The 45840-nt window shown below is 56.4% G+C and carries 43 protein-coding genes and 1 tRNA gene; 13 read left to right on the forward strand and 31 right to left on the reverse strand.

Annotated features, from left to right (window positions below; translation table 11 throughout):
* From N902_RS20215 to N902_RS20530, 3 genes are all read left to right on the forward strand, one after another.
* On the forward strand, positions 1–191 hold a 191-nt coding region (locus tag N902_RS20215), incomplete at its 5' end, for a hypothetical protein (RefSeq protein WP_034622621.1).
* A 144-nt stretch (positions 192–335) separates the two neighbouring features.
* The gene (locus N902_RS0111300; protein ID WP_027371025.1) at positions 336–989 is read left to right on the forward strand and encodes a potassium channel family protein; all 654 of its coding nucleotides are present in this window, start codon (positions 336–338) and stop codon (positions 987–989) included.
* Positions 990–1003: 14 nt separating this feature from the next.
* Positions 1004–1129 (forward strand): hypothetical protein, encoded by a 126-nt coding sequence (locus N902_RS20530; RefSeq protein WP_279614661.1) that lies wholly within the window; start codon positions 1004–1006, stop codon positions 1127–1129.
* A gap of 60 nt (positions 1130–1189) precedes the next feature.
* On the opposite strand, the gene N902_RS20220 is transcribed toward N902_RS20530, so the two are convergent.
* Positions 1190–1696 (reverse strand): hypothetical protein, encoded by a 507-nt coding sequence (locus N902_RS20220; RefSeq protein WP_027371026.1) that lies wholly within the window; start codon positions 1694–1696, stop codon positions 1190–1192.
* Positions 1697–2036: 340 nt separating this feature from the next.
* On the opposite strand from N902_RS20220, the gene N902_RS0111315 reads away from it, so the two are divergent.
* The 5 genes from N902_RS0111315 (at position 2037) to N902_RS17570 (ending at position 8555) form a co-directional block, all read left to right on the forward strand.
* On the forward strand, positions 2037–2789 hold the full coding sequence (locus N902_RS0111315) for a class I SAM-dependent methyltransferase (RefSeq protein WP_027371027.1): 753 nt from the start codon (positions 2037–2039) through the stop codon (positions 2787–2789).
* 59 nt (positions 2790–2848) lie between these two features.
* The gene (locus N902_RS0111320; RefSeq protein WP_027371028.1) at positions 2849–4639 is read left to right on the forward strand and encodes a copper resistance system multicopper oxidase; all 1791 of its coding nucleotides are present in this window, start codon (positions 2849–2851) and stop codon (positions 4637–4639) included.
* 16 nt (positions 4640–4655) lie between these two features.
* Positions 4656–5510, forward strand: a complete 855-nt coding sequence (locus N902_RS17565; RefSeq protein ID WP_051564533.1) for a copper resistance protein B — start codon at positions 4656–4658, stop codon at positions 5508–5510.
* 33 nt (positions 5511–5543) lie between these two features.
* Positions 5544–7544 carry a copper-translocating P-type ATPase gene (locus N902_RS0111330; protein ID WP_027371030.1) on the forward strand — a complete coding sequence of 667 codons (2001 nt, stop codon included), beginning with the start codon at positions 5544–5546 and terminating at the stop codon, positions 7542–7544.
* Positions 7545–7649: 105 nt separating this feature from the next.
* Positions 7650–8555, forward strand: a complete 906-nt coding sequence (locus N902_RS17570) for a protoglobin domain-containing protein (RefSeq protein WP_051564534.1) — start codon at positions 7650–7652, stop codon at positions 8553–8555.
* Positions 8556–8574: 19 nt separating this feature from the next.
* Here N902_RS17570 and thyX read toward each other — a convergent pair whose 3' ends face one another.
* The 8 genes from thyX to N902_RS0111385 form a co-directional block, all read right to left on the reverse strand.
* Complete coding sequence (gene thyX / locus N902_RS0111340; RefSeq protein ID WP_027371031.1) at positions 8575–9222, reverse strand: FAD-dependent thymidylate synthase; 648 nt, start codon at positions 9220–9222, stop codon at positions 8575–8577.
* An 11-nt stretch (positions 9223–9233) separates the two neighbouring features.
* The gene (gene ruvB / locus N902_RS0111345) at positions 9234–10202 is read right to left on the reverse strand and encodes a Holliday junction branch migration DNA helicase RuvB (protein WP_027371032.1); all 969 of its coding nucleotides are present in this window, start codon (positions 10200–10202) and stop codon (positions 9234–9236) included.
* Between the two features lie 65 nt (positions 10203–10267).
* Positions 10268–10879, reverse strand: a complete 612-nt coding sequence (gene ruvA, locus N902_RS0111350) for a Holliday junction branch migration protein RuvA (RefSeq protein WP_027371033.1) — start codon at positions 10877–10879, stop codon at positions 10268–10270.
* Entirely contained in the window at positions 10876–11403 is a 528-nt protein-coding gene (gene ruvC, locus N902_RS0111355; RefSeq protein ID WP_027371034.1) for a crossover junction endodeoxyribonuclease RuvC, read from the reverse strand. The genes ruvA and ruvC overlap by 4 nt, the downstream gene beginning before the upstream one ends.
* A 3-nt stretch (positions 11404–11406) precedes the next feature.
* The gene (locus N902_RS0111360) at positions 11407–12156 is read right to left on the reverse strand and encodes a YebC/PmpR family DNA-binding transcriptional regulator (protein ID WP_027371035.1); all 750 of its coding nucleotides are present in this window, start codon (positions 12154–12156) and stop codon (positions 11407–11409) included.
* Between the two features lie 87 nt (positions 12157–12243).
* Positions 12244–12840, reverse strand: a complete 597-nt coding sequence (locus N902_RS0111365; protein WP_027371036.1) for an RlmE family RNA methyltransferase — start codon at positions 12838–12840, stop codon at positions 12244–12246.
* A 630-nt stretch (positions 12841–13470) separates the two neighbouring features.
* Positions 13471–13887 (reverse strand): secondary thiamine-phosphate synthase enzyme YjbQ, encoded by a 417-nt coding sequence (locus N902_RS0111380; RefSeq protein ID WP_027371037.1) that lies wholly within the window; start codon positions 13885–13887, stop codon positions 13471–13473.
* Complete coding sequence (locus tag N902_RS0111385) at positions 13884–14402, reverse strand: type 1 glutamine amidotransferase domain-containing protein (protein ID WP_027371038.1); 519 nt, start codon at positions 14400–14402, stop codon at positions 13884–13886. Before N902_RS0111385 ends, N902_RS0111380 begins: the two co-directional genes overlap by 4 nt.
* A gap of 231 nt (positions 14403–14633) precedes the next feature.
* On the opposite strand from N902_RS0111385, the gene N902_RS17575 reads away from it, so the two are divergent.
* Positions 14634–15047 carry a metal-dependent hydrolase gene (locus N902_RS17575; protein ID WP_051564535.1) on the forward strand — a complete coding sequence of 138 codons (414 nt, stop codon included), beginning with the start codon at positions 14634–14636 and terminating at the stop codon, positions 15045–15047.
* A 71-nt stretch (positions 15048–15118) separates the two neighbouring features.
* Here the strand turns inward: N902_RS17575 and N902_RS0111395 are convergent, their stop codons facing one another.
* From N902_RS0111395 to N902_RS0111410, 4 genes are all read right to left on the reverse strand, one after another.
* Positions 15119–15577 (reverse strand): YMGG-like glycine zipper-containing protein, encoded by a 459-nt coding sequence (locus N902_RS0111395; RefSeq protein WP_027371039.1) that lies wholly within the window; start codon positions 15575–15577, stop codon positions 15119–15121.
* A gap of 92 nt (positions 15578–15669) precedes the next feature.
* Positions 15670–15828 (reverse strand): YqaE/Pmp3 family membrane protein, encoded by a 159-nt coding sequence (locus tag N902_RS19285; RefSeq protein WP_034622623.1) that lies wholly within the window; start codon positions 15826–15828, stop codon positions 15670–15672.
* A gap of 224 nt (positions 15829–16052) precedes the next feature.
* A complete protein-coding gene (locus tag N902_RS0111405; protein ID WP_027371040.1) occupies positions 16053–16484 on the reverse strand; it encodes a type II toxin-antitoxin system VapC family toxin in 432 nt (143 codons plus the stop codon).
* Entirely contained in the window at positions 16481–16750 is a 270-nt protein-coding gene (locus tag N902_RS0111410) for a hypothetical protein (RefSeq protein WP_208596319.1), read from the reverse strand. Before N902_RS0111410 ends, N902_RS0111405 begins: the two co-directional genes overlap by 4 nt.
* Positions 16751–16922: 172 nt before the next feature.
* Between N902_RS0111410 and N902_RS0111415 the strand changes: the two genes are divergently transcribed.
* Both N902_RS0111415 and N902_RS0111420 read left to right on the forward strand, forming a co-directional pair.
* Positions 16923–17198, forward strand: coding sequence for a hypothetical protein (locus tag N902_RS0111415; RefSeq protein ID WP_027371042.1), 276 nt, complete (start codon positions 16923–16925; stop codon positions 17196–17198).
* A gap of 8 nt (positions 17199–17206) precedes the next feature.
* Positions 17207–17545 carry a hypothetical protein gene (locus tag N902_RS0111420; protein ID WP_027371043.1) on the forward strand — a complete coding sequence of 113 codons (339 nt, stop codon included), beginning with the start codon at positions 17207–17209 and terminating at the stop codon, positions 17543–17545.
* Positions 17546–17687: 142 nt separating this feature from the next.
* Here the strand turns inward: N902_RS0111420 and N902_RS0111425 are convergent, their stop codons facing one another.
* The 17 genes from N902_RS0111425 to N902_RS0111510 form a co-directional block, all read right to left on the reverse strand.
* Positions 17688–19202, reverse strand: coding sequence for a hypothetical protein (locus tag N902_RS0111425; protein ID WP_208596320.1), 1515 nt, complete (start codon positions 19200–19202; stop codon positions 17688–17690).
* 321 nt (positions 19203–19523) lie between these two features.
* On the reverse strand, positions 19524–20327 hold the full coding sequence (locus N902_RS0111430; RefSeq protein ID WP_034622626.1) for an outer membrane lipoprotein-sorting protein: 804 nt from the start codon (positions 20325–20327) through the stop codon (positions 19524–19526).
* A 272-nt stretch (positions 20328–20599) separates the two neighbouring features.
* Positions 20600–23455 carry an efflux RND transporter permease subunit gene (locus N902_RS0111435; protein WP_051564537.1) on the reverse strand — a complete coding sequence of 952 codons (2856 nt, stop codon included), beginning with the start codon at positions 23453–23455 and terminating at the stop codon, positions 20600–20602.
* Positions 23456–23941: 486 nt separating this feature from the next.
* Positions 23942–25291, reverse strand: a complete 1350-nt coding sequence (locus N902_RS0111440; RefSeq protein ID WP_027371047.1) for a Ni/Fe hydrogenase subunit alpha — start codon at positions 25289–25291, stop codon at positions 23942–23944.
* Complete coding sequence (locus tag N902_RS0111445; protein WP_027371048.1) at positions 25288–26223, reverse strand: NADH-quinone oxidoreductase subunit B family protein; 936 nt, start codon at positions 26221–26223, stop codon at positions 25288–25290. Before N902_RS0111445 ends, N902_RS0111440 begins: the two co-directional genes overlap by 4 nt.
* Positions 26224–26335: 112 nt before the next feature.
* Positions 26336–27451, reverse strand: coding sequence for a Coenzyme F420 hydrogenase/dehydrogenase, beta subunit C-terminal domain (locus N902_RS0111450; RefSeq protein ID WP_027371049.1), 1116 nt, complete (start codon positions 27449–27451; stop codon positions 26336–26338).
* Positions 27451–27885, reverse strand: a complete 435-nt coding sequence (locus N902_RS19730; protein ID WP_153304201.1) for a hydrogenase iron-sulfur subunit — start codon at positions 27883–27885, stop codon at positions 27451–27453. Before N902_RS19730 ends, N902_RS0111450 begins: the two co-directional genes overlap by 1 nt.
* A 227-nt stretch (positions 27886–28112) precedes the next feature.
* Positions 28113–30941: an FAD-dependent oxidoreductase gene (locus tag N902_RS0111460; protein WP_208596321.1), complete on the reverse strand. Its 2829-nt coding sequence runs from the start codon at positions 30939–30941 to the stop codon at positions 28113–28115.
* Between the two features lie 36 nt (positions 30942–30977).
* Positions 30978–31409 carry a helix-turn-helix domain-containing protein gene (locus N902_RS20745; RefSeq protein ID WP_208596322.1) on the reverse strand — a complete coding sequence of 144 codons (432 nt, stop codon included), beginning with the start codon at positions 31407–31409 and terminating at the stop codon, positions 30978–30980.
* Between the two features lie 504 nt (positions 31410–31913).
* Complete coding sequence (locus N902_RS0111470) at positions 31914–32795, reverse strand: amino acid ABC transporter permease (protein WP_027371052.1); 882 nt, start codon at positions 32793–32795, stop codon at positions 31914–31916.
* 118 nt (positions 32796–32913) lie between these two features.
* Entirely contained in the window at positions 32914–33747 is an 834-nt protein-coding gene (locus N902_RS0111475) for a transporter substrate-binding domain-containing protein (RefSeq protein WP_084288276.1), read from the reverse strand.
* A 16-nt stretch (positions 33748–33763) separates the two neighbouring features.
* On the reverse strand, positions 33764–34519 hold the full coding sequence (locus tag N902_RS0111480) for an amino acid ABC transporter ATP-binding protein (RefSeq protein ID WP_027371054.1): 756 nt from the start codon (positions 34517–34519) through the stop codon (positions 33764–33766).
* A gap of 37 nt (positions 34520–34556) precedes the next feature.
* Positions 34557–35369, reverse strand: coding sequence for an amino acid ABC transporter permease (locus N902_RS17590; RefSeq protein WP_034622630.1), 813 nt, complete (start codon positions 35367–35369; stop codon positions 34557–34559).
* A 79-nt stretch (positions 35370–35448) separates the two neighbouring features.
* Positions 35449–36702 (reverse strand): thiolase family protein, encoded by a 1254-nt coding sequence (locus N902_RS0111490; protein ID WP_027371055.1) that lies wholly within the window; start codon positions 36700–36702, stop codon positions 35449–35451.
* Positions 36703–36820: 118 nt separating this feature from the next.
* A complete protein-coding gene (locus tag N902_RS0111495) occupies positions 36821–38116 on the reverse strand; it encodes an ATP-grasp domain-containing protein (protein ID WP_027371056.1) in 1296 nt (431 codons plus the stop codon).
* 124 nt (positions 38117–38240) lie between these two features.
* On the reverse strand, positions 38241–40862 hold the full coding sequence (cphA, locus tag N902_RS0111500; RefSeq protein WP_027371057.1) for a cyanophycin synthetase: 2622 nt from the start codon (positions 40860–40862) through the stop codon (positions 38241–38243).
* Between the two features lie 280 nt (positions 40863–41142).
* Positions 41143–41216, reverse strand: a tRNA-Pro gene (locus N902_RS0111510).
* Positions 41217–41935: 719 nt separating this feature from the next.
* On the opposite strand from N902_RS0111510, the gene N902_RS0111515 reads away from it, so the two are divergent.
* Positions 41936–43966 carry a discoidin domain-containing protein gene (locus N902_RS0111515; RefSeq protein WP_161635181.1) on the forward strand — a complete coding sequence of 677 codons (2031 nt, stop codon included), beginning with the start codon at positions 41936–41938 and terminating at the stop codon, positions 43964–43966.
* A gap of 170 nt (positions 43967–44136) precedes the next feature.
* A complete protein-coding gene (locus N902_RS19740) occupies positions 44137–45084 on the forward strand; it encodes a hypothetical protein (RefSeq protein ID WP_153304202.1) in 948 nt (315 codons plus the stop codon).
* Positions 45085–45568: 484 nt separating this feature from the next.
* Here N902_RS19740 and N902_RS20230 read toward each other — a convergent pair.
* Positions 45569–45840 (reverse strand): hypothetical protein (locus tag N902_RS20230; RefSeq protein ID WP_027371059.1); only part of this gene is annotated, 272 nt, incomplete at its 5' end.

Here is a 45840-nt window from a genome sequence, read left to right on the forward strand (position 1 = left end):
CGTGTTTGGAAAACAGGCCTGAGCTTTTTTTTATTCCTGTCTTAAGTGCTTTCACAGGTCATGGGCTCACCAAACAAGCTTTGTTTTTGGCCTATGACGCTTCAGCTATGCGCGAAAATAGCAACCAAATGAACTCCCAGGGCGCTGGGGTAGTGAAAATAGGGCCTTGTCTACAATTTGTTGCTAAATAATTCAACGGTAACCAACCATGACTGATGACTCGAAAAATGGGGAAGAAATTAGCATGGGATATCAACAGGTAGCAGAGTGGGTCTCTTTAAAACCCGGCATGGGTGGGTCCGGTGTGTGTCGGCGGTAACACATAGGAAGGAGAAATGGCCAAAAAAGAGGTTGGAATCATCGGGTTGGGCAACTTCGGATACTATGTGGGCAAATCCCTGGTGGAGATGGGCCATACAGTTGTTGGGCTGGACATCAATCAGGCCAAGGTCAGACAGGCCCAGGAGGTGTTGACCAAGGTCTTTGAGGCCAACGCAACAGACAAGATTGCCCTGGAACAACTGGGAATTGCCGAGATGGGCAATGTGGTGGTCAGCGTGGGCAAATCCATGGAGGCCAGCATCCTCATAGCCCTTCATCTCAAGGAGATTGGGGCTCAAAAAGTCTGGGTCAAGGCCATAAGCGAAGAGCACGAGATTGTGCTCAAAAAGCTCGGTGTGGAGGAGGTGGTCTTTCCAGAACGATTCGCAGCCCAGGGATTGGCACGCAAACTTGTGGTTCCAGGGGTTGTGGACTACCTGTCTTTGGCTGAAGGGATATTGGTCCGGGAACTGGAAGTCAAGGAATGGGCAGGCAAGACCTTGCGGGAGCTGAATTTAACCAACACGTATGAGCTCCAGGTTGTGGCCATCAAGCCATTACGAAAAGAACATTTCAACTTTATTCCCAAGGCGGACCGGGAACTTCAGGCTGGAGATATATTGCTCATTTTGGGAGAGGAAGAGAAATTATCACAAATTATGGCCTAATACTGGATACACCAATGCCATGGACAAAATTCCTCAAAAGCCAGGCCGGGATCTATTTCGATCCCGAGATCCTTGACGTCTTTTTGAACAACTATGAAAAGAAAAAGCAGCCGCCGGAGAAAACTTTGTACGGTATCTAATAAAAAAGGGCCGCGTCCAACTGACACGGCCCTTTGCTGGCTTGTTTCCAGCGACCTTGATTAATACTGCCTTTTCATCCAGCCGGTCTCTTTATCGATGAGCACTTTTTCCACCAAAGATCCGTCCTGGGTGACAATAGTGGCCACAAAAGCACCCTGCTCGTCATTCTCAGTGACCTCACCCACCTTCAGGTTGGGGTTTCCAGCCACATAGTTCTCCGCAAGCTGCCTGGCCTGATCTGCCTGCAAAGGCTGGGCCGGCTGCTGCTGTTGTCCAGTCTGGGGACCGTATTGTCCGCGTGCCCATCCACGCTGCATGCCTTGCTGATTATACGGACAACCTTGATTCATCCCCTGCTGGCCGCCGCGCATCCTGCCTTGTCCTTGCATCATACCGGGTCCCATGCCCTGCCCCTGCGGACCATTCTGTCCGCACCAGGGGCAAAACCAGCCTTGTCCCTGGGGACTATAGCCCTGGCCTTGTCCTGCCCCCTGTTGCTGGGCCAGAACCAGGCCGCCGCTGACCATAACTGCCAATACCGTTGCCGCAATCAAAAACCGTTTCATTATGCGTACCTCCTGTTTTAAGGCATGAACAAATACCTACCAAAATAGTATTATATTTTTGCAGGATGTCAACATAAGAATCAATACCATGTCAAATTATATTCTTAACCTACTGATTTTAATTATTTTAAGCTTTGTTTTCTACCCAAGCACAGCAGATTACCGCATTCAACCGTTTTGGCTGAAAAGATGCTCGAAAATCTGAACGCTGAAGCGGCAACCGCCAGCCAGACGATGCTGTTATTGACCGGACAGTGTCCAGGATATACGCTGAATTATTATAAAGGACCGTATTGAAAATCTTTAATGGCTTGAGTTCAAAACCGGAGACGAGAAAATAATGGATGAACTTCAATTATTGGCAGACCTATACAAAGCAATCCCCAGGCAAGGGCCGGGCGGGGATGCAGAAACCGAAAAAGCGCTTAACCTGGCTGCAATAGACCGCAATGCGCCCTTAAAGATTGCGGATATAGGCTGCGGGACCGGGGCTTCCACACTCATACTTGCCCGCCTATTGAATGCTTGCATCACGGCAGTTGATTTTCTACAAGATTTTCTGGACGTACTGGAAAGTAAAGCTGAAATTCAAAGGCTTTCGAATAAAGTAACACCGCTTTGTTGCTCAATGGAAAGTTTGCCTTTTAGTGAACAAGAGTTCGATATTATCTGGTCTGAGGGTGCGATATACAATATTGGATTCAAAAAAGGAATATCAGATTGGCATGAGTATCTGAAACCAAACGGATTGCTCGTCGTTTCCGAGATTACCTGGATGACAAACACCCGTCCTGTAACAATCCAGAACCATTGGGAGAACGAATATCCAGAGATCGATGTGGCATCTTCAAAGATGAGCATCCTGGAGCAAAATGGATACTCTCCAATCGGCTATTTTGTCTTGCCGGAGCATTGCTGGGTGGAGAACTTTTATCGTCCCCTGCAGGACAGCTTTACGGATTTTTTAAAGCGAAATGGGCACAGTCCCGAAGCTCGCGCCATAGTCGAAGCAGAGAACAAAGAAATAGAGCTGTATGAGAAATATAAATCGTATTACAGCTACGGGGTATATATTGCTCGAAAGCTGGATTGAGCGGTTGGTTGCAGAGGGTCCCTGTTGGAACACCTACCCGCAGCATGAAGGAAGGATATATGAGCACATCCCAAAAATTCAGCCGGCGCAGCTTCCTCCAAGGACTGGGCGCTTCCGTGTTTGTGGCCGGGATGCAGGCCGCATTTCCCCTGCCCTCCTGGGCCAGGACGGACAAATGGGGCCTGGAAGGCTTGCCCGCGGCCAAGAGCCGTTATGACCTAAGCATTGGATACTCACCCATTGTCATCGACGGCCGGGAGGGGATCTCCACCGGGATAAACGGGACGGTTCCAGGGCCTCTGGTCCGTCTGCGGGAAGGCGACGATGTGGTCCTCAAGGTGACCAACGCCCTCATGGACAGCGTTCATTCCTCCATCCACTGGCACGGCATCCTGGTCCCTTTCCCCATGGACGGCGTGCCCGGAGTCAACTTCGCCGGGATCCCGCCCGGAGAAAGCTATACGTACCGCTACAAGGTCATTCAGGCCGGGACCTATTGGTACCACAGCCACTCCTTTCTGCAGGAGCAGTCCGGCTCCTACGGTCCGCTGATCATCGACCCCAAAGACGGGGAGCCGTTCTATTTTGACCGGGACTACGTGGTGGTTCTCTCGGACTGGTCCTTTGAGCAGCCGGAAGCCATCTTCCGGCACATCAACCTGCTGGGCCACTACTACAACTACCAGCAGCGCACAGTGGGCGATTTTTTTGCGGACATCAAAGAACGCGGCCTGCATGATACTTTGGCCGAACGCATGGCCTGGGGCAGGATGCGTATGAGTCCGGTGGACATTGCCGACGTGACCGGATCCACATACACCTATCTGATGAATGGACACTCCCCGGCCATGAACTGGACCGCCCTGTTCAACCCCGGGGAAACCATCAGACTGCGCTTCATCAACGCTTCGGCCATGAGCAACTATGATGTGCGCATTCCAGGACTGGACATGGAGGTGGTCATGGTGGACGGAAAGGCGGTCCGACCGGTCCCGGTGCACGAGTTCCGCATCGGCGTGGCCGAGACCTACGACGTCCTGGTCCGGCCCATACATGACAGGCCGTTCACCCTGTTCGCCGAGTCCATCGACCGCAGCGGCTATGCCCGGGGCACCCTGTCTCCGGAGCCGGGACTGGAGGCCCGGGTCCCGGATATGCGCAAGCGTCCGGTGCGTTCCCTTGAGGACATCGGCATGGGTATGATGGACGACTCCATCTTCGGGGGCATGAATCACGGCCGGATGACACATGGAAGTATGAGCCACGAAAAGATGTCCATGGATGCGGACCTGCCCAAACAGGATCCCCGCATCCCGGGCCCCAACGGCCCGGAACCGTTCCTGCCGGACCGCAAGGGCTCGGCCAGCACGGCCATGATCATCAACAATCCCAGCTATCGCATGGATGAGCCCGGTCTGGGCCTGGGCGGCGACGGATGGCGGGTTCTGGTCTACGACGACCTGGTATCGGCCGAAGCACAGCCCTACAAAAAAGAGCCGGACCGGGAAATGACCATCAACATCACCGCCAACATGGAACGGTACATGTTCTCCTTTGACGGAATGAAATTCAGCGAACATCCAGGACCATACCTATTTCGGCACAATGAACGGCTGCGCCTCTTTCTGGTCAACCACACCATGATGGATCACCCCATCCATTTGCACGGGATGTGGATGCAGCTGGAAAACGGGGCCGACAGGCTGCCCTTCAAGCACACCGTCCTGGTCAAGCCGGGCGAAGTGCTCTCGGCCCTGATCACCCCGATTGAAAAGGGAGACTGGGCCTTCCATTGTCACCTGCTCTACCACATGGAAGCCGGAATGTTCCAGGTTGTTCGTGTTGCCTGATACAAGGAGACGTCTGATGAGATACCTGATGATGGCCCTGTTCGTGTGCCTGTCCCTGGTCTGCCTTGTCCAGGTTTCAGACAGTTCAGCCCAGGAAACCGGAAAACATAAATATCCGGCTGACTACCGTGACGTGGAAACCGATCCTCAGGTGGGCGAAGGTATCCAGAAGTACGCTGTAAACGGCCAGGAAGGACCCCAGAAAAACTTTGGCATGCAGCCAATCCATGACAATAAGGCATTTGCCACCTTTAAGGCCGATCGATTTGAACACCAGTGGCGGGAAAAGGATGAAGAGCTCCTGCTCTGGGATGTGATGGGCTGGGTGGGCAACGACGACCATAAGTTTTTTGTGGAAAGCGAAGGCGAGTATTCCTTGGACCAGGATCAAGTGGAAGAGGCCGGGGTAGAGCTGCTCTATGGCCGGACCATTTCTCGATTTTGGGATCTCCGGGCCGGAATCAGACATGATTTTAAGCCCAGCCCATCACGATCCTTCCTGGCCCTGGGGGTCCAGGGTCTGGCCCCGCAGTGGATCGAAATCGACGCAACCGGGTATGTGAGCGAGGACGGCGATGTCTCGGCCAAAATTGAAGCCGAGTACGAGCTGCTTGTGACCCAAAGGCTGGCCCTGGCCCCCCGGCTGGAAGCCGGTCTCTCTATCCAGGACGTGCCGGAATACGAAACCTGGCAGGGAATTACGGACGTGACTCTAGGCTGCCGGCTCATGTATCACCTTCGCAGAGAGTTTGCTCCGTACGTAGGGGTTACCTGGAATCGAAAGGTCGGCGAAACCGCGCACAATATTGACAAGGAAGGAGGAGATGTGGATTCTGCTGCTTTCGTGGCCGGACTGCGCTTTTGGTTTTGATATGCAATCAGGAAGACTCAACAGGTGACAGCTATGGAACAGCATCAGCACTCCCATTCCCATCATGAGCAGAACAAGCCGCACGGCCATCACGACCACCACGAACACATGGTCCAGGATTTCAAAAAAAGATTCTGGATTACCCTGATTCTGACAGCGCCCATCCTTGCCCTTTCCCCCACCCTGCACTTCCTGTTCGGCCTGAAGGGCCTTGCGGACTTTACCGGCCGGTATCTGATCCTTTTCGGCCTGGGCACTGCCATTTTTGTGTACGGCGGATGGCCGTTTCTCACCGGCCTGGTCAACGAACTGAAAAAGAAACAGCCGGGCATGATGACCCTTATCGGCATGGCCGTCTGCGTGGCTTACGTTTATTCCAGCCTGGTGGCCCTGGGCATGCCCGGAAAGGTCTTTTTCTGGGAGCTGGCCACTCTGATCGCCATCATGCTTCTGGGCCATTGGATTGAAATGCGCTCGGTCATGGGCGCTTCCGGAGCGCTGGAAGAGCTGGCCCGCATGGTCCCTGGGCAGGCGCATAGGCTGGATGCCCAGGGCAATATTTCGGATACGGCGGTCAGCGATCTGCAGGTCCGGGACCGGGTCCTGGTCCGCCCCGGAGAGAAAATCCCGGTGGACGGAACGGTTCTGGAAGGATCGTCATCTGTCAATGAGGCCCTGCTCACAGGCGAATCCAAGCCGGTGCGCAAAAACAAAGGGGACCTTGTCATTGGTGGGGCAGTCAACGGCGAAGGCTCCTTGAGCGTGGAAGTGGGCAAAACCGGAGATGATTCGTTTCTCAATCAGGTCATCGACTTAGTGCGCAAGGCCCAGGAGAGTAAGTCCAGATCCCAGGATCTGGCCAACACGGCGGCCATGTGGCTGACCTTTATCGCCCTCGGAGCGGGAGCCGTGACCATGGCCTCCTGGCTCATACTGTCCACCCGGGACTTTGTCTTCGCCATGGAACGAACGGTCACGGTCATGGTCATTACCTGCCCCCACGCCCTGGGGCTGGCCGTCCCCCTGGTCGTGGCCGTATCCACGACCCTGGCCGCAAAGAACGGCTTCCTCATCCGCAACCGCACCCCATTCGAGGGGGCCAGGAAGATCCAGGCCGTCCTGTTCGACAAGACCGGCACCCTGACAACCGGCAACTTCGGGGTCAGCGATGTCCTGGTCTTTGACCCGGACATGACCGAACAGGAGCTTCTCAACTTCGCATCAGCGGTGGAAGCCCACTCCGAACACCCCATCGCCAGGGGGATAACCGAATCAACCGCTCAGCCCCCGGAAGCACAAAACTTTGAAGCCATCCCCGGCCGCGGAGCCAAGGCGCTGGTCCAGGAGAGGGATGTTGCGGTGGTCAGCCCGGATTACGCGCGGGAGAACTCCATATCTTTTGACCAAGATGCTGTATCCCGCCTGGCTGAAGAAGGAAAAACCGTCGTCCTGGTCCTTGTTCAGGACCAGGCAGCCGGTGCCGTGGCCTTGGCCGATGTGATCCGCGAGGAGTCCAAACAGGCCATTGCCGAGCTCAAGCGGCTTGGCCTGAAGGTCATGATGCTCACCGGAGACAACTCCAAAGTAGCTGCTTCGGTGGCGCAAGAACTGGGGCTGGACGAGTACTTCGCCGAAATCCCCCCGGACCGCAAGGCGGACAAGGTCAAAGAACTTCAAAACCAGGGCTTGCGCGTGGCCATGACCGGGGACGGGGTCAACGACGCCCCTGCCCTGGCCACGGCCGACCTGGGCATCGCCATCGGGGCCGGGACCGATGTTGCCGCTGAAACCGCGGATATCATCCTTGTCCGGTCCAACCCCTTGGATGTCCTCAACCTGATTCGCCTTTCCCGGGCCACCTACCGCAAAACCGTGCAGAACCTGTTTTGGGCCACAGGCTACAATGCCGTGGCCATCCCCCTGGCGGCCGGCGTGCTCGCCCCGATGGGCATTCTGCTCAGTCCGGCCGTGGGGGCGATTCTCATGTCCATCTCCACAGTCATCGTGGCCGTGAACGCCAAGATTCTGAAATAGAAACCGCTAAGACAAAAATCGATCTCATGCGGAAGGTGCAGAAGGATTGCCCCGCATCCGGGAGTTCAGCCAACCATACACAACATACCTGCAAAGAGAGGGAACATGCCGTCCATTGAAGACCTGCTCAATCATTACAGCTATACCAAGCAAGACGAGGAAAACCGCCGCAAGCTGGCAGAACTCATCCTTCCGGAAAAGGAACAATTTGCAAGCGACTTTTACGCCATGCTGGAGGAAGCCCCCTATACTGCCCAGTTCTTTCCCACCCAGGAGGCCATAAACAAGCGCAAAACAACATTTAAATTCTGGTTGAAAATCATTCTCACTTCTCCATTCGATCACCGGCTGCATCTGAAGCTGGAGCGGGTGGGCAAAACGCATGTGCGCATTGGGCTGGATGGACATTATGTGAATGCATCGATGAACTTTGTCCGCCGCTACTGCCAGCAGATACTCTTTCAATCCGTATCCGACACCCGCTCCATGGACTCCCTCCTGGAGACATTGAACAAGGTCCTGGACATCAGTCTGGATATCATGACCAGCTCCTACCGGGAGGCTGAGCTGAAACAGGTATTTTTATCCAAGCGGGCCGAATACTGGATGGTCAGATGGGCGGAACGGATCATGCATGGATTGAACCTCGTGCTCATGGTAGGGCTCCTGCTTCTGGCGGCCGGCGTGACCGCCCTTTTGAGCACGGACATCTACTTTGCGCTCAGCTCGGACGTGGAGCAGGGCGTGATCAGAGCACTGGGATCCCTGCTCATCCTGTGGATGATGGTCGAGCTGCTCCATGCCCAGGTTGAACAGCTCAAGGGCGGCAAGTTTCATGTCCGCATATTTGTGGACCTGGCCATGGTCGCCTTTATCCGCAAGATATTCGTGGCCAGCCTCGAGGGCAAGGACCCATGGTCCTTCGGTCTCCTGATTGGGGCATTGCTGGTTCTGGGTATCATATACTTTCTGCTGGGCCATTCCGAGAAAAAGCAGCCCGGGGCCCGATGACCGCGCCCGGGGATCCTGCTCAACAGGGCGTGCTTTCGGCGAACATCTGGGCCAGTTCGTCGAAAAGCACCGGAATGCGGCTGTGCATATCATCCAGAAGCCCGAGCATGACCTCCCGGATCTGGGGATGGGCGGCCTTCTGGCAGCGCAGGCGGAATACATGCCGCCATTCCCGCAGATTGGCGGTCATCACCACTTCCGTCTTCAAGCTGTTGGGCAGAACGGCCCGGGCCTGCTGCGGGGACGCACCCTGATCCAGAAGCTGCATGTAGGCCTCCTCCGCACGACGCATGGCCTCTTCCCAAATGGCGTATTCCGGGCTCCCTTCCTCCCAGAAACAGGGCTTGATCACGGTAATCTCCCGGCCGAAACGCTCCTGAGAGTAGTTGGCATAGCGGGTGGACTCCTGGGAGTAGGCGGCCAGCCGGTGGCGGACAAGCTCATGGCTCACACCGCGGTCCACGATGAGCCTGACCGTGACATTGGCGTGCTCGATCACGCTTTCATGTCCGGAACGCACGATCCGGCCCACAAACCCGGCGGCCGAGTCGTCGGTAATCTTGTCTTCCGATTTGTAGCAGGTCCGGCCGGCGGCTTCCAGCAGCCTGAGTATCTCCTCGGACCGGGGGATGAACAGTATCTCGTGCCCAGGTTGTACTGCCCGCATGGTGCCTCCAGTTACTCGATGATCTTTAAGTGTTTGTAGGCCTTGCCTGTGGCCACCCGCCCTCTGGAGGTCCGCTTCAGGAAACCGCACTGGATAAGGTAGGGCTCGTAGATCTCCTCCAGGGTACGCACCTCTTCCGAGCATGCGGTGGCAATGGTCTTCACTCCTACCGGGCCGCCGTTGAAATGATGGATCAGGGCCAGCAGGATCTTGCGGTCCATGGTGTCCAGACCGCTGGGATCGACGTCCAGCCGGTCCAGGGCGGTCCTGGCCTGTTCCTTGTCGATAACCTGCTGCCCGGCGACCATGGCGAAATCCCAGACCCGGCGCAGGAGGCGGTTGGCGATGCGCGGCGTCCCCCTGGCCCGGACACCGATCTCCAGGGCGCCTCCATCCGTGATCTCAATGCCCAGGATACGGGAGGAGCGGTGCACGATCTGTCCCAGGTCTTCAGGGGAGTAAAACTCCAGGCGGAACAAGACCCCGAACCGATCCCGGAGCGGAGAGGACAGCAGACCGATCCTGGTGGTCGCGCCCACAAGGGTAAAGGGCTCCAGGTCGATCTTTACTGTGCGCGCCCCAGGTCCCTGCCCGATAACCAGATCCAGCTTGAAATCCTCCAGGGCGGGATACAGAATTTCTTCCACAGTCGGCGGCATGCGGTGGATCTCGTCCACAAAAAGCACGTCATGGCGCTGCAGATTGGTCAAGATGGCGGCCAGGTCCCCACTGCGCTCCATCACCGGACCGGAGGTGCTGATCAGGTTCACTCCGAGCTCACTGGCGATGATCTGGGCCAGGGTGGTTTTGCCCAGACCGGGGTTTCCGGAGAACATAACGTGATCCATGGCCTGGCCCCGCTCTTTGGCCGCTTGGAGGAAAACCCCCAGATTGGCCCGCAGTTCGTCCTGGCCTATAAACTCCTCAAGCTTGAGGGGCCGGATCCGTTCGTCTACCCTGACCTCTGTCTCAGCACCCATTTTCTTTCTCTGCTCCTTACAAGGAAGACCTTGCGCTCGTGCCGGGTCATGCCCATAAACAGGCCCTAGCCGATCTGGGCCATATCCTTGAGCACCGCCCGGATGGCTTCTCCGGCCATGAGCTCCGGCTCGTTCTCCAGCACTTTGCTCAGCGCGGGCCGCACCTCTGCTTCCGCGTATCCCAAATGGACCAGCCCGGCCAGGGCATCGGCAAAAACACTCTGGGCCCCGGAGGGCATGGGACCCGGCTGCTCCGAAAGCTCAGCGGGTTCGGCCTGGAGCTTGTCCTTGAGCTCCCAAATGATCCGCTTGGCTGATTTGGGCCCGATTCCGGAGACCCGGGTCAGGCTCTGAATGTCTTCTGTATGCACCACCCGGCTCAGTTCCTGAGGATCGAAGACGGCCAAAATGGCCAGCGCCGTCTTGGGACCCAGCTTGGACACCGCTATGAGCTGGGCAAAGGTTTCCTGTTCCGCCCGGGACGGAAAGCCGTACAGCTCCAAGGCGTCCTCGCGAACGACGGTATGCACGTACAGCGAAAGCTCCTGTCCGGGTTCCGGGAGGCGCTCCAGGACCGGACCCGCGGCCTGAACAGTATATCCCACCCCCCCGGGAGTCAGCAGCAGGCAGCTTCCAGCCCGCAATTCAAGTAGCGTACCCCGCAGATAGCCGATCATGCGCCCGCCGTAAGCTGCCCCGTCCGGGTCTTAAGGTGCCGCCAACGGCGGAGGTTCACATGGCAGATTGCCGCGGCCAGAGCATCGCTGCTGTCCTTGGACCAATCAGGACGCTTGCCCAGGAGCTGTCCGACCATGAATGCAACCTGGGACTTGTCCGCCCGGCCGGCACCGACCAGGGTCTTCTTGATCAGGGTCGGCTCATAGGCAAAGACCGGAAGCTGGTGGCCTGCGCAGGCCACCAGGGCCGCTCCCCTGGCTTGCCCCAGCTTCAGGGCGGAAGAGGTGTTTTTGGACACGAAGACGTCTTCAACCGCCGCCTCGTCCGGGCAATACTCGGTTATAAGGCGGCTGAGCTGCGCATGTATGGCCCCCAGGCGGTCGCTGAGAGGAAGATCTGCCTGCGGCCGGACCGTCCCGGTCCGGATCAAGGACAGCTGCCCGGATTCTTCACAGACCAGCCCGTACCCGGTACATCGGCTGCCGGGGTCCAAGCCCAGGACGGTTATCCGTTCCCCGGCCACCCTTTAGGCCTCCATTTTGGCATAGAGCTCATCCGGGATCTCGAAATTGGCATGCACCTTATGCACATCGTCGTGCTCATCCAGCTGCTCATACAGCTTGAGGGCCTTTTCCGCAGTCTCCACATCAAGCTCTACATAGGTCTGCGGGATCTTGGCCACTTCAGCATTCTGGATCTCTATCCCGGCCTGTTCGAACGCCTCTTTGACCGCGAGGTAATCCTCAGGTGAGGTCCGCACTTCCCATGCATCGCCGTCGTCGATGACATCCTCGACCCCGGCGTCCAGCCCGACTTCCAGGAGCTGGTCCTCGTCATAGCTCTCCTTGTCAAAGGCCAGAATCCCGTAGCTCTGGAACATCCAGCCCACACACCCGGATTCGCCCAGATTGCCTCCGGCCTTGCTGAAAATCTTGCGGATCTCGGCCACGGTCCGGTTCTTGTTGTCCGTCACCCCTTCGACCAGAACCGCGACGCCTCCAGGCCCATAGCCCTCGTAGACAACTTCCTCAATGCTCCCGGAAGTGATCTCGCCGGTTCCCTTCTTGATCGCGGTCTCGATCTTGTCCTTGGGCATATTGATGTTTTTGGCCGCATCAATCGCCATGCGCAGGCGGGAGTTCATCACCGGGTCTCCTCCGCCCAGCTTGGCCGCCAGCATGAGCTCCTTGGTGGCCTTGGTGAACATCTGGCCCCGCTTGGCATCCTGGCGGCCCTTTCTGTGCTTGATATTCGCCCACTTACTGTGTCCAGCCATACATTCTCTCCTCCTTTATGAAAAAATTCGGACCCCAGTCCGAAGAATTGACGCAAACAGGCAGGTATGAAATGTCATTTCAGATGTTCACGATCCCTCTTTTCGTCCCAGTCCCAGGACAAATATCTCAGTGCTTTCCGCCCGGGAGCTCTTTGGCTTGAAGGTCTTGGTTTTGGAAAAGACACTGCGCATCTGAACAAGAAAATCAGGGACATCCGGGCCTTGAAAAACCTTGATGGCCGCAGATCCTCCGGGGGTCAGCACCTCTGCGCCCATGTGCATGGCCGCAAGGGCCAGCTCAACAGACCGGGTCTGGTCCCTGAGCTTTACCCCCGTGGTTTTGGGGGCCATATCACTGAGCAGCAGATCGAACGGGGTCCGCTGTTCGATCTCTGAGCGCAGCGGCTCGTTTGGATCGAGGACGTCCCCTTGTAAAAATTCAACCTGGGGAGGAAACGGCGTATCGGTCTGGTTGATGTCCACGGCCAGAACACGACCGTTGGGACCGGCTTTTTTGGCCGCGAATATGGCCCAGGACCCTGGCGTGGCTCCAAGGTCCAGAATATTCTGTCCGGGGCGGAACAAGGAAAAGCGCTTGTCTATTTCCTGAAGCTTGTACACTGACCGGGCCGGATACTTGTCCTGCTTGGCTTTCTTGAAGTAATGATCCTGGTATTTCTTCATCCTCAAACGCCTTGAACAAAGATATGCAGATGCCCTCCTGTGTACATGAAAAGCCCCTGAAAGCCAAGCAGCAGGGTCATCCCGGGCTGTGATCCGGGACGGCTCCTGAACACAAAAAGTGGGATCTTGATCATGAGCGCTTGCCATCTATCGTGCCGCTTTCGGGATCGTGGGCACAGACAAGCACCGGCAAAGCCATATCGGTGTGCGCATCGCTTCGGATCACTGGCGCGAAGAATGAGGGTCCAGTGCATCCGTTTGTCGAGATTTTCTTTCTTCGGGATCGAAATCGGGATCGGAATCGACGCTGGAGGCCGCTTGATCCTCTCGAGCATTGTATTTGTTCAGGGGGGCCTTGTCCCGCGAGGCGCTGAAGGCCTCCTGATTCCGGCTGGATGATAATTTTTCGAATCAGTCCCAACACTGGGATCATCGCCAACCGTGAGCTGAATGGCTGGTCAACGCCTCGCGGGACAAGGCCCCTGAACTTTGGGAAGGGAGTCTGAACGATTGCCTCGTATTCGTTGAACGGGGCTTAATGATTTTGTATCGCCTTGTAATCAGGCCTTGTATATGCTTTTCCACTCCAGGCCCGCCAAAGCGCAGGCAGACTTGGGATGGTCATATCTGCTACTCGCCGATGATCTTGACCAACACCCGTTTCTTGCGGCCCCCATCGAATTCGCCGTAAAAGATCTGCTCCCAGGGACCGAAATCGAGTTTTCCCCGGGTTACGGCCACCACCACCTCCCGACCCATGATCTGGCGCTTCATATGCGCATCGGCATTGTCCTCGCCTTTGTTGTGCCGGTATTGGGAGACGGGCTCATGCGGGGCCAGCTTTTCCAGCCACTCGTCGTAGTCCTGATGCAGCCCGGGTTCGTCGTCGTTTATAAACACCGAGGCAGTGATATGCATTGCATTGACCAGGATCAGACCTTCCTGGACTCCGCTTTCCTCCAGACATTTCTGGACCTCGGGGGTGATATTGATCAGTTCCCTGCGTCCCGGCACATGAAACCACAGTTCCCGGCGGTAATGCCTCATGCCTGCACCTCCAGCACAGAGCGCATAAAGGCCGGCAGGTCGTCGGGGGTCCGGCTGGTGACCAGCTTCTTGTCCACCACCACCTCTTCATCCGTCCATTCCGCACCGGCATGGACCATGTCGTCTTTAATGGCGAAAAACGAGGTCATCCTTCTGCCCTGCAGAACCTTGGCCGAGGCCAGCATCCATCCGGCGTGACATATCGCCCCCACGACCTTGTCCTGTTCCACCATATTTTGAACCAGATCGACCATGCTCCTGTGCCGCCGCATGTGGTCCGGGGCATACCCGCCGGGGATGATCAGGACATCGAAATCAGCTGCATCCGCCTTGTCCGCGCTCAGCGTGGAAGTGGCCGAGGTGCCTGATTTCCCGGCATAGGTCTTCCCTGCCTCCGGCCCCACGACCTGCACCTCCATGCCGGCCTCCAGGAGGCGGTAATAGGGGTAAATGAACTCGTAATCGTTGTACACGTCCTCGACCATAATAATGGCTTTTTTTCCTTGCGTTTTCATGGCATCTTCTCCTTTGGCGTTGTATGAAAAACTGTTATTAGTTATCTGGATCCGATTGGGTAACCACTCCTAGTCGGTATCGGTATCGGTATCGGTATCGAAATCGTTTGTATGCTTCGTTAGCGCAAGCGTGCCTGCGCCTTGGCAGGCATGTCGGTTGGTCCGGATTTTGTGTACTTCGCATGGCCACCGCTCATATGACGATAGAAAATCGCTCAGTCCAGGGACGAGATGAAGGCTGCAACACATCTGGGGTTTAATTTCTTTTTCGGCCTTTCCCTGGGGTTCTCGCCCCTGGGAGCAGCCGTGATGACCGCCGGCGGCATGCTTCCCGACATATGCGACCGCTTCATCGCCCTGGGGAGCAAGACACTGTGGCGCAGCGCTCACCGCACGTTTTCCCATTGGCCCTGGCCCTACCTCGGTGCTGCGCTTTTCCTCCACGGCCCCCTGCAGATATTCTTGTTCGGGGCCCTGCTGCATTGTGTCCTCGATGCCCTGACCCCAACCGGCATCCCGTGGGTCCATCCCCTGGGCGGGAAATGGAAGCGCGGCCTGGGGCTGATCAAGACCGGTTCGTTTTTGGAGCTGGGCGTGATAGCCGGCGCCTTCCTCTTGTGGCAGTTCACATCCTCCGCTGCCTAAGCAAAAGAGGAAGGCCATTCTATCTGTGGTCGCTCCTTTCCGTGTCGAAGAGCCGGTGCATCTCTGACCGGCTACTGCACCAGCTCCCAGCGTCCGTCTGACGTACGGCAGGCCCGGGCCTGGACCTCCTCACGCCGGCCGTCTACCCAAGCGTCAATAACCACATCCCGGCATATTTGGCCCCCTGAACGATAGGCTGGACGAGGGGTGGCCTGAAACCTGTTCCGGGTATCAGGGTTCACCCAGTTGCTGCTCTGATATGAGGGATTGTATTCCAGGGCATTTCCGATCTGGGTCCGGTCGTACTTATCCAGCTCATTGCCGATTGCATACCCGAACAAGGCTCCGATCCCGGCCCCGATCAGAGCGTTTTCCCGTCTGTGCTCGTCATCGTCCGGCCCGAGATGGGACCCGATCAAGGCTCCGGTCAAGCCTCCGGCCACAGTCCCCTGCTGGGCCTTGTCTCCGCAGGCTGAAACCAGCAGAGTGCAGGCCAGGACCAAAAACAGCACTGATTTTCCTCTTCTCATGCTCTCCTCCATTATCGTACCCGCCTGGGTGGCAATGGATCCTGCTCTCCTGACGGATACTTTGTCCGAGCCGGGCAGCATCCAGACTGGGGCTATTTCTTGGCGATCACCCAGACCGCGTGTACAATACCCGGGATATAGCCCAGGATGGTCAGCAGAATATTGACCCAGAAATGCAGCCCAATGCCCACTTGGAGGAATACACCCAGCGGGGGCAAGAGAATGGCAAGTAAAATCCGAACGAAATCCATACAGTACTCCTTGATGATGCGCCTGCAAAAAATATGTTTTTGCAGGCAGTGTTAAGTTTTAAGTTGGAAGTTTTAAGTGAAATCAAAGAGTTGTAAACTCTAATTTGTGTATTTAACCCCAGTCTTCGACTTTTTGCAGTTGAGTCTATCAGGTAAAATCAGGATTCAGATCATTAACAACTGGCAACAGCCTTCACTACTTTGTCCAGACTTCTACTTATTGGTTATGAAGCCAATGGATTTATATGTTGCACACCTGAAAATCTCTTGAAATCATTATCAGCAGAATAAATCCGGGCCCCGTGTTCAATGGCCAGAGCGGCAATATGCGCGTCTGTGGCCAGATTCCCCCCGGATCCATGCAGGAACAATAAGCTGCGCAATATATTCCAGTGAGCGCGGCCAGGCGCAACAATGGTTACGACAGATTGCTGCAGCCATTCATCGATGTAGGCGCTTGCAGTTTCAATACTCAAAGGGTGCTCAAACACCCGCTGGTTTGTGGTGATGCGCAAAAAGGCCAATAAAACCATCCAGGGCAAGCCCACCCTCTCTATTCCGGATAGGGCTTGCTCAAACCAGGTCCGGGCCTGGACATGTCTGGAAAGGTCGCTATTCACAGCATAGAGCAGAAGGTTGACATCAACCAGCATCATTTTCTCTGCTCCAGTTTGTCGCAAATTGCTCTGTTTTCCATTTCATCAGCCAGTTCCAGTGCCTTTTCGAGGTTCAGTCCTGAGCCCGGCTGGCCTAAGGAAGCAGGCTGAAGAGAATAAACACGGGAATCGGGCTGTTCCAAATGATTTATACCCAGAGACAAAGCCTCGTTTACCACCTGTTTCAGGGACTTTCCACTGTTATGGGCCTTCTCTTTGAGTAAGGCCATGATTTGGTCGTCAATCGTCAATGTGGTACGCATCATGACACCTCCTCTCCATACATCATGATGAGATGCTAAGTGAAAAACCATACCTTGTCAAAGTTGATTGCATTCTTCCCCTTGCTCATGTTGAAATTAAATATTAGATGGAAGGTGCTGTCTCATTTATTCTGACAAGCTGTATATTCGATAACATCGAGGCGAGGAGGACCCCATGCACGTCAATGACCAAGAGCTCCGACAAAAGGTTCTGGCCCTGTTCCCGGAAATCGAAAAATACGGACTGAACATGGATCTGCAGTTTGATCAGGGGCAGGATTCCTGGCTGCTCACAGTACAAAAGGGGCAGCAGACCCTGTCCACCCATTTGGAGGAGCCGGATGTGGAGGCCTGTATGAGCGGCAAAGAGTGCTATCATGTGGCCGTGCAGCTCGGCCGCTTTATCCGCAATTATTGTCAAGGCGGCGAGGCCTGCACCCTGGGCCAGTAGGACTGCACATGTACTTGGCCCGCTATCTGTGGTCCGGCCGGTTCTGGTATCAGATCCGGGAATCGATTCAAGACCAGGGAGGATACGTCAGCCAGACCCTCTATGATCTGGGTTCGGATCCGGGAAGCTTGATTGTCTATCCCGGGGGCAACAGCTTCTACCTGGATCAGGATATGGTGGAAACCATCGAAGAAAGGGGCCGGAATGTTCGATATACTGAACTGGAGAACATATTCTGGCCCTTTGTAGAATTCAGCATCAGGCGCAAGCTGCAGGGTTTTCACAACCGGGCCCAGACCAGGCAGAGTCGTAAGCGGCCTCTGCACGATTCAGATGAGCATACCTAAGAGGGCGAATGATTATTCGCCCTTACTCTCCACTCCCCAGTTTCTTGCTGGACCAAGATTGCGGCTTCTTGCTGACTACAAATAACTGATAATTGATAACAGACAACAAGCCGCCAGAGACGGGTCTGTACCTAAACTGGAATCAAAAGGAATACCGCAGGGAGGCATACAGGTTGCTGTTGTCCTCAAACTGGCCGAAGAAGGTCCAGTCTTTCTCCCCGGCAAAGATATTGCCCCCAATCTCCGCAGTCCAGGCGTCGGAGAGCTCATAGCTGGCCCTGGGCCGCAGATAAATGTCCTCGTCCGTTGGGGAGTAGAAGGCGAAAAAGGACAGGGTCAGATCCTGATTCATAAGCAGCTTGGTCAGGCGCAGGGTCAGGACCTGCCGGTCCTCGTCCCTGGCCTCCATCCCTGAAGGAAGGTTGTTCCGATAGGCGCTGTAGTCCTGCATATGCTCCAGATAGTACTGCACCGAGCCGGTCAGCTCGTGGGCCAGTTCCTGCTCGTACCCGGCCAGGAGGCGAAATTCGCTGTTGTTGACAAAGGGATCGTCCCCGTCCCTGTCCTGCTCTGAATCGTAGTATCCGATCTCGATATTGCCTATCCCCGGTCCCACCGGACCCTGCACGCTGGCCCCATAGACATTGAGCTGGGGAAACGTGCTTTTTCCGGTGCCGGGATCGGATCCTCCAGGGCTCTTCCAGTATCCGAAATAGGCATACAGGGCTGTGGTGTACCGGCCCAGGTTCCTATAGGCCCGCAAAGCCCACTCGTCATCCGTAAACCAGTCATCAGGCTTGTGGGTGTGGATCTCATTCTCCGCCCCGGCGATCCGTCCCAGGCCGGGGTGGAAAAAGCTCAGCCGCTCACCGCTGATATACCGGTCCGGGTCGAACTTTGGCGTGTAGACCAGATTGAAATTGGCCACATCCGTGAACCAGCCCACCCGGACGGCATCCCCGGGTGCTTTCAGGTACTCCACATCCCGGCCGATGAGAAAGGACTGCCAGTCCTTGGGAAAGAGATCGTTGATGAACAGCTGATCTCCGGTCCCCCAGGACAAAACCTGCCGCCCGGCCCGAATGTCCACCGAGGAAATTGGGGTCCAGGTCAGCCGCAGCTGCCGCAGGTCGATATCCCCCTCCTCCTCAATCCCGTCCAGGATAAAGTCTGAGCTGACATCCAGCTGGGCATTGGCCTGGTCCCAGTATTTCATTGTCTCCAGCTGCAGCCTGGCCTCAGCCAGGGTCCCATCCTCGGATTGCACTGGGTCCGAGTACAGTCTGGGGCCGGCCCGAAGATCGGCAAATCCATGCACCGGCCAGTCCAGGACCTGACCCCAGACGGATGATTGCCTCTCTGACTGCTCCTGGTCCGTGCCGGCTTTGGACTTCTCTTCAGCAGAGCCGGACAGTCCCCGGGGCACGTCCGGTTCCCCGTCTTCAGGGCTTGTGTCCTCCGCCGCCCCGCCCAAGCCTGAAGGGAGCTGAGGCTCTGGAGCGGTCTTTTCTTTTTTGTCCCCTCCCAGTCCGGCCGGCAGTGAGGGTTCAGCGGCCAGGACCGGGCCCAAAGCAGTGCAGAGGACACATATCCAGCCTAAGGCTGTAATCTGTACTGTTCTCCGGAGGGCATTGCCCAAAGCTTGTCGTTTCTTCATGTCCATCCCGTTGAAGTCAGAGGTCAGAAGTCAGAGGACAGAAAAAAAGCAGCCCCCCTCAAGCTAGTCTTTATTTTCAGTATGTTATAACGCCCCGGTGTCAAGTGTGTGCTATGCTCAGCCTCAAGGAGGGACATGGTGAAAGAACAGTCACGGTTTTGATTTTGTGTTGTGTTTGTACTCTGTGATCCGTAGGGTTTTGAGTACAAATCTGGTAATACCTCTTTGGGGCATTCCAAACCGGTCCTGCTCCCATCCGGTCCCCCCTTGAGGGGGGTTGGGGGGTGTTTCTTACCACATCCGAGGTATAGACATTTGATTCTAGCGCAGATACTTCCGCGGGGCCCGGCGCAGATAGCGCTCGGTGAAGATGTCTTCGGGCAGGCCCAGATTGTACTCCACTGTGTCGTAGGTGAGCACAGTTTGGCTTCCGGAATCCAGATCCTCCATCTGCTGCTTGGTGATGGTGGTGAATCCCTGGATATCCCGCACCTGCTGCACGCTCATCTCCCGGTACATGGTCCCGTCTTCGCGGTAGTATTCGGTTTTGACCGGGATAAAGCTCTCTTTATGCACGTAGTTCAGATAATGATCGAACTCCACCAGTTCCGGTTTCTTGGGCTCGCTTTTGATCACATAGTAGTTGTCCGTGACCTGGGTCAGTTCGTGCTCATCTTCTTCAATCCCCCGACCGGAGACGTCCTCGTAGTAAAAATCTGATCCCACAAAGCTGGTCCGCTCGTCCGAGGCTGCGATGCGCTTGGTCACATCCAGGGCCGGCAGATACAGCCAGCGGTCGTCGTCCTTATCCATGTGCTTCCAGACCATGAACACTGTGCCCCGTTCATCAGCCGGACGGTGAAAATAGACATAGAACTTCTGCTCTGTATCCTCCTCCCCCAGATCCTTGCGCAGGATAGTGAACTCCTTGTTCCGCTCCCGGCCCTGCTGGTCAGTGATGTGCATGGCCACTTCGGCCCTGCCGTCCTGCCCCTGGTAATAGGCCATGTGATTGGCCTTGGCCACAATCTCCATGACCGGAGGGGCATCCTGGGCCCAGGCCAAGCCGGAGCACATGCCCAGAGCCAAAACCACTATCCATATGCTGCACATATACTTGATCATAGGTCCTCCTTTTTCAGCTTTGCCTCCGGCAAATCTGAAATATTTTTTGTCCCAGATGAGCAAAACAATGAAAATCTGCCTATTAATTATCGCTCCCACGCTCTGCGTGGGAGCCGATCTTGACCGCTCCAGCGGTCTTCAGGACGCAGAGCGTCTCGAAAAGTTCCCACGCAGAGCGTGGGAACTATGAATCGCCAGGATCCAACTTGGCCCAAGAGGGCGAATAATCATTCGCCCCTACTCTCCACACGCCAGTGTACCTTTCACCTGCCCTACTCCGTCCCGCATTGCACCCGCCTGGACATAAACCAGCATACGCCCATGAAAATAAGCACTCCGGCCAGGCTGATCCCTGTCCAGCCGGTCCAGCCCAGGCGCACGAACTGAATAAGATTGACCACCACCAGACCACCGACGCACAGCCCGGCCAGGGCCATGGTCCCGCAGCGGCAGGCGAAGGCCAGCTTGGGCTGCTGGGGAAACAAGAGCTTCTGGCCCATTGTGATCAACGCCGGCAGAATACACAAGGTGATTGCTCCGGACAGAAAAAGAATGGAAGCCATAAGCAGCCCAACGGTCTGATACGGAACCAGGGGCGCAGCAAGCAGGGGTGTAAACCCTATGGCAATGACCAGCACGTTGCGCAGTATAGCCCGGGCCGGTTCGCTAAACACTTGGGGTACGGCCTCTTTCCAATTCCCGATCCTTTCCTGCAGCCTGCGCGAACGGACCAGGAAATGGATGGCAAAGTCCACAGCCAGCCCGATGGTCAGGGAGGAAAGCACGGCCACGGGCATGTCGTAGTCTTTGCCGACCAGACCGATGATCCCATAGATCAAGATGACGGTCACGGTCAAAGGGACCATGGACAGCAGGCCCCAGATCCCGGAGCGGAAGAGCACAATCATCATCAGCAAGACCACCAGAAAGCTGCCCAGAAAGGCCTTGAGCATTCCACTGACCATCTTGTCCTGCCAGACCACATTGATATAGGTCAGACCGAACCAATCTTTTTCCAGCTTCACAGGAGGGGGATTGTCCTGCATGTAGCTGTCCACGGCCTGGACCACCCGGCTCATATCCTTGTTGTCTCCGCTCTTGAGCTGAACCCACAGACTGGCCCGCCGATAATCCGGGGTCACGAAGTGCCACAGGTCCTGGGGCCGGTGACTGCTCTGATAGGTGACCAGGGTCTGCCCCACGGCCCGGGCGGAATCCGGAATGGAGAAGGCTTCCTCAGTGCCCAGCAGCTCCCGGTGCACGGTCTTGACGATATCGGTCAGGGCATTGGATTTGCCCACCTCCCCGGTCTCTTGAAGCATGGCCTGCAGATCCGCCATATAGTTCAAAACATCCGGACGCTTGAAGACCTCCCCCCGCTGGGCTTCCTGATCCAGGAAATAGGTGAACTCTTCCCAGGCATAGGCAGTATCCCCGCTGCTCTGTTCGGCATGAGCTTCTATCCATTGCCGCAGCTTTTCAAGCAGACTGGACTTGCTGTCAACCTCGGAAGCCAGAGTCCGGGCCTTACCGGCCACCTCCTCTTCCAGATCTTCAGTTCCCGGCTCCATGGCCTCTTGCTGCACAAAGGTGGACAGACGAGAGATGAACCCGGGGACATAGTCCTTGGGGCCAGGCATTTCCGCTTCAGGACGCAGACAGAGATAGGCCGTATAGGTCCCGCCGAAATGGTCATTCAGGACCCGGTCCGCAACCCGGATGGAGTGATCTTTTTCAAACCATTTTGTGGGGTTGTCGTTGATCTGGATCAGGCTGATGCCATACAGGCCTATCCCGACCAGAATGCCGGCGAATCCGAGATAAACCTTGGCCCGGCGGTACGTGCTGCCCCCGGCCAGCTGAAGCATTCGGGTCAGTATATCCCGTGGTTCAGCTGTCTCCCCGGTATGTGCGGTCCCGAAATTTTGCAAGCGTTTTTCCGGAATAAACATCACATAGGCCGGAATCACGGTCAGGGTCAGAGCCCAGGCCAAAAGAACGCCCAGGGCTACAAACAGTCCAAAGACCTGGACCGGCGGGATGGGGGTCAAGGCCAGGGAGGCGAACCCGGCCGCAGAGGTTATCGAGGTGTAGAGCATGGGCAGAAACAGGGTCTGGACCGTGCCCTTGATGGTCTGCACCCGGTCCCGGGTGCTTTGATAGCGGTCAAAGAACTCAGACAGGATGTGAATGGAGTCCAGCACCGCTATGGGCATGATAAATATGGGGATCATGGAGCTCATGATGTGGATGGTATTACCGGAGGCAACCAAGGCGGACATGGTCACCACCACCGAGACCAGAGCCACGATCATGGGCGAGATAATAAGCAGGACCTGGCGGAAGAAGAAGAGCATGAGCAGGAAGATGACCAGCATGGCCAGGGGAGCGGAAATGGCCATTTGCTTGAACATCTCCACTCCAAACACGTCGTTGGCCACCGGCAGACCGGTGATATGCCACTTTTCTTCTCCGCTGAAGGTTTCAATCTTTTGATTCAGCTGGGACCAAATATCGTAGCTCAGCTTCTTGGCTGTAATGGGCAGATAGATGGCCAGGGCCTTACCGTCCTCAGAAACCAGGGTTCCATCCAGAAAAGGGATGCGCTGGGCATTGTCCCGGATTTGGGCTGCTTCCTCGAAAGTCTGGGGCGGGGAGCTCATCAGCCATTCAAAGCGCACCGTCCCCACCCCGGCCTGCTCGATGTTGTCCACTGTGGACGGAGCGATGATGTCCGGCCGGACCACCCCGGCCTGAGGGTCGTCAGCGCCTACAGCGTCCCCGCGCAGGCCCTGGGCGAACTCGGTCAGCTCATGCACCCGGTGCAAAGTTTCGGGATTAAATACCCCCTGGGGATGTTCCTCATTGACCACCCCGACCACGATCATGTCGTTGAGATTAAAGGTCTCCTTCATCCGGTTATGGAAGACCCGGGCCGGCTCGTCCTGCCGGAGCATGTTTTCCGGATCCGTATCCACCCGGACCGGATGGAAGAAGGAAAAGGTCTGGGGAAACAGGGACGGCAATACGGCCAGCGCGGCCAAAAACACGGTCAGCGCCGCGATGAGTGCAAGGGTCTTCCCCGGGTGCCGGGTGCTGGATGCGGTGAATGCCTTGGACAGGTCCATGTCTGAGCTCCTGGTGCAAGGAATTGATATCCCCTCTGGTTCCCGCGAACCGTTTGGAAATCGTTATTTATGGCTTTGTTTTTGCAGTACAGACCGCAGGAGCACTCCCGATACCCCCCATGCTTAGCGTGGGAACGATACAATCTCCTGCATCCTGGCTTGGCATGGATATTTCTTTGTGCTCAAAAAAGTCCAGCATTGCAACCCATAAAAAAGCGGCTCTTGGACTCAGAAAGGGGCAGGGATCCCCCTTTGGCGGGACTTAGAAAATAGCGGGTCGAAAGTGGGCACACAGAAGAGGTGGCCAACTCCAAACACAGGCTACGACGAAGAATCAAAAAAGCCCGGTCTCACAACCGGGCTTTTTGGGTTCCAAGCGCTGCACAAAGCTCAGCTTGGCCAGTGCCTGAGCACATTATTTTTGGTGTCGTAGATAGTGATGGTGGTCAGGTGATCGCCGTCCAGGCGATGGGTGGCGCAGGAAATTCACGGGTCGTAGGCCCGGACCGCCATCTCAATGGAGTTTAAGATCTCCTCGTTCACCTCCCCCCCGTGGATCAGCGAGCTGGCCGCCTGATGCACGCTCATGTTCATGGGCCCGATATTGTGGGTGGTGCCCACGATCATGTTCGCCCTGGTGATCAGGCCGTTCTCGTCCGTGGAATAGTCGTGAATCAGGGTCCCCCGCGGGGCCTCCACACAACCGACTCCCCGGCCGGCCTTCGGTTCCGCCTGGGTTCGCACGTTCGGGTCCAGGATGTCCTGGTCCTGCAGAAGCTGTAAAGCGTGCTCACAGGCATAGACCTCCTCGATGAGCCGGGCCCAGTGGTAGAGCATGGTGGCCTGGGCCGGACGTCCGAAGCGCTCCCGGAACTCCTCCAGCTCGGCCTGGGCCTTGGGGGTGGGGATGCTGTCCACCACGTTCATCCGGGCCAGGCAGTTGGAGCGGTACATGCCCTTTGGCCGGTCCAGATCCATGCTCACTCCTTCCTGCCAGGACTTGGCATAGGGGATCTTGGCATAGGAATGATCGGCAACATGCTCCCCGATATGCTCGGTGTAGGCTTCAGGGGCAAAATCGTCATAGGTCCCGTCCGGGCGCATGAGCCGGATTTTGCCCTCATACAGACTCAGCCCGCCGGCATCGTCCACCGTGCCCATGAACCCGGTCTGAATCTTCCCCAGGGACTGAATCAGATCCAGATACTGGGGAAAGACCGTGTTCTTGGCAAAGTCCATGGTAAACAGGGCGAAGTCCAGGAGCTCCTGGACCTGGGCCAGCATGTCCGTGCGGTCCTCCTCGGTCATTGGCTTGGCAAACCCTCCGGTCACACCGGCCACTGGATGGATCGCCTTGCCGGCAAAGCGCTCCAGAAGCATTTTGGCCTTCTGCCGCATGCGGACCACCTTGCCGGCCAGATCGGGGTTGGCCTTGGCCAGGCCGATGACGTTCCTGGCCTGGTAGTCCGTGTTCGGTCCCAAAACAAAGTCCGCCGCCGCCAGAAAGAAGAAATGCAGAAGCTTGTCCTCGGCATGGGCGATTGTATGCATCAGCTCGCGCAGCTTGTTGCCCGCAGGAGGGGGAGTGACCCCGAAGCATCCGTCAACTGCCTTGTTCGAGGCCAGATGGTGATGCCAGGGACAGATCCCGCATATCCGGTTCACGATCCGCGGCAGCTCCTCGGCCGGCTTGCCTTCCACAAACTTCTCGAACCCGCGCAGGGACATGATGTGCAGCTTGGTGTCAGCCACTTCCCCGGCATCGTCCAAATGGATGGCGATGGAGGCATGCCCCTCGATGCGGGTCAGAGGGGATATCTTGATGGTTTCGCTCATGAGCGCTCCTTGGAAGCTTTGGGGTGCAACAGGTTGTGGGCCCCGGAAAACCTGAGCAGTGATGTGTATTCGGGCAGAGACTGGATATCCACCCGGTTTGAGGCCAGGGCGCCCAGCATATCCAGCATCTGATTCGACTCCGGCTTGACCGGCCCGTAACATCCCCGGCAGGGGACCCGGGCGGCAATGCATCTGGGAGTGCCCGCCTCACCGCCGCACCCGGCCCGGGTAACCGGCCCCATGCACAGCAGTCCCTGCTCCAGCAGACAGCGCATGTGGTCCAAGGGCTCTTCCGGGGTGTACTTGGCATTCTGCAAAAAACGGCGCAAACGCTTCAGATCGCCCTTTCCTTCCCGCTGGGTGGGACAGGTGTCGCACACGCTCAAGCCGGCCAGTTGCGGCGTCTGTTCCTGAACCACGGCCATGATCGCGGCATAGACCTGATCCGGATGCGGGGCGCATCCCGGCAGGTACATATCCACTGCGATCTTCTCATCCAGGGCATAGGTCCGGTCCAGCAGGGGCGGAACCCCGTTGCTCGGATACTGCCGGCAGGGATCAGTGCTCTCGGTATGGTAGTAACGATCCAGGATCTCTTCCGAGGTCCAGGAGTTGCCCAGGGCCGGGATACCTCCGTGGGTGGCGCAGGTCCCCAGGGCAACGATCACGTCGCACTGCTCGCGCATGGCCTTGGCCACTTCCAGATGTTCCTCGTTACGAATCCCGCCGCTTATTATCCCCACATCAGCCTTGGGGACGGACAGGTGTTTCTCCCGGCCGGTCTGGCCATAGTATTTATGGTCCATGAGCACCGGGATATGCACGAAATCCAAATGCTCCAAAACCTCCAGGAGACGTTCGCCCATATCCAGAAGGCAGATCTCGCATCCGGAACAAGCATTCAGCCATTCCTCAGCTACTTGTATGCTCATTGGGTTCTCCATTATTTAAGCAACTTGTTGGCAGTGGTCTGTCAACAGTGGCCTGCAAAATCTCACTTCGGTTTCCGGTCAGACCACTGACCACCGTCAACTGAGCATCTTTTCAACCCTTCAGCCGCACCTGTGGCCGGCCCAGCTCCTGCCGGTTGTCCTCAGCCCTGGACTTTTTGTGCTCGGTCCAGCTCAGGGCAGCCTTAAAGGCCTGGGTGGCGTACTTGGGGTTGTTTCGATGATCGAAATCCTCCAGGGCTTCGCCCCTGGCATCGGCCAGGATGGCCCGGCCCAGGGGAGTCCGGGCCAGGACCGTGGTCCAGCCCTCATCCGCACCCAGTCCCCCGAAGGACAGGTCCGCGTACTCGGCCGTATAGTCCGGACAATAGCGGCAGGCCACCCGCTTCATGAAGTCCAGCTCATCGAGATTGATGCATCGCACCTCCCCGGACTGCAGATGGACCTGAAAGCTGTCCTTGATATTCATCTTGCGCACATCGTCCCAGCTGAATCCTCCGATCTCGGCCAGCTTCTCCCGTTGCTCCGGTCCGAAGATGAAGTTTCCGGAACAGAAAAGGCCCAGGCAGTAGGCAATGGACTCGGAAGGGACGATCTCCATGGCCTGCATCTTGCGCACGGACTTGATCTGACAGGGGGTGCCCACAAAGGCCACCCGGCGCAGTCCTTTGGACAGGACCGGCTGCAGCTCCTCGATGGAGGCATAGGTCAGATAGCGGTCTGAAAAACGCTTCATGCCATGGGAGGTATCGATGTGAAAGCCCGAAGAATCCAATATCTCTTGGCGGGTAAGGGCCAGAAAGGGTTCGCGCTGGAAGGGGTTGACCTGCCTGGTCACGATGGCCCCGTCGATCCGGCCGCTGTCAAAGAGATGGGTCAACAGCGCGGTCACCGCCCCTCCGTCAGTGGCCTGCTCCCTGATCCGCGGGTCACAGGCCCGCAGGACACTGGTTTCAATGACCCGGCCCATGGGGGCGCTCCAGGTCACCAAGCGCTTGGTTTCCTCTTCAAACTCGTTGATCTCCGGGCAGATGGCGTAGCACAGGCCGCACTCGATGCATTTTTCCATATCTGCATACTGGGGCTTGCCTTCCGCATCCAGCTCCAGGGCCCCGTAATTGATGGCCGTGCAGAACGTGACGCAGCCTCCGCAGCGGTGGCACAGGCCAGGCTTCTGCACTTCCTGGACAAGGTGAAAAAAGGTCTTCATTACGCAGCCTCCTTCTGCCGGTCCTTTTTCAAGGGGTTGGGCCCCAGGGAGCGGATGGTTTCCGTAAACCTGGTCACCACCTCCGCAAACCGAGAGGCTTCGGCTGAAGAGACCCATTCAATGGCCGCCCGCTGGGGGTCGATGCCCTGCTCGGCCAGAACAAGGGGAAGAATCTCTGCCCGGGCCAATGCTTTGTGATTACCGTCCAGGTAATGGCATTCACCCAGGTGTCAGCCCATGACAATGACCCCGTCAGCTCCCTTGCTCAGGGCTTCCGCGACCATTGAGGGGGGGACCATCCCTGAGCACATGACCCGGATGGGCCGCATGTTCGGGGGATACTGCATGCGGGAAACCCCGGCCAGGTCCCCTCCGGCATACGCGCACCAGTTGCACAGAAAACCGATGATCACCGGTTCGAATGTGTCGTCCATACATAGCTCCCTGCTGTATTTTTATGAACTTCAGGGTCCAATGTTCCAGGTTCAGTATCGAGAACTCTTGAATCTGCAACTATAGAGAAAGCCCGCTTTCACGGTCTTCTTTCCTCATACTTCTGCCCTCTGTCTTCTGCCTTCGGTCTTCGGTCTTCTGTCCTCTGACCTCTGACCTCTGTCTTCTGTCTTCTGTCCTCTGTCTTCTGTCTTCAGTCCTCTGTCTTCTAGACCCCGAGAGCCGCATCCACCTGGCTGCGCATCTGCTCCAGGGTGAATCCGTGGACAAGGACCCCGTCCTTGGGGCAGGTGGCCTCGCACAGCCCACAGCCTTTGCACAGCGCCTTGTCCACTGCAATCCGTCTGTGCGTTTCCCCGTTCCTGGAAACCGTTTCCAAGCTGATGGCCTGATAGGGGCAGACATCCAGGCACAGGGCGCATCCGTCGCAGTTCTCCGTAACATAGGACTTGATTGCGTCCAGCTTCATCACCGACCTGGACAAAATGACCCCGGCCCTGGAGGCCGCAGCCTTGGCCTGGGAGATGGACTCACTCAGGTTCTTGGGATAGGTGCACAGCCCGGCGACAAACAGGCCGTCCACGCTCATATCCACAGGCCGCAGCTTGGGGTGGGCCTCGTTCAGAAAGCCGTCCTGGTTCAGGCCGCACTTGTACAGACTGACCAGATCGCTGCTGTCGCTGGGCACAATGGCTGTGGCCAGGACCAGATAAGAGGCCTCAAGGCGCACTCTGTGCTGCAAAATGGAATCGAAAACCTCCACCTGCAGCTCATCCTCTCCGGCTTCCACCTGGGGCAGGTTTTCCAGGTCGTAGCGGATAAACATCACTCCCAGCCCACGGGCCTTGGTGTACAGGTCTTCGTGCCGTCCATAGGTCCGGATGTCCCGATAGAGGACAAAGACATCCAGGTCCGGGTTGCGTTCTTTCAGGCCGATGGCCGACTGCATGGTGTGCGTGCAGCAGATGCGGCTGCAGTACATCCGTTCCGGAATCCGGGAGCCCACGCACTGGATAAAGGCCACGCCCTTGGACTGAGCGGTCTGCTCCAGATTTTCAACAAGCTGGCGGTCGAACTCCAGATGGGTCATGACCCGGCCGTCTTGCCCGTACAGATAGGATTCCGGCTTATGCTCCCGGGCCCCGGTGGCCACAACTGCCGCTCCATAGTCCAGGGTCCTGCTTTCTCCGGCCACATCCACCTGGCTCTGGAAGCTGCCCACAGAGCCGGTTGTGGACTGCACGGATGCCTTGGTCCAGACCTGAATGTCCTGGTGGTTCTCCACCTTATGCACCAGAGACCGAACCCAGGCCGAGACGTCCTCCCCGCTCTCAGTCTGCCCCAGATGCAGGGCATTGCCGCCCAAGCTCCCGCTCTTTTCGATGAGCACCGCGGGATAGCCCTGGTCCGCCAGTTCCAGGGCGGCGGTCATCCCGGCCGCGCCCCCGCCGATGACCAGGGCCTTTTGGGTCACGTTCACCTCCAGCTCGGAAAGGGGCTGATTGCGGGTGACCTTGGCCACCGCCATGCGGACCTGATCCTTGGCCTTGGCCGTGGCTCTTTCCGGCTCCTTCTGGTGGACCCAGGCGTTGTGGTTCCGGATATTGGCCATCTCCACCATGTAGGCGTTCAGCCCGGCCTCTTTCAGGGTGTCCTGAAACAGGGGCTCGTGGGTCCTGGGGGTGCAGGCGGCAATCACAATCCGGTTCAGATTGTTGTCCTTGATCTTTTGGGCCAAAAGCTCCTGGGTGTCTGTGGAGCAGGTAAAGAGATTGTTCTCCACCAACTGCACATAGGGCAGGCCGCGGGCATACTCGGCCACCTCCTGCACATCCACCACCCCGGCGATGTTGATCCCGCAGGAACAGACAAAGACCCCGATCCTGGGCTCCTGCCCGCCGATCTCCATCTCCCGGGGGTAGGTCTTGTCCTGGGTCAGAGAGTTCTTGGCCGGCAAAAGGGACTTGGCCACCTCAGACGCGGCGGTGGAGGCCTGGGTCACTGACCTGGGAATGGCCATGGGGCCTTCAAAGGCCCCGGTGAGGAACACGCCGTCCACAGAGCTGGAGACCGGGGAAAATGTTCCTCCAGCCCCAAACCCGTAATGATCCAGATCAAAGCCGACGATCTGGGCCAGCTTCTTGGCGTCCTTTGCCGGTTCCAGGCCAACGGACAGGACCACCATATCATAGTGCTCCTCGTGCACGGTTCCGTCTTCGGTCACATAGTGCAGGACCGCGCCTTGGTTCTTGGGCCCGGGGAGCACGGTGTGCGGCCTGGAGCGGACGAAATCGATGCCTTTGGACCGGGCCTCTTCATAGTAGCGTTCGAACTCCTTGCCGTGAGTCCGGATGTCCATAAAGAAGATGCGCTGCTCCGGGGCGTCCCCGTGCACATGCTCGGCTGTGACCTGGGCCTGCTTGATGGCGTACATGCAGCACACGCTGGAGCAGTATCCGTTGGCGCAGCGGTTGGTGTTCCGCGAGCCCACGCACTGGATCCAGGCGATCTTTTCCGGCTTAGTGTTGTCCGACGGCCGCTCCAGGTGGCCCATGCACGGGCCGGAGCTGGAGAGGAGCCGTTCATACTCCAGGCTGGTCACAACGTCCGGAATCTGGTCGTAGCCGTATATGTCCATCCCAGTCGGATCATAGGGCTCAAAGCCCGGAGCCAGAATCATGGCCCCCACCTGGATGTCCACCTCCTGCTCCTGGTCCTCGAAATTGATCGCCCCGGTGGGACAGAACTTTTCGCAGGCACGGCATTTGCCCTTGGTCAGATAGATGCAGTGCTGAGGATCGATGGCGTATTTCAAAGGAACGGTCTGCCCGTATTGAATATAGGCCGCCTTGCGTTTGTTCAGGCCCATATTGAAGGCATCGTCCACCTTTTTGGGGCACTTTTCCGCGCACAGCCCGCAGGCTATGCACTTTTCCATGTCCACATAGCGGGGATGCTTTTTCACCGTGACTGTAAAATCGCCCTTTTTCCCCTGCACATCGACCACTTCGGAAAGGGTCAAAAGCTCAATATTCAAGTGCCGACCGCACTCGACCAACTTGGGGGAGATAATTCACATGGCGCAATCGTTGGTGGGGAAGGTCTTGTCCAGTTGGGCCATGGCCCCGCCGATTCCCGGACTCTTCTCCACCATGTACACATAATATCCGCTTTCAGCCAGGTCCAGAGCGGCCTGGATGCCGGCCACTCCCCCGCCGACAACCATGGCCGCGCCTACAGGATTTGTGGGCATACGCACCTCGTCGTTTCCAGATTCCAGAAGGTTATAGAATGTCTCCCGCTTTTTTTCCGGAACAAATTCTTCGATCCGCTGGACCGGGATTTTTTGCCGGGCACAAAAACGGACAAAGTCTTCCAGGGCCACGAAATAGCGCTTGCCGACTGTTTGCTCAGCCGGAAGCCTGCCGCCCTTGATCCAATTCCGGACCGTATTCCGATGGACGTTTAAGGCCTGAGCCAGGGAACTCACTCGAAACTCGATCATGCGCAGATCCTTTGTGCATATTGTGCATTTGGAAAATAACTTCATATTGTGCATTATATGCACGATTGTGTGCACTACCCGAACACAGTGTTCTTGTCAAGAACCTGACCCGGGTAATCAACTCTGGGGTATTCGTGCAGGGGGAATGAGGGCTGAGAGGAGCATGGCCTTGCGAGGCGTCCAGGTCAGCCAGGGAGATTCGAGGGGGGATTTGTCTTAAAAACTGTTATTCGTTAATAGTTGTGAGAATCCAAATCGAAATCGGGATCGCTATCGAAATCGAAAGAATGTGTCATTCGGTGCAGCAGGAACCCGCAGTTTATGGATATCGATCCCGATACCGATAGGGATTACGAACCCGAAGAAAGGAAATCACAACAATGGGTAACCACTTTCAATCGGTATCGAAATCGTTTGTATGCTTCGTTAGGGCAAGCGTGCCTGCGCTTTGGCAGACATGTGGATTGGTAAGGAGGACGCGGTTGCCCGCAACCGCTGTCCATTCTATTCCCGCTTTTGCATGCTCACCTCCACTCTGCGGGCGGCCAGAGAACAGGCGAAGGTGAGCAGAAAGTACATCCCGGTGATCGTGATCCAGACCTCGAAAGTCAAAAAGGTTCCGGCCATGAGCTCCATTCCCTGAAATGTCAAATCCGGAACCGAGATGACTGAGACAATGGCCGAGTCCTTGATGGTGGAGATGAACTGCCCGGTCAGAGGAGGAATGACCCGACGCACGGCCTGAGGCAGTATGACGAAACGCAACTGATCCAGGGAAGACAGCCCCAGGACATGGCCCGCCTCCCATTGACCGCGTTCAATGGATTCAATGCCGGACCGAACGATCTCTGTAATGTAGGCGCCCTCATACAGGGCCAGGGTGCACACTGCTGCGATAAAAACCAGCATGTCGGCGGGATCAGCCCAGATCCAGGACACGATCAGCTGCATGCCTTCCGACTGCCGGCTGAGGAAATCCTGCAGGCCCAGGCTGGGCAGCAGCTGATCGCTAAAGAAGTAGTAGAAGATGAAGACCAGGACCAGGGGAGGCAGGTTACGGCTCAGCCCAACATAGGTCTGGGCCACGAGCCGCTTGAAAAGACTGGGGCTGACCCGGAACATGCCCATGACCACCCCAATGCACAGGGCCAGGAACGTGCTCCAGAAGCTGAGCCGGATGGTGGTGAACAGGCCCTGGAGAAGCACACCCGGCACCCAGTGCCCGCATTCCTGGTCCCAGCGGAGAATGAACTGGGGTATGGCCTCCCACTGCCAGGAGTAGGTCAGTCCTCCGGCCGCAATGCTGCCCAGCCATGCAAGGCCGCAAAAAACAAAGAAAAGTAGCGCTGAATCAAGCCAGGTCCAGCTGACCCCTCGGTGCCACACGCCTCGCTCCCTTACAAATCAGGGACGGATTCACGCCGTCTATGATTTGTAACCTGCTGATACCAAATACCCAATAACAGATAACCAGCCTTTCAGAGGCGGTGCTGACCCCTGACCTCTACTGCACCCTGCTCTTCCACTCCATTGTGGTGAACCAATACTGGTGCCGACTTTTCAGCCATCCTTCGGCCTTTTTGACCCGGATCCAATTGTTCAGGAAATTGATGAAGTCGTAGTCCCCTTTGCGTACGGCAAAGCCGATGGGCTCGGTGGTGAAGGTCTCTCCGTCCAGGGGCAGATAGAGCTGCTTTGAATACTTGATGGCCTGCTGTTCAGGCAGGGGCTGGCTGGCCACCAGGGCATGGGCCCGCTTGGTCAGCAGCTCCTGCAGGGCCTGGGCCTCGTCATCGAACAGGCGCAGCGTGGCTTTGGGCAAATGCGTCTTTGCCGACTGGGCCGCTGTGGTCCCGATCCGGGCCGCTACAGTCACCGAGGGCTTGTTGAAGTCATCCAGGCTGTCATATCCCGGGGCTACATGCCTGTTGGCCACAATGGACATTCCGGAGTGATCGTAGGGGATGCTGAAGTTCACCTTCAGGTTTCGCTGCGGACGAATGCCCATCCCGCCGATAATGATATCGAACTTCCCTGTCAGCAGGGCCGGGATGATTCCGGACCATTTGGTGGGCACAAACTCCGGCTCCACCCCCATATCTTCAGCCAGGGCCCTGGCTACATCGATCTCAAACCCGATAAAATCGCCTTCCTTGTCCTTCATGGCCCAGGGAACAAAGGTGGAAAACCCAACCCGCAAGGCGCCCCGCTGCTGGATCTGTTCCAGGGTGCTTTCCTGGCTCAAGGCAGTCCGTACGTCCTTGGCCTGGGCCATGAAGGCCAGCCCCAGCACCATGCATACTCCAAGTATCGTTACGCGCAGCATCCGCACAGCCATCAGTCCTCCTCCGTGCTTAGAGAATTTTGCTTAAAAAATGCCGGGTCCGTTCATGGTCCGGGTGCTGAAAAAAATGCTCGGTCGGACCCTGCTCCACGATCTTTCCGTCCTCCATGAAGATGACCTGATCCCCGACCTCCCGGGCGAACCCCATCTCATGGGTGACCACAACCATGGTCATTCCTTCCCGGGCCAAGTCCTTCATCACCTGCAGGACGTCGCCGATCATCTCCGGGTCCAGGGCCGAGGTTGCTTCGTCAAAAAGCATGACTGCCGGGCGCATGGCCAACGCCCGGGCAATAGCCGCCCGCTGCTGCTGGCCTCCGGAGAGCTGGGCTGGAAACGTATCGTATTTATCCTCCATGCCCACTTTCTGCAAGAGACTCATGCCCAACTCTTCCGCGTGGCCGCGGCGCATTTTGCGCACCCTTTGCGGGGCGAGGGTGATATTGTCCAGGACAGTCATATGGGGAAAGAGATTGAAGGATTGAAAGACCATCCCCACCTCGGTGCGGATCAGCAAACGATTCTTGGCCTTGCGGTCCAGGGGGATGCCGTCGATGACGATTGATCCGGCATCGATTGTCTCCAATCCGTTCAAGCAGCGAAGGAGGGTGGATTTCCCCGACCCGGAGGGCCCGATAACCACGACAACCTCCTGTTTTTCGATCTGCATATCCACGCCGTCCAAGGCCACAACCCCGTTCGAAAAGCGCTTGCAGATCCCTGTAGCCTGGATAATTGCCTGATCTGCGTCTTTGGCCTGATGCATAATATGATGTAACTGCAATGAGTCCATGGTTGAGTGACTATCCGGCATAGCGCACAGCCAGCCTGCGTTCCAGGGCCCGGGCTGCAAGGGACAGGGATATGGTCAGCACCAGATACATCCCGGCCACTGTAAACCAGACCTCAAAGGCCAGAAAGGTTTCAGCCACCAGGGCCTGCCCCTGCATGGTCAAATCGTAGATGGATATGGTGCTGACCAGAGCCGAATCCTTGACCAGGGAAACCGCCTGCCCGGTCAAGGGCGGGATAATGCGGCGCAGGGCCTGGGGCAGGACCACACGAGCATACATATCCCAGGTGGAGAGACCCAGGCTGTATGCCGCCTCCCATTGCCCCCGGTGGATGGAGACGATGCCTCCACGGAAGATCTCCGAAACGTACGCCCCCTCGAAAAGGCTCAGGGCCAGGACTGCGGAGGCAAAACGGCCCAGACCGAACAAGGGCCCCAGGACAAAGTAGATAAAGAAAATAAGGATAAGCAAAGGGATATTGCGGACCAGCTCCAGATAGACCCTGGCCAGCAAGCGGCCGACGGCGGACGGCAGGAGGCGCAACAGGGCGGTGGCCAGCCCGAGCACCAGGGACACCATCAAAGCGGCACCGGAAATCTTTAAGGTCATGGCCAGACCGATGAGCAGTGGTCCGGCCCGCGGGCGGCCATCCTGGAACCAGAGCACGGCATCATCAAGCCGATACCATTGCCAATTATAGCCTAGATTTTCGGCCCCGCGGCCCGCCAGCCAGATAATAACGCCTACAAGCAGCAGGTAGCGCCCAATGCTCCACCAGGGCTCCCAGGGACGGGCCGTGTTTTGGAAAAAAGGAATGGTCATGGAGAGATATCACCTTTCCAGGAAGATTGACACGCTCTTTATGCCAGATTCCCAGATGGCCTTATGCATCGTCTGCTATCTATCCGTTGATCTCCAAAGCACAGGCCATGGACACCCCTCCGCCTCCGCACAGGGTGGCCAGCCCCAAATTCTTGCCGCTTTTGCGCAGGGCATGGGTCAAAGTGACCATGATCCTGGCCCCTGTGGCCCCCACCGGATGGCCGATGCCTATCCCGGATCCATTGATGTTCGTGCGTTCCCGGTTCAGGCCCAATTCCCGCTCACAGCCCAGATACTGGGCGGCAAAGGCCTCGTTGAGCTCGACAAGATCAAAGTCCGCGATCTCGTAGCCGCTCTTTCCCACCAGATCCTGGACCGCGGGCACAGGGGACAGGCCCATGACCGAGGGATGACACGCCCCCTTGCCCACCGCCTTGATGGTGGCCAGAGGGGAAAGCCCCAGCTCCCTGGCCCTGGAAGCGGACATGATGACCATCCCGGCAGAGCCGTCGTTGATCCCGCTGGCGTTTCCGGCGGTGACCTTTCCGGTCTTGGGAAGAAAGGCCGGCGGCAGCTTGGCCAGGTCCTGCATGCTCAGATCGGGACGAAAATGCTCGTCCTTGGCAAAGACAATGGGATCCTTCTTCCGCCTGGGCACCTCCACGGGCACGATCTCCTGGTCGAAATCGCCCTGTTCATTCGCCCGCTGCACGTTGTTGTGGCTGCGCAGGGCGACCTCGTCCATCTCCTCCCTGGTCAAGCCGTATTTGTCGGCCACGAACTCGGCTGTATGGCCCATGATGTAGGGCTTGCCCAGCAGATCCTTTCCCGGGGACGTGGTCAGATCCACTGGCGCGTCCTCCCCCAAGGGCAAAAGGTGAGACCCGGCGTGCAGGGCATGAATCAAGGCGTCCTCCACAGTGTTGTCCTGCAGCCTGTAGCCCCACCGGGCCCCGGACAGGGCATACGGCACCCCGGACATGTGCTCCATGCCGCCGGCCACAACCACATCGGCCATCCCGGCCTGGATCATGGCCATGCCGGAAAGGGCGGCTTCCATTCCGGAGATGCAGACCCGGTTCACAGTCGCCGCGGGGACCGACTCCGGAATGCCGGCCATCAAGGCGGCTACCCGGGTGACATTTAATGTATTGTGGTGTTCCATGCAGCAGCCGTAGCGAACATCGTCTATTATCTCTGGATCGATCCCCGCCCTGCGGACTGCTTCCCCCATGGTCACGCTGCCCAGAAACGCTCCGTTCACATCCCTGAGAGTCCCGCCGAATGTCCCGATCGCTGTCCGGCACGCGCTGACAATGACCACCTCCTGCATGTACATCTCCTATGCTTTGAGTTTCCATGTCTTCAGCATCTGAACAAAGGATCAGCGTCCTTAGCGTCTTATACAACCCCCATGCCCGCCAAGGCGCAGGCATGGGGGGTACGAGTGCCTACTCTTCAATATCCACAAACTCAAATTCCAGGCCTTTGAGCACCCGCTCGTAATTCCAAAGCAGCGACGATTGCTTGTTCGCTCCCATCCAGATGCAGGCCACAGCATAACTGTAGGAATCCTGCTCAGGCAGGTCGGAAAGCCGCATGCCCTCTCTGACCTGAGGGATTATGGTCGTGCCCGGGACCTTGGCTGCGGCAGCCTCAACCTCCTCCGGGCTTGGCGCCCGGGCCACTGTAGCGTCTTTGAAGAACACCCGGTAAAAGAACTCAGCCGCCACTCCATATCCGCCTTCGCCCCGTGGCATATCAGGTCTTCGCCCCAGGGCCAAGTCCACTGTCACCTGCTGATGGCTCACCCCGTCCACTTTCTCAAAGGCATCGCAGTGGCTTTGCGCTATCCGGGTGTTGATCTCCAAAAGCCAAATCCGGTCCTGCACCTCGTCCCAAAAAAACTCGATATTGAATCCGCAATTGTCATAACCTACGTGGTTCATGATGGTTTTGGCCAAATCCCCCATCTTGTTTTGCACATGCTGAGGCAATTTCGAAGGATACAGATAATAAAAGAAGCTCAAAACCTGGGGGTAACGAATGGAGTCCACGACCCCGTAGGGTACCACCTCGCCTTCATACACATACCCTTCAAGGGTGCATTGCCGCCCGCCTATGACCTGCTCGGCCATGCAGAAACCGCCGTCAACAGCCCGTATCTCCTCCGGCAGATCAATCTGGTTCAGGACAAAGTTGAACGGTTCGGAGATGGAATCGATCTCGGCCCGGAATCTTTCCATGGCGTAGTCAAAATCTTCCGGGTTATCGATCCGGAACCCGAGACGCGAGCCTGACGACTTGATAGGTTTGACAAAAAACGGAAAGGCCAGATTGGCCTGCCCTATCTTGGCCAGGGCCTGGTCGTCAAAGGGATCAAATGCCGTAAAAGCCGGAATATGCTCCGGGATCACCTCGGCCTGGGTCACCCGGCTCCAGTATTTGTGCTCACATTTGAGCAGGCTCTCCAGAGACGTCGAACGCGTGCCGAACTTGGCGCACAGCAGCGGCAGCATGGTGGATACCGGAAAATCCATGTAACCGATGATGGCATCCACCGTGCCGTCAAATTCCGCAAGCTGGCGTTCCGCAACCTCCAGCATGGCCGGGATGTTAAAGCTCTCCGTCTCATAGACGATCGCCGGGTCGAGCAGGCCGTGAAACTCGACGTCATCCACACCGCGCAGCCGTTTCAACCGCTGGGCATTCAGGTCGTTGAGACCAACAACAAAAACATTCTTCATATTCCTTTCTCCTCCGGCAAGTGCTGGACAGGGCGTGTATGATGCGCTTAGGTCTTGTATGCGGGATATGCGCAAGAAGACATGTCATCAGCCGGGCGGTCCGATCCCGCTCGGCCGGGCAAGATTACGAAGTGATCGGGGCCTCGGTGCGGAAGCTGCGTCCCTTGAGACGCTGAATGGTGCCCTGGATGTCGTCTATGAGCAAAAGAAGGAGATCCCCTTCACAGGCCTTATCCATTGCCAATCCAACAGCCTCATACTCATCCATGATCACCCGGGCCTGACACTCTGTTTCAGCCTTGGACGCTCCGCCTCGGATCAATTCCGCCGCTTGGCCAGGCTGGCGTCCCCGCGGATCTGACTCACAGACAAAGAGTGCATCCAGCATGCTTCCGAGCTGTTTCCCCAGCTCGATCAGATCCTCATCCCTTCGATTGCCGGGCGCGCTGGCCACACCGATACGCCCCTGCGTTCCCAGTCCACGGACCAGAGGCTCAAGTGCTTGCAGGGCCGGTACGTTGTGGCCATAATCGATCAGGCAGCGGATGCCGTCGGCTTCTATCAGGTTGGTACGCCCCGGCAGCTGGCCCGGTGTGGGATGGAAGGTGGCCAGCCCCATACGGATATCGCCAAGGCTCAGCCCGTGGGCATGGCCTACTGCCGCGGCGGCCATGGCGTTCTGGATGTTAAATGGTGCATGCCCTTCAAAGCCGATGGGCACGTCGTTGACCTCAATCACCTGGGCCTCCACCTGGCCCTGGCACATGACGATCCAGCCGTCTTTGACAGTGAACACAATGCCGTGGGCAGCCACATGTTCCCGCAGAGCTGGCCTGTCCGGATCCATTGTAAAATAGATGATCCGCCCCCTGGACCAGTACGTGCCCTGGTCCATGACCCGCTCATCGTCTGCATTGAGAACGCAGAACCCCTCGGGCTTGACCGCATCCACAACCACTGTCTTGCAGCGGGCGAGCTCGTCCAGGGTGTGGATATCCCGTTCCCCCAGATGATCGCTGGCAATATTCAGCAACACGCCAACGTCGCAGGCATCGAACCCCAGTCCCCGGCGCATGATGCCGCCCCGGGCGACTTCCAGCACCGCATGATCCACGGTTGGTTCCCTAAGCACGGTCTGGGCGGCCAGGGGTCCGCTGTAATCGCCGCGCATGATGATGTGATTGTCGATCTCAATGGTCCCTGTACAGGCCATGCCCACCTGCCGCCCGGCCTGACGCAGCATGTGCGCGGTCAATCGGGTGGTCGTGGTCTTGCCGTTGGTCCCGGTGATGGCCGTGATCGGGATCCGGCCGTCTCCGCCATCCGGAAAGAGCATATCCACCACTGCCTCGCCCACCGGCCGCCCCTGGCCGTGTGTGGGCGAGAGGTGCATGCGGAAGCCGGGCCCGGCATTGACCTCGACCACCCCGGCGGACTGCTGCTCCAGAGGCTTGGTCAGGGTCTCGGCCAACAGATCGATACCAATGATGTCCAGTCCTATCAGCCGACCCATGCGCTCGGCCGCGTATTTCACTTCCGGATGCACGTCATCGGTCAAGTCAGTGGCCGTTCCCCCGGTGGATATATTGGCCGTGGTTTTCAGCCATACGATCTCGTCCTTGGGGATCACGCTGTCAAACCTCAGCCCGGCCTGCTCCACCAGCCTCTCGGTCTGCTCGTCGATGTGGATCTGGGTCAGCAGGTTTTCATGCCCCACTCCCCGGCGCGGGTCCGCGTTCTCCTTGTCGATCAGTTCCTTGAGCGTAGACCGGCCGTCGCCCTGGACATGGGCCGGGCGCCGCCGGGCTGCTGCCACCAGCTTGCCGTCAATGACCAGCAGGCGGTGGTCCTCGCCCTTGATAGAGGTCTCCACCACCACTGACTCATGGTGGTGCAGGGCGGCCTCGAATCCCTGGCGCAGTTCAGCTTCATTGCATATATTGGTCGTGATCCCGCGTCCGTGATTGCCGCTGAGCGGTTTGGTCACCACCGGATACCCTACTGTTGCAGCAACCTCCACCGCCTCATCATAAGTATAGCAGACCCACCCCTGGGGGACAGGAATGCCCGCGTCCCTGAGGATCTGCTTGGTCCAGTCCTTGTCGTCGGCAATGGTGTGTCCGATGATCCCGGTCTTCCAGGTCACTGTGGTCTGAAACCGCTGCTGAAGCACTCCCTGGCCGAGCTGGATATAACTGGTTTCCTCAGACAGCCGGTAATACGGAATGTCCCTGGCCAAGGCGGCCTTTACAATGGAGGCTGTGGATGGTCCGAGCATGTTCGCATCCCGGACTTCCTTGAGCCTGTCGACAACAGCGACCATATCCACATCCTGACCCCGGTAGAGGGAGTCCACGATCTGAACAGCCTCACGGCCAGCGGCCAGGCCGCAGGCCTCGTCGCGGTAACGGTACAGGACCACGTAAATACCGCGGTCATTGGTGTCCACCGCCTTGCCGTAGCCCACTGAAAAGCCGATTATGTTCTGCAGCTCTATGGCCACATGTTCAACCATGTGTCCGGCATAGGTCCCGCGATGGACCCGCTGCAAAAATCCGCCCCGCTCACCCACTGAGCAGCGGTGCTCATAGATTCCGGGCAGAAGTTTTTGCAGCCGTTCTGCTATTCCCGGGACCTGATCGCTTGGCCGGTCTTCAAGATCGCCGATATCCAGGCGCATGAATATTGTTAAATACCGGCTGTAATAATTGGGTCCCCGCAGGGCCCGATGTTCCAATATGTGCACATTGTATCCTTAGTTGCCTATGGTTCAGGGTATCCGACGGAATAAGCTCACTCATGAGGGCAAAAAGTGGGGTGATTCAGGAACAAACAAGCTACTGGAAAACGTAGAACATGACTATATTATTCGTGTTCTTGATAAGGTGCAATGGAAGATAAGCGGGAAAAATTTTTGCTTGCCGTGCCGCACAAAAAGGGAATAAAAGAAAGTGCAGGTAAAAAGCGTGGATAGGCCCCAAAAAAAGGGGGATGCGATACAATCGCATCCCCCTTTTTTCTTTGAATCGGGACGGGGCGATTTGAACGCCCGGCCCCCTGAACCCCATTCAGGTGCGCTCCCAGACTGCGCTACGTCCCGTTGAAGAACTGTGGTAATTTTTTGAGCTCCGGATGTCAAGCCCTTTTGCTGACCGCCCAAGCCTGATTGTCACACCGACATATAGGAACTGGCACGAAACCCCATCAAACACCAAGGATCAGGCCTTCATGCCCTGACTAGGAACGCCCCTGAGCCAATACCACCTCACTCCTCATCAAGGCACCAAAGCCGTGGACAGAAAACAGAGTCAGCCGGATGACCTTGATTGGTTGCCTGCACTTACTTGAGTTTATCCCTCAAAATCTCTTATTAAATCATTATCTTGGCCATTCCCCCTCCCCTTTACTTTTAATCGTCTCACTTTCTTGACATGACCCTCAGTCAATGAGCCGACTTTTTTCCTGCCCATACGTCTGAGAGTACCATTACAAGCCTTCGATATTATTATTTTATTTATAATACTTCGATATATTTGATAATATAAATAATACATTTTTTCCAGTGTATTATATCTTGGTCTGCATTTTGCTGGCAAGGCGCCGGCGTGGTTTTGTACCTGCCGACAAGGTCGGTGTTCTTGACACAACCGTAAACAAGTGGAGGACAAGCATCTCTTTATCGTCTGTTTGTTCAGCTAGTTGGTTCCAGGCCGGCCAGTCATGCAGCGAGACCACCACACTCCCTGCAGTCTGGAGTTGATGAAATCTTTATTGGAGGCAAGAATGTTCAGTACTCACTGTGTAGTCCGCAAATCAAACATGAGGCGCTACCTTGCGCTACTCGCTATTCCGGTCCTTTTCCTTGCTTCATCAGGGAGCCATGCCGCATCTGTGCAGCTCTCCTGGGACAAGGTCAATGACAGCAGAGTCGAAGGCTACAATATCTATTACGGTCCCTCGGGAACTTCCTATACGGTCCAGGAGGATCAGACGGTTACCGACCGGGATCAGACAACATGCACGATATCCGGGCTGGAAGAAGGTCAAATCTACGGATTCACGGCCACCAGCTTTGATGCTGACGGAAACGAGAGTGATTTTTCCAGCCATGTATACTACAATGTCCCGGAATCAGCAGATGATCAGGACAGCCTGGACTCGGACGGAGACGGGCTCACGGATTCCGAGGAGGAAACGCACGGGACGGATCCCGATACTGCGGATACAGATGGGGACGGCCTGACTGACGGCGAAGAAGTGAACACATATGACACCGACCCAACCTCAGCAGATACGGATGGGGACGGCACCGAGGACGGCGAAGAAGTATCTCAGGGATCAGACCCACTCCAGGCCGACTCGGACATCGAGCTGGTTCCCCAGGCCCAAATGCGCATCCTATCCACCGACAGCGAAGAAACAGCCCGCGAGGACGGGGCCGTGGCCAATGCCATAGATGGGGATGAGTACACCTTCTGGCATACAGAATGGTCCGATGCCGAACCGGACTATCCCCATGAGGTTGTTATCGACCTCGGGGGCACATACGATGTTTCTGGTCTGCGCTATCTTCCCCGCCAGGATGGAAGCGAAAACGGCATGATCGCCGACTACGAAATCTTTGTGACTTCGGACCGGTCCAATTGGGGCGATCCTGTACAGACTGGGACCTGGACTGCGGCCGCTGAACAAAGCCAAACGACTTTTGAGAACAAGGTGGGCCGTTACGTCAAACTGGTTGGCCTCTCGGAGGTCAACGGCAATCCCTGGGCCAGCGCTGCGGAGATCACTCTCCTGGGAACCGAGGCAGAAGAAGATACATCCTCAGATACCGGGGACAGCTCTGACTCAAATGATGATTCAACGACTGAGGGTTCGTCCGGAGACACCATATCCCAGTCCGAGCTGAGCGTTCTTTCCGTGGACAGCCAGGAAGTCAACGGCGAGGACGGGGCGGCCAGGAACGCCGTGGACGGAAATGAAGATACCTTCTGGCATACAGAATGGGACTACTCCGAGCCGGATTACCCCCATCAGATCGTCATCGATCTGGGGTCCGCACAGGAAGTCGTGGGACTCCAGTATCTGCCCAGGCAGGACGGTTCTGAGAACGGGATGATCAAGGACTATGAGGTCTACGTCAGCCAGGACGGCTACACCTGGGGCAGCCCGGTAAGCAGCGGTTCCTGGCAGGCCGGAGAAGATGAAAAACAGATTACCTTTTCCGGGAAGACCGGGCAGTACGTTAAGCTTGTCGGCCTCTCGGAGGTCAACGGCAATCCCTGGGCCAGCGCTGCGGAAATTACCGTTCTCAGCGCGGGCTCTGGTACTGACGACGGGTTTGATGAGTCTGGGGATACAACCTCCCCTGATGACAGCTCAGATGAGGAAAGCGGTTCTGCCGAAGTGGTTCCGCAGGATGAACTCCGTGTTCTCTCGGCAGACAGCGAGGAAACATACGGGGAGGACGGAGCGGCCAGAAACGCAGCTGACGGAAATGAGGATACCTTCTGGCATACAGAATGGGACTACGCCGAACCGGACTATCCGCATGAAATCATCCTCGATCTGGGCTCATCCCGGGAAGTTGTTGGCCTGCACTACCTGCCCCGGCAGGACGGCTATGAGAACGGGATGATCAAGGACTATGAGATCTACGTCAGCCAGGACGGCTACACCTGGGGCAGCCCAGTGAGCAGCGGTTCCTGGCAAGCCGGAGAAAATGAAAAACAGGTCACCTTTTCCGGGAAGACCGGGCAGTACGTTAAGCTGGTCGGCCTCTCGGAAGTCAACGGCAATCCCTGGGCCAGCGCTGCTGAGGTAGGAATTGTCGCACGTGATGTGTACTAATAAGGAGAATGTTTCATAGTTTTTGCATAACGTACTAAGGCAGTGCGGAAAATTATTTTCCGCCGTGGACAGGTTTGGAGCCACTGCAGGCGTGGCTCCAAACCTGTGTCGAAGACATAGACGATATCCCTGACAACACTCATAACAAGTTCACTTATTGGGAGATCATAATGAAACGCAAAACTATATTCCCTATCTGCGTGCTTACGCTCTTTTCTTTGATTCTGCTTTCACCGCTCAGCTCGCCAGCAGAGGCAAATAAAGTTCTGTTTTCATGCGACTTCGACACCGGATCTGGAGACGAACTGGACAGATGGCAAAGTGCAGCAGCAAGTTATGGGCTGGACTATAGTACGGATCCACGCTCCGAAAGGGATCTGGCCCAAGAAGGTGTAGATGGAAGCTACTGCGCTCGTTCGGATGCAAGAGATGGGCATGCCTATACACCCATAACCATTCATTTTGTCGATGACTATCCAGAGGAAGTAACTATAAACTATTGGGAAAAGATACATGTTACGGGAGGCGACGGTGATCTACCTGTTGCCGGGGCAAATATAAAATCTCTTCGTGTCTACAACAATTCGGATAGCTCTACGTATTCCATTGGTTCTATACTTTCACATCATTTTGATTCTTATTTTTATTCTAGATCAGGTGGTGTTTCTACTGTTGAATTTGGAGACATAGTCTATGACAGAAAAGATTATAGTTCATATTATGCCAAAAGTAATGGAGATGGAACATATACGGCTATTGGCGACGGGGAAAATGATGAGTCGCATATAGCTGTGAAGATGTCTCCATGGGTAGAGAACAACAAATGGTATAACTTAAGAGTTCATATTAAATATCCATCAAATGACAGTACATATGATGGAGAATATACTGTATGGCTAAATGACAATCTTGTATTTCGTGCAACTGATCTTAAGTTGGTCGATGGGCACGATACATCTGTAAAGGATATCAGGTTTCTACCTGATCAAAGAGGAGATGAGGGGTTCTATCAATATCTTGATGAAATAACCGTATATGAAGGATATGTGCCGCCGAACTCGGAGGAAGAGACCAGCAGTTTGCCAGCTCCATCTGATCTTCAATTATCCTCAAGATAACGTGGGATTGATTTGAGAACAATCTTCATCTATTGAGAAAAAAACGAGAGGCAGCTGCAACTGCCTCTCGTTTTTTCTACCAGACTAAATAATATATTTTCATGTATTAATATTAATAATAAGCACAAATCGAGATATTCATATCAGATAAATGTATTAATACGAAGAAGTCAAAATTTTATTATACAGTCGATAATATCCTTCTGCCATGTGATTAACTGAAAATTGATCAATAATTTTTAGTCTGGCTGCATTTCCAATTTTTTTTCTTAACTGATGATCTTTATATAATTCCACACACTTTCCTGCAAAAAGTTCCGGAACATGATCTGTCAATAGGAATCCGTCCAGATCGCAGGCTATAATTTCCCTCAGTCCTCCCACATCTGGAGCTACAATGTCAAAGGCGGCCAAAAGCGGACCCAGGTAAGGCTTTTGAAATAGGACCCCCAGGGCGGTGATCAGACCCTCCTTTCTTCTTTATTTACTTCCCCTTTTGTGAAGCAAAATATATCTCCTTCCTCTTGTGCATCTGGTTCGTGTACTTTTCTGGTCTTCCTGATATACATTCACCGTACCCAGTGTTTTTGACAAAAAAAAAGACCCGGAGCCGAAACCTCCGGGCCTTTTCCGTGGCCAACCGAACGAATCCGGAAGCCCACCACAACGAAGTTTTTACTACCATGGCTTCCACAGGATTGCAAGACTGGAAGTCATGTGCCTTCACCTGCTCAAAACCCTTTCCTGCCGTTATTG

It is taken from the genome of Desulfovermiculus halophilus DSM 18834 (assembly GCF_000620765.1).
Taxonomy (GTDB): domain Bacteria; phylum Desulfobacterota; class Desulfovibrionia; order Desulfovibrionales; family Desulfothermaceae; genus Desulfovermiculus; species Desulfovermiculus halophilus.

What these genes read in the sequence shown, in the direction of transcription:
- N902_RS0111300 (WP_027371025.1), top strand. Translation starts at nt 336, where the DNA reads ATGGCCAAAAAAGAGGTTGGAATCATCGGGTTGGGCAACTTCGGATAC.
- N902_RS20530 (WP_279614661.1), top strand. Translation starts at nt 1,004, where the DNA reads ATGCCATGGACAAAATTCCTCAAAAGCCAGGCCGGGATCTATTTCGAT.
- N902_RS20220 (WP_027371026.1), bottom strand. Translation starts at nt 1,696, where the DNA reads ATGAAACGGTTTTTGATTGCGGCAACGGTATTGGCAGTTATGGTCAGC.
- N902_RS0111315 (WP_027371027.1), top strand. Translation starts at nt 2,037, where the DNA reads ATGGATGAACTTCAATTATTGGCAGACCTATACAAAGCAATCCCCAGG.
- N902_RS0111320 (WP_027371028.1), top strand. Translation starts at nt 2,849, where the DNA reads ATGAGCACATCCCAAAAATTCAGCCGGCGCAGCTTCCTCCAAGGACTG.
- N902_RS17565 (WP_051564533.1), top strand. Translation starts at nt 4,656, where the DNA reads ATGAGATACCTGATGATGGCCCTGTTCGTGTGCCTGTCCCTGGTCTGC.
- N902_RS0111330 (WP_027371030.1), top strand. Translation starts at nt 5,544, where the DNA reads ATGGAACAGCATCAGCACTCCCATTCCCATCATGAGCAGAACAAGCCG.
- N902_RS17570 (WP_051564534.1), top strand. Translation starts at nt 7,650, where the DNA reads ATGCCGTCCATTGAAGACCTGCTCAATCATTACAGCTATACCAAGCAA.
- thyX (WP_027371031.1), bottom strand. Translation starts at nt 9,222, where the DNA reads ATGCGGGCAGTACAACCTGGGCACGAGATACTGTTCATCCCCCGGTCC.
- ruvB (WP_027371032.1), bottom strand. Translation starts at nt 10,202, where the DNA reads ATGGGTGCTGAGACAGAGGTCAGGGTAGACGAACGGATCCGGCCCCTC.
- ruvA (WP_027371033.1), bottom strand. Translation starts at nt 10,879, where the DNA reads ATGATCGGCTATCTGCGGGGTACGCTACTTGAATTGCGGGCTGGAAGC.
- N902_RS0111360 (WP_027371035.1), bottom strand. Translation starts at nt 12,156, where the DNA reads ATGGCTGGACACAGTAAGTGGGCGAATATCAAGCACAGAAAGGGCCGC.
- N902_RS0111365 (WP_027371036.1), bottom strand. Translation starts at nt 12,840, where the DNA reads ATGAAGAAATACCAGGATCATTACTTCAAGAAAGCCAAGCAGGACAAG.
- N902_RS0111380 (WP_027371037.1), bottom strand. Translation starts at nt 13,887, where the DNA reads ATGAGGCATTACCGCCGGGAACTGTGGTTTCATGTGCCGGGACGCAGG.
- N902_RS0111385 (WP_027371038.1), bottom strand. Translation starts at nt 14,402, where the DNA reads ATGAAAACGCAAGGAAAAAAAGCCATTATTATGGTCGAGGACGTGTAC.
- N902_RS17575 (WP_051564535.1), top strand. Translation starts at nt 14,634, where the DNA reads ATGAAGGCTGCAACACATCTGGGGTTTAATTTCTTTTTCGGCCTTTCC.
- N902_RS0111395 (WP_027371039.1), bottom strand. Translation starts at nt 15,577, where the DNA reads ATGAGAAGAGGAAAATCAGTGCTGTTTTTGGTCCTGGCCTGCACTCTG.
- N902_RS19285 (WP_034622623.1), bottom strand. Translation starts at nt 15,828, where the DNA reads ATGGATTTCGTTCGGATTTTACTTGCCATTCTCTTGCCCCCGCTGGGT.
- N902_RS0111405 (WP_027371040.1), bottom strand. Translation starts at nt 16,484, where the DNA reads ATGATGCTGGTTGATGTCAACCTTCTGCTCTATGCTGTGAATAGCGAC.
- N902_RS0111410 (WP_208596319.1), bottom strand. Translation starts at nt 16,750, where the DNA reads ATGATGCGTACCACATTGACGATTGACGACCAAATCATGGCCTTACTC.
- N902_RS0111415 (WP_027371042.1), top strand. Translation starts at nt 16,923, where the DNA reads ATGCACGTCAATGACCAAGAGCTCCGACAAAAGGTTCTGGCCCTGTTC.
- N902_RS0111420 (WP_027371043.1), top strand. Translation starts at nt 17,207, where the DNA reads ATGTACTTGGCCCGCTATCTGTGGTCCGGCCGGTTCTGGTATCAGATC.
- N902_RS0111425 (WP_208596320.1), bottom strand. Translation starts at nt 19,202, where the DNA reads ATGAAGAAACGACAAGCTTTGGGCAATGCCCTCCGGAGAACAGTACAG.
- N902_RS0111430 (WP_034622626.1), bottom strand. Translation starts at nt 20,327, where the DNA reads ATGATCAAGTATATGTGCAGCATATGGATAGTGGTTTTGGCTCTGGGC.
- N902_RS0111435 (WP_051564537.1), bottom strand. Translation starts at nt 23,455, where the DNA reads ATGGACCTGTCCAAGGCATTCACCGCATCCAGCACCCGGCACCCGGGG.
- N902_RS0111440 (WP_027371047.1), bottom strand. Translation starts at nt 25,291, where the DNA reads ATGAGCGAAACCATCAAGATATCCCCTCTGACCCGCATCGAGGGGCAT.
- N902_RS0111445 (WP_027371048.1), bottom strand. Translation starts at nt 26,223, where the DNA reads ATGAGCATACAAGTAGCTGAGGAATGGCTGAATGCTTGTTCCGGATGC.
- N902_RS0111450 (WP_027371049.1), bottom strand. Translation starts at nt 27,451, where the DNA reads ATGAAGACCTTTTTTCACCTTGTCCAGGAAGTGCAGAAGCCTGGCCTG.
- N902_RS20745 (WP_208596322.1), bottom strand. Translation starts at nt 31,409, where the DNA reads ATGATCGAGTTTCGAGTGAGTTCCCTGGCTCAGGCCTTAAACGTCCAT.
- N902_RS0111475 (WP_084288276.1), bottom strand. Translation starts at nt 33,747, where the DNA reads ATGGCTGTGCGGATGCTGCGCGTAACGATACTTGGAGTATGCATGGTG.
- N902_RS0111480 (WP_027371054.1), bottom strand. Translation starts at nt 34,519, where the DNA reads ATGCATCAGGCCAAAGACGCAGATCAGGCAATTATCCAGGCTACAGGG.
- N902_RS17590 (WP_034622630.1), bottom strand. Translation starts at nt 35,369, where the DNA reads ATGACCATTCCTTTTTTCCAAAACACGGCCCGTCCCTGGGAGCCCTGG.
- N902_RS0111490 (WP_027371055.1), bottom strand. Translation starts at nt 36,702, where the DNA reads ATGCAGGAGGTGGTCATTGTCAGCGCGTGCCGGACAGCGATCGGGACA.
- N902_RS0111495 (WP_027371056.1), bottom strand. Translation starts at nt 38,116, where the DNA reads ATGAAGAATGTTTTTGTTGTTGGTCTCAACGACCTGAATGCCCAGCGG.
- N902_RS0111515 (WP_161635181.1), top strand. Translation starts at nt 41,936, where the DNA reads ATGAGGCGCTACCTTGCGCTACTCGCTATTCCGGTCCTTTTCCTTGCT.
- N902_RS19740 (WP_153304202.1), top strand. Translation starts at nt 44,137, where the DNA reads ATGAAACGCAAAACTATATTCCCTATCTGCGTGCTTACGCTCTTTTCT.